The sequence below is a fragment of the Psychrobacter sp. S1-30-MNA-CIBAN-0213 genome (genome assembly GCF_040309845.1).
In the GTDB taxonomy this organism is placed as follows: domain Bacteria; phylum Pseudomonadota; class Gammaproteobacteria; order Pseudomonadales; family Moraxellaceae; genus Psychrobacter.
The window spans coordinates 1-57,432 of the sequence record NZ_JBEOPE010000017.1; the positions used below are offsets into that span (position 1 = coordinate 1).

Annotated in this window: 42 protein-coding genes and 1 tRNA gene; 23 read left to right on the forward strand and 20 right to left on the reverse strand. The window is 43.1% G+C overall.

Going from position 1 to position 57,432, the window contains the following annotated elements; genetic code table 11:
* Window positions 1–297: 297 nt before the first annotated feature.
* The 6 genes from AAEY87_RS12935 to leuS form a co-directional block, all read right to left on the reverse strand.
* Window positions 298–373, reverse strand: a tRNA-Lys gene (locus AAEY87_RS12935).
* A gap of 312 nt (window positions 374–685) precedes the next feature.
* The gene (locus tag AAEY87_RS12940) at window positions 686–2,635 is read right to left on the reverse strand and encodes a MacB family efflux pump subunit (RefSeq protein WP_350657493.1); all 1,950 of its coding nucleotides are present in this window, start codon (window positions 2,633–2,635) and stop codon (window positions 686–688) included.
* Between the two features lie 234 nt (window positions 2,636–2,869).
* Entirely contained in the window at window positions 2,870–4,198 is a 1,329-nt protein-coding gene (locus AAEY87_RS12945) for an efflux RND transporter periplasmic adaptor subunit (protein ID WP_068326179.1), read from the reverse strand.
* Window positions 4,199–4,460: 262 nt separating this feature from the next.
* Window positions 4,461–5,537 carry a DNA polymerase III subunit delta gene (locus AAEY87_RS12950; RefSeq protein ID WP_350657472.1) on the reverse strand — a complete coding sequence of 359 codons (1,077 nt, stop codon included), beginning with the start codon at window positions 5,535–5,537 and terminating at the stop codon, window positions 4,461–4,463.
* Between the two features lie 173 nt (window positions 5,538–5,710).
* Window positions 5,711–6,400: an LPS-assembly lipoprotein LptE gene (locus AAEY87_RS12955; protein ID WP_350657473.1), complete on the reverse strand. Its 690-nt coding sequence runs from the start codon at window positions 6,398–6,400 to the stop codon at window positions 5,711–5,713.
* A 53-nt stretch (window positions 6,401–6,453) separates the two neighbouring features.
* Window positions 6,454–9,192, reverse strand: coding sequence for a leucine--tRNA ligase (leuS, locus tag AAEY87_RS12960; RefSeq protein WP_350657474.1), 2,739 nt, complete (start codon window positions 9,190–9,192; stop codon window positions 6,454–6,456).
* A gap of 211 nt (window positions 9,193–9,403) precedes the next feature.
* Between leuS and AAEY87_RS12965 the strand changes: the two genes are divergently transcribed.
* A complete protein-coding gene (locus AAEY87_RS12965; RefSeq protein ID WP_350657475.1) occupies window positions 9,404–9,796 on the forward strand; it encodes a Spx/MgsR family RNA polymerase-binding regulatory protein in 393 nt (130 codons plus the stop codon).
* A gap of 223 nt (window positions 9,797–10,019) precedes the next feature.
* On the opposite strand, the gene AAEY87_RS12970 is transcribed toward AAEY87_RS12965, so the two are convergent.
* From AAEY87_RS12970 to AAEY87_RS13020, 11 genes are all read right to left on the reverse strand, one after another.
* Window positions 10,020–10,253, reverse strand: a complete 234-nt coding sequence (locus tag AAEY87_RS12970) for a hypothetical protein (RefSeq protein WP_068034718.1) — start codon at window positions 10,251–10,253, stop codon at window positions 10,020–10,022.
* A gap of 15 nt (window positions 10,254–10,268) precedes the next feature.
* The gene (gene argB / locus AAEY87_RS12975) at window positions 10,269–11,180 is read right to left on the reverse strand and encodes an acetylglutamate kinase (RefSeq protein WP_068034720.1); all 912 of its coding nucleotides are present in this window, start codon (window positions 11,178–11,180) and stop codon (window positions 10,269–10,271) included.
* Window positions 11,181–11,327: 147 nt separating this feature from the next.
* Entirely contained in the window at window positions 11,328–13,325 is a 1,998-nt protein-coding gene (locus AAEY87_RS12980) for a phosphohexomutase domain-containing protein (RefSeq protein ID WP_350657476.1), read from the reverse strand.
* 263 nt (window positions 13,326–13,588) lie between these two features.
* On the reverse strand, window positions 13,589–14,053 hold the full coding sequence (gene dut / locus AAEY87_RS12985; protein WP_350657478.1) for a dUTP diphosphatase: 465 nt from the start codon (window positions 14,051–14,053) through the stop codon (window positions 13,589–13,591).
* 165 nt (window positions 14,054–14,218) lie between these two features.
* Window positions 14,219–15,622, reverse strand: a complete 1,404-nt coding sequence (gene mgtE / locus AAEY87_RS12990) for a magnesium transporter (RefSeq protein WP_068034727.1) — start codon at window positions 15,620–15,622, stop codon at window positions 14,219–14,221.
* 142 nt (window positions 15,623–15,764) lie between these two features.
* Complete coding sequence (locus AAEY87_RS12995; protein WP_068034729.1) at window positions 15,765–17,798, reverse strand: UvrD-helicase domain-containing protein; 2,034 nt, start codon at window positions 17,796–17,798, stop codon at window positions 15,765–15,767.
* A 313-nt stretch (window positions 17,799–18,111) separates the two neighbouring features.
* Window positions 18,112–19,119, reverse strand: a complete 1,008-nt coding sequence (gene hemB, locus AAEY87_RS13000; RefSeq protein WP_068034731.1) for a porphobilinogen synthase — start codon at window positions 19,117–19,119, stop codon at window positions 18,112–18,114.
* A gap of 225 nt (window positions 19,120–19,344) precedes the next feature.
* Window positions 19,345–21,177 (reverse strand): efflux transporter outer membrane subunit, encoded by a 1,833-nt coding sequence (locus tag AAEY87_RS13005; protein ID WP_350657479.1) that lies wholly within the window; start codon window positions 21,175–21,177, stop codon window positions 19,345–19,347.
* Entirely contained in the window at window positions 21,174–24,407 is a 3,234-nt protein-coding gene (locus AAEY87_RS13010; RefSeq protein ID WP_068034735.1) for an efflux RND transporter permease subunit, read from the reverse strand. The genes AAEY87_RS13005 and AAEY87_RS13010 overlap by 4 nt, the downstream gene beginning before the upstream one ends.
* 35 nt (window positions 24,408–24,442) lie before the next feature.
* On the reverse strand, window positions 24,443–25,825 hold the full coding sequence (locus AAEY87_RS13015) for an efflux RND transporter periplasmic adaptor subunit (RefSeq protein ID WP_068326205.1): 1,383 nt from the start codon (window positions 25,823–25,825) through the stop codon (window positions 24,443–24,445).
* Between the two features lie 824 nt (window positions 25,826–26,649).
* A complete protein-coding gene (locus AAEY87_RS13020) occupies window positions 26,650–27,672 on the reverse strand; it encodes a polyprenyl synthetase family protein (protein WP_350657480.1) in 1,023 nt (340 codons plus the stop codon).
* Between the two features lie 443 nt (window positions 27,673–28,115).
* On the opposite strand from AAEY87_RS13020, the gene rplU reads away from it, so the two are divergent.
* The 17 genes from rplU (at window position 28,116) to AAEY87_RS13105 (ending at window position 48,208) form a co-directional block, all read left to right on the forward strand.
* Window positions 28,116–28,427 (forward strand): 50S ribosomal protein L21, encoded by a 312-nt coding sequence (gene rplU, locus AAEY87_RS13025; protein WP_068034742.1) that lies wholly within the window; start codon window positions 28,116–28,118, stop codon window positions 28,425–28,427.
* A 92-nt stretch (window positions 28,428–28,519) separates the two neighbouring features.
* Complete coding sequence (gene rpmA, locus AAEY87_RS13030; protein WP_068034744.1) at window positions 28,520–28,777, forward strand: 50S ribosomal protein L27; 258 nt, start codon at window positions 28,520–28,522, stop codon at window positions 28,775–28,777.
* A 483-nt stretch (window positions 28,778–29,260) separates the two neighbouring features.
* A complete protein-coding gene (gene lolA, locus AAEY87_RS13035; RefSeq protein WP_068034746.1) occupies window positions 29,261–29,938 on the forward strand; it encodes an outer membrane lipoprotein periplasmic chaperone LolA in 678 nt (225 codons plus the stop codon).
* A gap of 889 nt (window positions 29,939–30,827) precedes the next feature.
* Window positions 30,828–31,451: an NADH-quinone oxidoreductase subunit A gene (gene ndhC, locus AAEY87_RS13040; RefSeq protein ID WP_350657481.1), complete on the forward strand. Its 624-nt coding sequence runs from the start codon at window positions 30,828–30,830 to the stop codon at window positions 31,449–31,451.
* A 178-nt stretch (window positions 31,452–31,629) separates the two neighbouring features.
* Window positions 31,630–32,298: a NuoB/complex I 20 kDa subunit family protein gene (locus AAEY87_RS13045; RefSeq protein ID WP_068034750.1), complete on the forward strand. Its 669-nt coding sequence runs from the start codon at window positions 31,630–31,632 to the stop codon at window positions 32,296–32,298.
* Window positions 32,299–32,445: 147 nt separating this feature from the next.
* Entirely contained in the window at window positions 32,446–34,221 is a 1,776-nt protein-coding gene (gene nuoC, locus AAEY87_RS13050) for an NADH-quinone oxidoreductase subunit C/D (RefSeq protein WP_350657482.1), read from the forward strand.
* Between the two features lie 161 nt (window positions 34,222–34,382).
* A complete protein-coding gene (gene nuoE / locus AAEY87_RS13055; RefSeq protein WP_068038989.1) occupies window positions 34,383–34,892 on the forward strand; it encodes an NADH-quinone oxidoreductase subunit NuoE in 510 nt (169 codons plus the stop codon).
* Entirely contained in the window at window positions 34,889–36,313 is a 1,425-nt protein-coding gene (gene nuoF / locus AAEY87_RS13060; protein WP_350657483.1) for an NADH-quinone oxidoreductase subunit NuoF, read from the forward strand. Before nuoE ends, nuoF begins: the two co-directional genes overlap by 4 nt.
* A 10-nt stretch (window positions 36,314–36,323) precedes the next feature.
* Complete coding sequence (nuoG, locus tag AAEY87_RS13065; RefSeq protein ID WP_350657484.1) at window positions 36,324–39,446, forward strand: NADH-quinone oxidoreductase subunit NuoG; 3,123 nt, start codon at window positions 36,324–36,326, stop codon at window positions 39,444–39,446.
* Window positions 39,447–39,498: 52 nt separating this feature from the next.
* Entirely contained in the window at window positions 39,499–40,491 is a 993-nt protein-coding gene (gene nuoH, locus AAEY87_RS13070; RefSeq protein ID WP_203226510.1) for an NADH-quinone oxidoreductase subunit NuoH, read from the forward strand.
* A 44-nt stretch (window positions 40,492–40,535) separates the two neighbouring features.
* The gene (nuoI, locus tag AAEY87_RS13075; RefSeq protein ID WP_068034761.1) at window positions 40,536–41,084 is read left to right on the forward strand and encodes an NADH-quinone oxidoreductase subunit NuoI; all 549 of its coding nucleotides are present in this window, start codon (window positions 40,536–40,538) and stop codon (window positions 41,082–41,084) included.
* Window positions 41,081–41,800, forward strand: coding sequence for an NADH-quinone oxidoreductase subunit J (gene nuoJ / locus AAEY87_RS13080; RefSeq protein ID WP_350657485.1), 720 nt, complete (start codon window positions 41,081–41,083; stop codon window positions 41,798–41,800). Before nuoI ends, nuoJ begins: the two co-directional genes overlap by 4 nt.
* A 98-nt stretch (window positions 41,801–41,898) precedes the next feature.
* Window positions 41,899–42,207 carry an NADH-quinone oxidoreductase subunit NuoK gene (nuoK, locus tag AAEY87_RS13085; RefSeq protein WP_058368358.1) on the forward strand — a complete coding sequence of 103 codons (309 nt, stop codon included), beginning with the start codon at window positions 41,899–41,901 and terminating at the stop codon, window positions 42,205–42,207.
* 4 nt (window positions 42,208–42,211) lie between these two features.
* Entirely contained in the window at window positions 42,212–44,086 is a 1,875-nt protein-coding gene (gene nuoL / locus AAEY87_RS13090; protein ID WP_350657486.1) for an NADH-quinone oxidoreductase subunit L, read from the forward strand.
* A 1-nt stretch (window position 44,087) separates the two neighbouring features.
* Complete coding sequence (gene nuoM / locus AAEY87_RS13095; RefSeq protein ID WP_068034767.1) at window positions 44,088–45,716, forward strand: NADH-quinone oxidoreductase subunit M; 1,629 nt, start codon at window positions 44,088–44,090, stop codon at window positions 45,714–45,716.
* A 3-nt stretch (window positions 45,717–45,719) separates the two neighbouring features.
* Window positions 45,720–47,198 carry an NADH-quinone oxidoreductase subunit N gene (locus tag AAEY87_RS13100; RefSeq protein WP_350657488.1) on the forward strand — a complete coding sequence of 493 codons (1,479 nt, stop codon included), beginning with the start codon at window positions 45,720–45,722 and terminating at the stop codon, window positions 47,196–47,198.
* A 188-nt stretch (window positions 47,199–47,386) separates the two neighbouring features.
* Entirely contained in the window at window positions 47,387–48,208 is an 822-nt protein-coding gene (locus tag AAEY87_RS13105) for a ferredoxin--NADP reductase (protein ID WP_068034771.1), read from the forward strand.
* Between the two features lie 126 nt (window positions 48,209–48,334).
* Here AAEY87_RS13105 and AAEY87_RS13110 read toward each other — a convergent pair whose 3' ends face one another.
* A complete protein-coding gene (locus AAEY87_RS13110) occupies window positions 48,335–49,096 on the reverse strand; it encodes a hypothetical protein (RefSeq protein ID WP_227514109.1) in 762 nt (253 codons plus the stop codon).
* A gap of 428 nt (window positions 49,097–49,524) precedes the next feature.
* On the opposite strand from AAEY87_RS13110, the gene AAEY87_RS13115 reads away from it, so the two are divergent.
* Window positions 49,525–50,412: an energy transducer TonB gene (locus tag AAEY87_RS13115; protein ID WP_350657489.1), complete on the forward strand. Its 888-nt coding sequence runs from the start codon at window positions 49,525–49,527 to the stop codon at window positions 50,410–50,412.
* A gap of 198 nt (window positions 50,413–50,610) precedes the next feature.
* Window positions 50,611–51,486, forward strand: coding sequence for a mechanosensitive ion channel family protein (locus AAEY87_RS13120; protein ID WP_068326236.1), 876 nt, complete (start codon window positions 50,611–50,613; stop codon window positions 51,484–51,486).
* Window positions 51,487–51,559: 73 nt separating this feature from the next.
* On the opposite strand, the gene ybeY is transcribed toward AAEY87_RS13120, so the two are convergent.
* The gene (gene ybeY / locus AAEY87_RS13125) at window positions 51,560–52,165 is read right to left on the reverse strand and encodes an rRNA maturation RNase YbeY (protein WP_350657490.1); all 606 of its coding nucleotides are present in this window, start codon (window positions 52,163–52,165) and stop codon (window positions 51,560–51,562) included.
* Between the two features lie 373 nt (window positions 52,166–52,538).
* Complete coding sequence (locus tag AAEY87_RS13130; RefSeq protein WP_350657494.1) at window positions 52,539–53,630, reverse strand: PhoH family protein; 1,092 nt, start codon at window positions 53,628–53,630, stop codon at window positions 52,539–52,541.
* A 595-nt stretch (window positions 53,631–54,225) separates the two neighbouring features.
* On the opposite strand from AAEY87_RS13130, the gene AAEY87_RS13135 reads away from it, so the two are divergent.
* From AAEY87_RS13135 to AAEY87_RS13145, 3 genes are read left to right on the forward strand one after another with little or no spacing between them, the layout of a single operon-like run.
* Entirely contained in the window at window positions 54,226–55,473 is a 1,248-nt protein-coding gene (locus tag AAEY87_RS13135; RefSeq protein WP_350657495.1) for a UbiH/UbiF/VisC/COQ6 family ubiquinone biosynthesis hydroxylase, read from the forward strand.
* 36 nt (window positions 55,474–55,509) lie between these two features.
* Window positions 55,510–56,763, forward strand: a complete 1,254-nt coding sequence (locus AAEY87_RS13140; protein ID WP_350657491.1) for an FAD-dependent monooxygenase — start codon at window positions 55,510–55,512, stop codon at window positions 56,761–56,763.
* A 26-nt stretch (window positions 56,764–56,789) separates the two neighbouring features.
* Window positions 56,790–57,374 carry an OmpA family protein gene (locus AAEY87_RS13145; RefSeq protein ID WP_350657492.1) on the forward strand — a complete coding sequence of 195 codons (585 nt, stop codon included), beginning with the start codon at window positions 56,790–56,792 and terminating at the stop codon, window positions 57,372–57,374.
* Window positions 57,375–57,432 lie beyond the last annotated feature (58 nt).

Below are 57,432 nucleotides of genomic sequence, written 5' to 3' on the forward strand. Positions count from 1 at the left end.
GCCGTCCGCGATTCGAACGCGGGACCAATTGATTAAAAGTCAACTGCTCTACCAACTGAGCTAACGGCCCTGAGAAGCGTATAAAAAAAGCACTGCTTTTTTAGCTTCGCAAGAGAAAATCCTTTAAATAGGATTATCTAATACTTATGCATATAATCAATATATCTGATTGTATGCAAGAATAATTTCCTTAAAGGGAAATTATATAAAACTTGAAACCTAAATAAGGTCTTTCAAACTAATTTATTAAACAACTACCGGATAGGGCAGAACGCTTAATAAGGATTAAACTAAAAATGGTGGGCCGTCCGCGATTCGAACGCGGGACCAATTGATTAAAAGTCAACTGCTCTACCAACTGAGCTAACGGCCCTGAGAAGTGTATAAAAAAAGCACTGCTTTTTTAGCTTCGCAAGAATAATTTCCTTAAAAGGAGATTATTTCAAACTTAATTTCTTTATATATCGACTTATCAATATCAACAGAGACATCAAGTTTGTTCTCTCGTTTAAAGAATTTGTATCCCTAAACGTGAGAGCACATTATATATATTATTATGACAATTACAACCCCGCATTTTAAAAAAAGTGCAAATCTCACATAAAAATTTAGATTTCTTTCTTTTTTTACTGTTTTATCTATTCTTAACCCTTTATATCTTATATGTTGCTTCATAAATCATTAGCTAATCTCTAGAAAGTGCTTCAACGGGATCAAGTTTGGCGGCATTTCGTGCTGGCAAAAATCCGAAAACAACCCCAATCAGCGTTGAGCAAACAAAAGCAGCAATAATAGAAGTTGGCGAGTAAATAACTTTGAAGCTATCGCCGCCAACACGGTTGATTAATTCACCAATGGCGAATGCCAACCCAATACCCAGTAGACCACCTAAAATACAGACCAACACAGCCTCAATCAAAAACTGTTGCATAATGTCATTTTGACGCGCACCAACTGCCATACGCACCCCAATCTCGTTAGTACGCTCGGTAACTGATACCAGCATAATATTCATCACGCCAATACCGCCAACTATCAGTGAGATAACGGCAACTGATGAGATTAGTAGCGTCAAAGCGCCTGTTGTTGACTCGATAGTTTGACGTATAGAGTCTGAGTTGCGAATTTGGAAATCCTCTTCACCATGACGGCTCTCTATTAAGTCAGAGATTGCAGACTCAGCCACACTTGAGGAGACATCATCACTTACCAAGGCCACAAATCGATCGATATTGGTACTGCCTCTAATACGTGACATTACGGTGGTATAAGGCATGTATATGGTAGGCGTAGTAAGATCTGCGCCAAAACCGCCATCATTTTCTTCAAGCACACCAATGATTCGCCCTGGAACGCTGCCAATTAATATTACCTCGCCAATAGGATTGTCATTATCTGCAAAAAAGGTTTGCTTGGCATTGTCATCTATAATGATATCTTGGCTACGCAAGTTAATACTTTGCTCGTCGAAACCTTGGCCGAGTGCTAAGGTCTCACCAGTGACTTGTAGGTAGTCTTTACCGACACCATTGACGGTAGATTCCTCTTGTATGTTGCGATAGCGAACACTGGAGTTGGCATTAACCTGCGGACTAACACTGGTAATATAGGGCTGATTACCAACCGCTTGTGCATCCTCTGGGGTCAGGTTGTCATCATTGTAACGACGTCTTGGATCGCCCCTAGGGTAACCATCACTAACGGTAATGGTGTTAGTACCCAGTGAGCTGATATTGGCAAGAATCTGCTGCTGGGAGCCTTGACCAAGACCTACAATAGAGACGACAGCAGCAATACCGATAATAATACCCAGCATGGTTAGCAAGGTGCGCATCTTATGGGCTCGCATAGCAAGCAAAGACATCTTAAATGCTTCGAACAGACGATCAATAAAACTAGCAAACGCGCTTTTGCGGTGATTGTCTAAAATGGGTTCGGGTTTAGCATCAGTTTGTTGATAATTGTCATTTTTATAATCAGCAATGACATAGCCGTCTTTGAGCTCAATTACTCGTTCAGCTTGTGCAGCAAGGTTTGGGTCATGAGTAACCATGATGATGGTATGACCTTTTGCATTTAGGTCGTGTAATATTGCCATCACATCTTCGCCAGACTTACTATCAAGCGCACCAGTTGGCTCATCGGCTAAGATGATATCACCACCATTCATCAAGGCCCTAGCGACAGAGACACGTTGTTGTTGTCCGCCTGAAAGCTGATTGGGGCGATTACCGACTTTATCCCCAAGCCCTAAGTCGGTAAGTAACTTTTCGGCACGGTTAATCCGAGCTTCCGTATCCATGCCAGCATATACGGCAGGGACAGCAACATTGTCTCTTGCACTGATATCACCAAGCAAATGATAGCGCTGAAAGATAAAGCCAAAGTGCTCACGGCGTAGCTTGGCAAGCTCATCAGCGTCTAACTTACGTGCTGACTTACCATAGATTTTATATTCACCAGCTGTTGCTTGATCGAGGCAGCCTAAGATATTCATCAATGTGGACTTGCCAGAGCCAGATTGCCCGATGATAGCGACCATTTCGCCTTGATTAATGGTTAAATTGATATCGTGCAAGACGCGAATGGTTTGCTCACCTGCAGGAAACTCTCGAATAATACCCGACAGTTGCATGATAGGCTTGTCAGCTGCCGATTGAGTATGATTCTGTGAGTCAGGTTTTCTAGTGGCGTTAGCACTGTTGGCAGACGCTTGTTGCTCTAAGCCTTGGCTGGCTTCACTGTTAGACGATGGTTTAGAAGATTGAGATATAGTCATAGCAATGTCTTTAATCAAGGATGATGAACGTCGCTGCAGTAGGGCTATCGTGCTTAAGCCCCATTGCAACCAACATATACAAAGAGCAAGTTACATTCCTGGTGGACCGCCACGCATACGACCGCTACCAGAACCTTTGGCACTACCTTCACTGATAATGACTTGTTCACCTTCTTGTAGACCACTTAGAATTTGTGCATTTACTCGGTTATCAATCCCTACAGTTACTGCGCGTTCTTCTACTGTTTCATCGTTATTTAATACGCGTATGAATTTACTGGTTTTAGCTTTTTTATCGGCTTTATTTTTAGATGGTTTTTCTTGCACTGCAGCTGATGGTACGAGCAACGCGTCTTTGGCTTGGTCGATAACAATATAAATTTGCGCCGTCATATCAATGCGAAACAATCTGTCAAGGTTTGGCACTTCCACGTAGCCCACATAATAGATAGCAGAGTCCGTTGAACTGGTCTCACTAATTTTCTCAGGTGCTGGTTCAATAGCAGTCAGCACTGCATCATATTGCTGGTCTGGATTACCAATGATATTGAAATAGGCGGGCATACCAGCTTCAACATTGATAACATCGGCCTCAGAGATTTGTGCATTGATACGAACCGTTGATAAATCCGCTAAAGTGACCAGTGTCGGTGCGGTTTGATTGGCATTAACAGTCGTCCCTTGCTCGGTAGTAATAGAAACGACGGTGCCTGATATAGGCGCACGGATGGTGGTATAACTGAGATCTTCCTCTGCCGTACTTACATTAGTTTGCGCTTTACGTAATGCTGCCTGTTGGCCATTAATATTAGCCTGCGTAGTGGCAATAGCAGCCTTAGCAGTATCTATAGCAGCGCGCGCATTAGCAACCGCGGCTTTTGCTGTTTCAACGCTAGTCGCTTGAGTGTCATACTCTTGCTGCGAAATCGCATCGATAGCGACTAAGTCTTGCAAACGTGCGAAGTCTGACTGTGCTTGCTTAAGCTCAGACTGGCGGCTGGCAAGATCAGCATAGGCACTTTTTAGACCAGCTTGACGGCTTAATGCTTCTGCGCGTGCACTTTGTAATGCGGCCTCACTTTGCTCAAGGCTAGCTTGCTCATTGCTTAAGTTATTATTTTGAGTTACTTGATCGATTTGAGCAATAAGATCGCCTTCTTGTACTTCATCACCAACCTCAACGTAGAGACGTTTTACTTCACCAGATACCTGTGCACCGACATCAACGGTATTGAGGGCTTTGACTTTCCCTGAGGCCATGACATTGTTTTCGATATCACCAATCTCAGCAGTCGCTGTCAGATAGTTGGGTTTTTCTTCTTCTGGTTTTAGAGTAGTGTAAGCTAACGCCGCCAATGCTACGACAATCAGGACAATGACACCCCATTTAATAGCAGACTTTTTGCTCATTTTACGCATAACAACAATCCAATCACAGTGAACTCAAGTGTATGTATAGTAGAGACTTCATAGGTAAAAGGGAATGGCAATTAGTTTAAGAAAGGTTAAGGTTGTTTTGAAAAAACAAGAGTGTGGAAGGTAAGTTTAGCCTGAGTATAGATTATCTAGAGTGGGCTATATAAGGATCAGTCGAAAATAAGAAGGCTAATGGTAGTGATTGTTGATTTAATTGGTTTTACAATAATGATTATAGAGAGCGGGTAAAACATATTTCTAATACTTATTGCATAGCGAACAACCTTCGCCCTGATAGCTCTAACGCTGCTTGCAACAGTAATTCCCAAGCTGGCTGACGAACCAGTCCTTTGATCGCTTGGTCACAGCGATAAAGCAGGGTAGGCCATTCGGCAGTATAGGCTTTTGACTGACGGCGGCAAGCTTGTTGATATAAGCCTTGTTTGCTGCGCCATATGCCAAGAGCTTGTGGGTCTTGTCCATCCATCAATTGCATAATCTGACGCATGTCCTTGCTAATCGCCCAGAGCACTAAGGTCGTTGGCTCATCAGTGGCTTTAAGCTGAAAGATGATTTTTGCCACTTGTGGACTATTACCAGCAAGCATTGCATCCGATAAATCAAACACGCTAAATTGGGCATCACTGACTAAGGCGGCTTGTAAATCTTTTATATCCAAGGCGACATTGGTAGCAGGCTTTGTAGATGTACCATGCTCTTGACTGGCATCATCACCATTCGCCATTAGTTGTGGCGCAAACAGATAAGAGAGTCGCCACAGTGTTTGATAGGCACTTAACAGATGGTGCTCAGTATGTGACATAAGCAGTTGCCAAGCCTCTTGAGACAGCTTTAAGCCAAACTGTTGAGCTTGTATTTGCAATAGCTGTTGACGTTGTTGTTCGTTGTATAAGTTGCAATCAATAACGTGACCATATTGAGCAAACGGTGCAAACCATTTACTGCTTTGAGACCGCTTGTCTTGTTTGGATGTTAACCATAATAAACTATGACTATGCGCACCTGTTTGCGCGTCCTGAGCGAAGCGTTCTAACTCAGCGATAACGGTTTTGTCAGGTTTATGATTACCAGTCACGATGAGCGCGCTTGCATCATCAAACAAAGACTGGCTACCCAGCTCTGATAATACTTCTTGCCAGCTTTTCACCGATATCAGCTCTATACGCTTGATGGCGTAGTTTTGCGCGCGCCAATGTGGACGTAGTGCATCGATAAGCCATTGACTCAGTAACGGCTCATCTCCGTGTGCCAGCCACAAGCCTGCTACTGCAACTGAGGGTTGTAGTAGTTTTGGATAGGCTTGTATAAAGGTATCTTGCATAAGTATTGAGCTATAACCTTTTAAAATTAAAATAATGCCAGACTCAAAAACAGGCTTAGCTTTGTCAAATTCGTTTAGTCTACTAGATGTAGTGCTTACACTTGTTTTTTTAGCTATTCTAATTTTCGGGCATGGTTTAAATTATAAGGCGACGGTAAGCGACATCACAAGTATTATGAGCTTGGCGCGATTACAGTGGTCTTTTCTGGACTTTTAAGGGTTTGAGAAGACTTATTGGCACTAGCAGGCGCAACCTTAGGCAAAGAGATGGCGACATACTGATCAGTAATACGGCGCGCTAAACTATCATATAGCCAGTCACGGATTTGATCGCCTTGCTGATCGTCGGTACTGACTGATGCTTCATTATATTGATAGCTGCGCTCAACTTGAATAGGGTTGCTTAGCCTTACAGGTTTGCCGTTTTCGACAGTGCGGTAACTGACATCAGCTGATAATACTAAACGGATCTCTGTTAATACACCGACTAATTCATAACGTTTAAAACGTACATTGTTGACAGTAATCGTAGCGATTTGCTCAGCGTTTGTATTGCTTTCGACATTTGCGTTTTCGATTATAGCCATACTATCAACCACATCGACACCTAAGGCTTCTAGACGCCGTGTTAGTGGTAGTTTTAGTGGGAATGAGGTGCGATTGTCTTCGATAATTACCGCTGTCTTGGCAACATCAAATAGCATTGGCGTATCATAACCGCGCAATTGAAAACCGCAGCCGCTAAGACTTGCTGTCGCACCAAGCAACGTAAACATCGGCAAGCTGGCGAGTAACGCTGTCGCTAGTTTTTGTCTGCTTGATTTCTTTTGATGTGACTGCACAGCTTGATGCTTATCTAACATAATCGCTATCCTTATTTTGATAAAAAGGCTTAAAGCACTAAGTGTTAAAAGGTTTAGCCTGCAACCACAATATTAACCAGTTTATTAGGCACGACGATCTCTTTTTTAATCTCACCGGTAAGGAATTTTGCCACACTTTCCATTGTCCGTGCTTGTGCTTTTAGCTGCTCTGGATCGCTGTTAGGGGCTACATCCATCTTGCCGCGCATTTTACCATTGACCTGCACAACCATCGTGATCATATCCTGCACAAGGGCACTTTCATCAACGGCTGGATAGTTTAGTGTTACTGTATCAAGCCCTAGCTGCTCAAGTAAGTGCTCACCGACGTGCGGTGCATATACTGATAACATGATAAGCAAATCAATCAATGCTTCATGCTGTACTTGCAGATCTTGCTCACTATTGGCGCTGAAGCTAGCAAGTTCGTTGGCAAGCTCCATAAGGCTTGATACTGGTGTGTTTAATGCTAGACGATCACCTAAGTCACTATCAATCTTGGCTATCGTTGCATGAGTCTTACGGCGCAAACCTTTGGCAGCTTTGCTTAAGCCGTCAATATTGAGGGCTTCTTTGTTTAGCGTATCAAGGTCTAAGTTCGCTGCAGTGAGTGCTTGCATGTGCTCAGTCGCAATACGCCACACTTTTTTAACGAAGTTATAAGGACCTTTTAGTGCATCATCTGACCATTCTAGTGTTTGATCAGCAGGAGCGGTAAATAGCGTGTATAGACGAACCGTATCAGCACCGTATTTATCAATGGTTATCTGCGGATCAACACCGTTATTTTTTGACTTAGACATTTTTTCAATTTTGCCAATTGTTACAGGCTGTCCATCTGATTTTAGGATAGCTTTAATCGGTTGTCCGCGCTCGTTATAATCAATATCAATGTCTTCAGTGAAGTAATAAGTTGTACTACCATCCGTATTAACGCGATAGAAAGTGCCAGCAAGTACCATACCTTGAGTCATAAGGTTAGCAAATGGCTCATCGCCTGATACCAGTGACTCATCGCGCATTAGCTTGTGGAAGAAGCGTGCATAAAGCAGATGCATAACGGCGTGCTCTACACCGCCAACGTATTGATCGACAGGCAACCATTTGTTAGCAGCAGACTTATTGACCATGTTTTGCGAGTCGTTCGGGCTAGCAAAGCGCGCATAGTACCAGCTTGACTCAACGAAAGTATCAAAGGTATCGGTTTCACGCTCAGCAGGATTGCCACACTTAGGGCAAGTAGTATTAACAAACTCTGGAATATTTTTAAGGGGATTACCACGTCCATCAGGTACGACATCAGTCGGTAAGACGACTGGTAAATCTTGCTCTTCAACAGGTACCGTGCCGCAATGCTCACAGTTGACCATTGGAATAGGGCAGCCCCAATAGCGCTGGCGAGATACACCCCAATCACGCAGGCGATACTGAATCTTTTTATTAGCGAGACCTTGCGGTTTAAGCTTAGTTAGCATTGCTTCAAACGCTTGCTCAAAATCCATACCGTCAAATTCATCTGAATTGACTAGGGTATTGCGCTCAGTATAAGCAAGGTTTGGCTCAGAACCATCTGTTTTGGCTTCGGCGATAACGGACTCAGCATAACCATCAGGGGACTTGATAACTTGCTTGATAGGTAAGTTGTATTTAATAGCAAACTCGTAGTCGCGCTCATCATGCGCTGGCACTGCCATGACCGCACCTGAGCCATAGCTCATTAATACGTAGTTAGCAACCCAAACAGATACTCTTTCGCCTGTTAATGGATGGGTAACGGTTAGCCCAGTATCCATACCGATTTTTTCAGCTTTAGCTAGATCGGCTTCAGCAACTGAGCCTTTTTTACAAAGTGCACAAAATTCAGCAATCGCTTCACTATGTTCAGCAGCGTATTGCGCTAGCGGATGTTCAGCGGCAACTGCTACATAAGTGACGCCCATTAAGGTATCAGGGCGAGTAGTGAACACGTCTAAAGTGTTATCTTCCCCAGCAAGCTCATAAGGAAAATGCACTTCCATACCTGCACTACGACCAATCCAATTGCGCTGCATGGTTAGTACTTCAGATGGCCAATGACCCTCTAACTGATCTAAATCATCAAGCAACTCATCGGCATAATCGGTGATGTTAAAGTAATACATTGGGATGTCGCGTTTTTCGACCGCAGCGCCACTACGCCAGCCTTTACCATCGATGACTTGCTCATTGGCTAAGACGGTATTATCAATCGGATCCCAGTTGACGGTAGCAAGCTTCTTATAGACTAGACCTTTTTTATATAACTGTAAAAATAACCACTGCTCCCATTGATAATACTCAGGGCTACAGGTAGCAAATTCACGTGACCAATCAATGGATAAACCAAGCAGTTTAAGCTGCGCGCGCATGTTATCGATATTGGCAAACGTCCATTCGGCAGGTGGGGTCTGGTTGGCAATCGCTGCGTTTTCAGCTGGCAAGCCAAAACCATCCCAGCCCATTGGCTGCATGACTTCATAGCCTTTTAGGCGATAATAGCGGCTTAATACATCAGAGATCGTATAGTTACGCACGTGACCCATATGTAGCTTACCACTTGGGTAAGGGAACATAGACAGCATATAACGACTTGGCTTATCACTTGGCTCATTACTTACTTCAAAGCGTTTGTCGGTCGCCCATTTGGCTTGCTGCGCAGATTCAATCAGCTGCGGCTGATATTGGGTGCTGTCAGTAGCAATATTATTAACGTTATTAGCGTTGGCATTAGCATTGTTAGTATTAGATTGGTCTGCTGTCACGGCGTTGCTCATAGTCGGCTCGGAATTGGTTAATACAGATAAAAATAGGTGAAATTTTACAATGCCATAGCATAGCGTAATTTGGTGAAAATTGCGATGATATGATGGTTTGCTTGCGTGATATGTTTGGCGTTTAAAAACTGATTATAGCTAAGGTTGCGGTCTACAACTAGCCAGTCTTGGGTATAATAAAGAGAATAACGATAATTAACTTGGAGTTCCAATGACCATCACTATTTACGGTATCAAATCTTGTAGCACCATGAAAAAAACATTTACTAAGCTTGATGAGCTGAATGTAAGCTATGATTTTCACGATTATAAAAAGCAAGGTGATGATAAAAAAGGTATCGATAAACAAAGTGTCCAGCGTTGGGTAGATGCGCTTGGTATTGATAAAGTGTTGAATAAGCGGGGGACGACATGGCGCAAATTAGATGATGAGCAAAAGCAAGCAGCTGATGCCAATGTAGACAAGGCTATTGAATTGCTAGTAGAAAATACTAGCATGATTAAACGTCCAATCGTAGAAGGTAAACTGGCAGATAAAAATAAAGGTCGACCGATATTGCTTTGCGGCTTTGATGAAGAAACGTTTGACATGACTTTTTCATAAAAAGGCTATTCTAAAGGTGATGGTCGCATTAATGTTGCTTATGTCTCAGGGCCAAATGGTCGTTTAGATGGTGACCGTTATGACAATGAGACCTCGTACTTTACTGAGCGTAAAGGTAATCACCGCATGAAAGTGTATGGTAATAGCAGTCATAGCTCCGTAGAGTTTTGCGCTTATTAAGAAATTAGCATTTTTAGGTAAAAAGAGGTAGCAAAACCTGAGCTTAGAATAATCTAAGTTCAGGTTTTATAACCCCCAAGATAAACCAGATTAGGCTAGCTACCCAAATAATTAGCACGTACATCCGAATCTGTTCAGCATTCCAGTCAAGTGCAAACCATTCAATAAGAAAAAACGATTTCCAACCTTCTATCCATTTTGCGCCGCCGTAACCAATTATCCACCAGCAATATAGACTCTCTAAAATAAAAAGCAGACACCATAGCCACAATGCCATTACTTGCTCCTAGTCTCAGCTCATCGATGAACCCAAATCACGACTAATTAACGTGCCGACACCTTCGTTGGTGAAAATCTCTAATAGCGTGGCATGCGGGACGCGACCATCAACGATAACTGCACTTTTCACGCCGCTACGTACTGCATCAAGCGCACATTGAATTTTAGGAATCATACCGCCTGAAATCGTACCATCTTCAATTAAGCTATCGACTTTCTGTGGCGTTAAGCCAGTGACTACTTCACCGTCACGACCTAGTACCCCTTTAATATTGGTCAGCAGCATCAGTTTTTCTGCTTGTAAAAACTCTGCAACCTTACCCGCAACCAAATCTGCATTGATGTTATAAGTATTACCTTCTTCATCAACCCCAAGCGGTGCAATGACGGGGATGAAGTTAGAAGCAATAAGCATATTAATCACATCTTTATTGACGCTAACCACATCGCCGACGTAGCCTAAGTCTACAGGTACCGCAATACCGTCTTCACCGATTTTTTCTACTAGTAGTTTTTTAGCTTGAATAAGATTGGCATCTTTACCAGTTAGTCCAATAGCGCTGCCACCATGCTTATTAATAAGGCTAACGATAGATTTGTTAACACTGCCACCAAGTACCATTTCAACGATATCCATGGTGCGCTTATCTGTCACGCGCATACCGTCAATACGATCAGACTGGCGACCAAGCTCTTTTAACAAATTATCGACTTGTGGACCGCCGCCATGGACGACTACTGGATGTAGGCCGACAGTCTTTAGAAGTACGATATCACGTGCAAATGAGCTTTCAAGTGCAGGATCGGTCATCGCGTTACCGCCATATTTGACGACAATCAATTTACCGACGAAGCGTTGAATATAAGGCAGCGCCGTGGTCAACACTTCAGCGGTGTTTTTTGCATCATCTAAATTAAGCGACATCATACTCTCCTAAAATACAATTATAAAACGGTCGTTACCTACGCATTTTTATACTAATTTTTATACCAGTAATGGCAAAGAATTTATGTTTAAAGCTATTGTTAAATAAATATTGTTTTGAATGATTATTCGTTACTGTTGCTGCTTTTACTCAGCAGAAATAGCGGCAATTTGTTCAGCTATTTGTGTATCAAAGGCCTGACACAATGTCACAAAGCGCGCTTGCACGTCTTTCATGTCGACCAAATTGTCTCCTGCGAAACGTACTGTAAGGCTATGACTGGTATTTGATTGACGCAGTACACCGAAGCCATGAGCAAAGTCTAAACGTACACCATCGATAAAAGATAACAGCGTGCCTTTTGGTAAGAGCTGTTTAGCCTGTGTGGATGTTATCTGCTGTACATTATCGAAGCAACGACATGATGGCAAGGTCATTAAACCCTTTGTTTTTATAATGTCTGTTTGTAAGGTCGCTGCATCCATAACAGAAGACTCAACGTTAGTTTCTTCAACCAAGTGCTGTAGATAATGACAAAACGTAGTCAGATGCTTTACGATTGAACAATGATTAGAAGCATCATCCGACAGTGGTAAGTAGTTGTCAGCAGTACTCACAAGCTTTGGTAAATGTTGCGTAATATCAGTCAGCCGATACGGCAAGGTTGCTCTTCTAGGCGCGCCCCATTCATCATAATTTGGAGGCAGATTGCGGGTAGAGGTCTTAGTAACGATACCTCGTAGTGCGGTAATGTCAGATTTGACAACGGTCGATGCTAGCCAGTGTAGCAAGCGCAGTCCAGCATACATAGCGTCATCATAAACAATAAAATAGTCGTCGTTAAAGATAAAGTGCCCTGATAATTCACCGGCAAATATAGCTTGGCTATTATGAGACTGGAGCTGTTGGCGCAGTAAGCTACTACCCGTTTTACTCATCACTGGTATCGCATCGAGCTGATCAAGTAAGCGTGGCAAATGATGAGAGCACTTTACATCAAACAGAACCTGCGGGGCGTTTGGTTTTTTGTTGAGCGTAGGACGTTCTATGATTGCCACTCGTGCTAATAAATACAGCAAATGATCGGGGGTGACGACCTTACCGCTATTATCAACGATCATCAATCTATCGCCATCACCATCGAAGGCCAGACCTATGTCTGCCTCGTTGATGATAACAGTTTGCTGGAGCTCAGCCAGACGGTTTGGTTCAGTAGGGTCAGGATTGCCTGTTGGAAAATTACCGTCAGGAATATCATTAAGCACAATAACTTGCTTACAAAAGCGTTCAAATAAAGGTTGAGCAATCCTACTGGTTGCACCATTTAGGCAATCAAGAACGATCTTTAAGTCCAGTTTGGTTGCAGTACCACGATTATGAGAGGGGGATTGATTAGTTTGTTTTTCGATACGAGCAAATACTTGCTCGATAGCACTTATATAAGTGGAGGCGACAGTATTAGTAGGCAAGCTGATAAGGTTGCTGGCAAGAATATTTGCATTACAGGCACTAGATGTATTTACTTGAAATTTGTTGTATTGCTGGTTATTTTTGTTATGTTGAAAGCTAGAGTCATTTAAGGAATTATCACTCGTTAGGCTTTGGTGAATTACTTGAATGTCAGCGTCACTAGGGGAGGCATTATTTACCAGCCACTTTATCCCTAGGATGTTCTTTTCAGAATGGCTGGCGGTGACTATAATGCCATGCCCATCATATTGCTGCGCCCAAAATGCCATCATTGGAGTCGTGATAAGCCCCAACTGGATAACCGTTAATCCATGCTGACTTAAACTGCTGGCAAGCATGTGAGCTATGGTATCGCTATCACAGCGCACATCATAACCTATGACCACAGTATTGGTTTGAAGGTTGGCTTGAGGATTCGCTTTATTGATTTGATGATGTTTGCTAGTTAAATGCTTCTCTGTTGCGTGAATGCTTTTTGTATTGCAGTTTTCTAAATGGTTGTTTTTTGAGTGATTGCATTCTAGATGACTACTTTTTGCATGAAAAACTTGCGCTTTATATAGCTGCGCGAAAACCTCACCCAATGCCGCTATAAATTCAGTAGTAAAATACTGGCGCGCCCCGCGAATATCGTAAGCACGAAATAGGGGGAGCTGTGCGGCAAAAGTCGTCATGACTACAAACTCCTTATATCCCTATTAATAGTAAGATGGTGAACCTAGTTAAAAGTACACCGCCGCTGTATATATTTAAACGTTATATAGTCAGTTCAAAATAAAAAAGGTACAAAATTTTGGCGTACTACTGGTATAAATTTTCCTTGCGTGCTGTTTACACAGAGGCTGCGCAAAGTTCATCCCAGTAGCACTGTATTCTTTTTAAATTGAATCGACTATATCTATTTTAATTTAAACGTTTTATTTTAAGTACTGTAAGTTTAATGACGACCCGAATGCCCAAAGCCACCTGCGCCGCGAAGACTTTCATCACTAAAATCTGACACCACTTCGAATTCTGGGCGGGCAACTGGTACTACAATATACTGTGCCATACGCTCAGCAGGATTAAGTACGAAGTCTTCAGTGCTACGATTCCAAACACTGACCATCAGCTCACCTTGATAGTCTGCATCGATAAGACCCACCAAGTTGCCCAATACAATGCCATGCTTATGACCGAGTCCTGAACGCGGCAAAATCATTCCGGCATAATTAGGGTCTTGAATATAGACCGCTAAGCCAGTACCTACCAAATGCGTCGCACCGGCTTTGATGGTCAAAGGCTCATCAAGGCAAGCGCGTAAATCGATACCTGCTGATCCATCTGTTGCACGCGTTGGCATTGGAAAGTCAGGATGCGTACCAATTTTTGGATTTATGATTTTGACTTGTACAGCTTGCATAACACACTCACTTAAGTTTTTTGTAATTTTCATCATACTATTGTATTTGTAAGGCTAATATTAATAGCCATTTATAAACAGATAGCGATTATAGAGAACAACTACTCTCTGTCACGTTGTAATTTTGGACTGAAATTTTTGCTCGCACCTTGCAAAGAGTAACAACTACAGCAGCAACACACTTGCCAGCCCTAAAAATGACATAAAGCCGACAATATCAGTCACTGTCGTCAGAATAACTGAGGCTGATAGCGCAGGATCGATATTCATGCGCTTAAGCATCAGCGGAATACTAATGCCGGATACATTGGCAGCAGTCATATTAATGGCGATAGCAAAGCCAATCACTGCACTAATCTTAACATCATGAAACCACATTTGTGCAATAATCGCCATGATAATTGCCCAAATAAGTCCATTTATTGCTCCAACCCATAACTCTTTATTAAAAAGCCATAAACGGTTGGAACCACCGATTTGACCCATGGCCATACCGCGAATGACAATGGTTAGCGTCTGCGAGCCAGCTATACCGCCCATACTTGCCACTACTGGCATGAGTATCGCCAGCGCTACTACTTTTGCAAGTACCGCTTCAAACTGTCCAATAACTGCAGCGGCGAGTAGTGCAGTACATAAGTTAATTCCTAGCCAGATGCTACGACTTTTGGCACTGGTCAAGATAGGCGCAAATAGTTCCTCATCTTGACTAACACCAGCAAGGTTTTTCATGGTGCTATCGACATCATCTTGGATAATTTCCATGATATCTTCGCCATTTAACTGCCCAACCAGCTCGCCATGGCTATTGATAACAGGTGCAAAGCGAATATCTTCCGAACGAAAAATCGCCGCGGCATCTTGAATATCTAAACGGTCGTTGATAGTAATGGCGTTGTCTGTAAAGCTTGAAACCAGTGATTTTTGATTATGTTTAATCAGATCAACCAGACTTAACAGCCCTAATAACTGCTGACTTTGATCGACCACTAATAACTCTTGGCTTTGATCATCAAGCAGATCCTCGTTTTCTCGTAGCCACTCTTGCACTTGTCCCAAACTAATATCATCTTGAACCTGAATAGTATCAGGATCCATATAGCTGCCAACTTCCCAATCTGCATAGGTATCGAGTTTGTTCACCTGAATGCGAACGTCTTCGTCCAAAGTTGCCATTACTGAGGTACGCACGGTCTCAGTAACCGTCTCTAAAATCTCTGAGATGTCTTGCGCATCGAGATCTTGGGTAAATAATGAGATCTCTTTTGAGGAGATGTTTTCCATTAGTGGTTGACGCGTATCAACCTCTAGCTCAGCAAGAACTTCACCTTTGAGATGGTCAGGAACTTGTGCCCAGATAATTTGTCGATCTTGATTGGGGAACGATTCCAGTAGGTTAGCAATTTCATACTCAGACTGCTGCGCTAAGAATTCAGTAATCGCTGCATACGCATTATCAGCCACCAAACCTTGCAAATATAACAGTTTATATTCAGCGTTATATTCTAACGGATTATATTCTGCCTGCGGTTTGGCTGGTTGTTCTGAATTGGGCGTAGGGGCGGGCATAGGCGTTCCAAAAAATCAAAAATAAATGATAAAAGTAATAAAAATACCAGCCAATGCTTATTAATAAACAAACATTAAACGCTATTGGCAGACCTTTAACTATAAGCATAGTTAATATTAAAAATAAACGTTAAAGCCAGTGTTAGCGATTACCAAGCAATGCACGAATATTAGCCAAGTATTCATCGGCCACTGCTTCTGGATCTTTAGTGGCTTTTTTCTTTTTCGCTTTGGCTGGCCAGTCAATATGATCCTCAGGCAACTCATCTAAGAATCTTGATTCTGAAGTGACACGCATCTGTCCACCGGCGCGGCGCTGGGTAGCCAAAGTCAGTGTCAGCTCGCGACGAGCCCGGGTTATACCCACATACATCAAACGGCGTTCTTCTTCGACTGTTTCACTCATGATAGAGTTGCGATGCGGTAGCATTTCTTCCTCAAGTCCCATGATATACACAAAATCAAACTCCAAGCCTTTTGCCGCATGCAAGGTCATCAAGTTTACTTTATTAGTATTTTCTTCTTCTTGCTGCTGCTCAAGCATATCGAGCAAAACGAGCTTACGAATGATGGTATCAATTGTCCGATCTTCATCTTCTTCGGCACGATTAATTAAAGACTGAATGCTGGTGTAAAGCATGTCGATATTATCGATACGATTCTTTTCTTGTTGCGGCGTTTTGGCATCACTGCGTACAAAGTCAATATAACCAGTTTCATCGATCATTTGGCGTACGATTGGCACAGGGTCAGGATGTTGATCCAGCTCACGAGTATAATGCTCGATGAATTCACCAAACTCTTTTATCGTCCCATAAGCCTTAGACGGCAAGACATGAGCAAGACCGGCGTGAGTACAAGAGGCTAATAACGATATGCTATGCTCTTGCGAAAACAGACCAAGTTTTTCGAGGGTCGCAGGTCCCATGCCGCGTTTGGGCGTATTGATAATACGCAAAAATGCGCTGTCATCTTCAGGGTTTAGGATAAGACGCAGATAACCCATGATGTCTTTAATTTCACTACGGGCGAAGAACGACTGACCGCCGGATAATTTATAAGGAACTTGCAGCTGACGTAACTGTGCTTCTAACATCCGCGCCTGAAAGTTACTACGATAAAGAACAGCGTACTGCTCCCACTCATTACCAAAGCGTAATTTATGAGTGACAATCTCTTTTGCTACGCGCTCGGACTCATCATCGTCATTACGGCAGTTGATAATACGGATTTTTTCGCCTTGACCTTTATCTGACCACAGCTTTTTTTCAAATAAATGCTCATTGTTGGTAATGACTGCGTTGGCAGAAGTCAAAATACGCGTGGTCGAACGATAGTTTTGTTCAAGCATAACGATTTTAAGCTTAGGGAAATCTTCTTTGAGCAGCGCCATGTTTTCAGGCTTGGCACCGCGCCATGCATAGATAGATTGGTCATCATCACCAACGACAGTAAAGCGCCCTTGCGGTCCTACCAGATATTTAATCATCTCATACTGTGCAGTATTGGTATCTTGATATTCATCGACCAATAGATAGCGAATACGGTTTTGCCATTTATCACGCAGCTCCCTATTTTCACGTAATATTTTAGTCGGCAGTACAATTAGATCATCAAAATCAACCGCATTATAAGCGCGCAAATTACGCTCATATAATGCATATAGGGTGGCAAAAATCATATCTTCTGGATCGTCTAAGGTTTCCATCGCCTTGTCAGGATCAATTAGATCGTTCTTCCAGTCAGAGATAAATTTGATAGCTTTACCAACCAGCTCGCGACTTTCAGCGCCGCTTAAATTGTCGCGCATCATGAGCTCCATGAGCAGGCGCTTACTGTCATCGCTGTCCATGATAGAGAAGTTGCCCTTTAGAGGCGTATGAATCAGCTCATAACGTAAAAACTGTAAGCCAAATTGGTGAAAGGTCGATACTGTCAGTCCACGCGTCTTTTCACTAGGCAGCAGTTTACTTACCCGAGCTTTCATCTCGCGCGCCGCTTTATTGGTAAAGGTCACCGCTGTGATGCGTTCGGCTGGCATGTTGCATTCTTCAATAAGGTATGCAATTTTGCGCGTAATAACCGAAGTCTTACCGGAGCCGGCACCTGCTAGCACGAGCAATGGGCCGGATACGTAGAGCATAGCTTCTTGTTGTTTGGGATTAAGTTGACTCATAACGTGACCTGTAAGACAAAAGCAAAAAAGGGTAGGCGCTGATGTGCCCTAGCAAAAAAACGAGGCAGTGGGCGCAATAACGGCAATAAAATGTAGAGGTTAGCGTTGAGACGCCATGAAAATCAGGTGGGTTATTATAAAGCAAAAGCGTGGCTTTTTGGGAGGAGATGGATAAAGCGTTAAAGCGTATTATCCTTAAAACCTAACTACCTTATAGTTGTAGCGAAGAAGATACTAATCGCAGCAATAAAATCGCGCCAACAGGCATAGAGCTGTAGGCGCGAATAGAAGGTTTTAAAAAATCGAGATAAAATTATGCGTTATTCAACTGACGTGCTGCTTCCAATGCAAAATAAGTCAAGATACCGTCGGCACCGGCTCGGCGGAAACCAATTAGCGACTCTAGAATAACCGCGTCACTGAGCCAGCCGTTTTGAATGGCCGCCATATGCATAGCGTATTCACCAGAGACTTGATAGGCAAACGTCGGTATGCCAAAGGTGTTTTTGACTTCACGAATCAGATCAAGGTAGGGCTGACCCGGTTTAATCATAACCATATCTGCGCCTTCATTGATGTCCATGGCAACTTCGTGCAAAGCTTCCGCGCGGTTACCAAAATCCATCTGATATTGCTTTTTATGGCCACCTTTTAAGTTGCCTGCACTACCGACTGCATCGCGGAATGGCCCATAATAAGCAGAGGCATATTTTGCAGAGTAGGCCATGATAGCCGTATTCACAAAACCTTCTGCTTCAAAGGCGTCACGCATGGCTTTGATGCGACCATCCATCATGTCGCTAGGAGAGATGATATCGGCCCCAGCGCGAGCATGAACTAGCGCTTGTTTGACTAACACTTCGATGGTTGCATCATTGATAACATAACCGCTGTCATCGAGCAAACCGTCTTGACCATGTGAGGTATAAGGGTCCAAAGCCACATCTGTCATGACGACCATTTCTGGTACAGCATCTTTTACCGCAGCTACCGCACGCGCCGCAAGACCATTTGCGTCATAGGCCGCTTTGCCATCTGGCGTTTTTAATGAATTATCAATGACAGGAAAGATATCGATAGTCGTAACACCCTCCGCTAATAATTCTTTCGCATAATTAATGAGCAAATCAATTGATAAGCGTTCGACACCCGGCATACTAGCAATAGCCTCACGTTGATTTTCACCTTCTAGTACGAATACTGGCGCAATAAAATGCTTAGGATGTAGCTCAACTTCACGAATCATTGCCCGTACATTATCGTTGTAGCGTAAGCGGCGCAAACGAGTTTCAGGGTATTGGCGGTTAAAGGTATAAGACATAATCGTTCCTTATTATATTTTCAATAATTATCGTTTCAACAGCTTTTCTTTCATTAAAATCAGTTTTATTAAAGCGTGTCATTCTTTATAAAGTTGGTTTGTATAAAACGGTGTTAAATATGGTGAGACTACTATAACCAAAAGCAGCCTATGAAAGCAAAAAGCCCCACCAAGGCGGCAGGGCTAATTGTAAGGTAATCTGTCTACCTCTCACATTACAGCTATTTAAGGCTCAATAATCTGCGTTACCGGTACTTGCTCAACAGGTGTCTCTTGGGTCACGACACCGACGGCAGCATCATTTCTACCATCGTTATTAACATCGACGACAGCAGTAGGCTTAAAGGTAGATGTCGCTGGCGTTTTAGATTGTTTGATTGCCAGTGCTTCTTGTGGAGATGCGACGCGAGCTGAGCTTGCAGCATCTATGGCATAAGCAGCTTTAGCTTTGGCACTGTTCGCAGGCAGACTAGCGATTTGAGCTACGTTAGTATACTGCGGCACAGGAATAGCCGTTGGTATATCTAGATTAGCACCGCCGCCAAGCGCTTGGTATAGCTCGATTTGGCTAACGATTTTTTGTAGCTCTAAATCTAAAATACCTTGCTGGGTTGAGAACAATGAACGCTGAGCATCAAGGACATCTAGATAGTTTGAGATACCTGCTTTGAAGCGTGCATCTGCTATCTGATAGGTTTGTTCAAAGTTATCTTGCAGACGATATTGCGCTGCAAGTTGCTCACCTAGTGTGGCGCGTGTTGCCAGCACATCAGAGACTTCACGGAAGGCTGTCTGAATAGATTTTTCATAACTTGCAAGCGTCTGTTCACGTTCGATTTTAGCCACGTCATAATTAGCATCCAAGCGTCCTGCATCAAAGATAGGCACGCTAACGCTTGGACCAAATGACCATCCAACTGAACCACTCTTGAACAGATCGTCTAAGCTACCGCTACTTACACCGATGCTACTAGCAAGGCTGATGGAAGGGAAATAAGAGGCACGCGCTACTTCGATATTAGCACCAGCTGCTTTTAGATTATATTCCGCTTGCAGAACATCTGGACGGTAACGCAATAGCTCACTTGGTAAACCAGCACTAAAGATTTCATGCGTAGTGATGTTGCTGACCGCAGGCGTTGGAATAAGCTGGCTCGGAATAGGCGTACCAACTAAAAACTGCAAGGCATTGCGTGATTTTAAAATACTGCTTTGCGCACGTAATACAGCAAGTTTGGCATTTTCAAGTGCCGCCGAAGACTGTAATGAAGGTAACTTAGGATCGATACCTGCCTCAAAACGTTTGCTAGCAATAAACAGTGAACGCTCACGACTTTCTACCGTTGCTTCTGCTAGTTTAAGTTGCGCTAGGCTATAGCTTAAATTGGCATAGCTTTGAGCAATATTACTAACAAGGCTAATCTGAGTAGAGTCTTTTGCCGCCGTTGTCGCTAAGAAATTCTGCAACGCTTGATCTTTTAGACTAGAAATCTTACCCCAAAAGTCTAGCTCATAATTAGCCAGACCCAGATTTACGTTATAGCTATCGCTTGTTGTACTTCTTTGGCGTTGGCGAGAATAGCCTGCACTACCATCAATCGTTGGTAGGTCACGAATATCAGTAATTTGATATTGCGCCCTTGCTTTTTCAATCGCTAAACGTGCACTTTCAAAGTCTTTATTGTTTTCAAGACCTAACGCAATCAGCCCTTTTAGGCGCTCATCACTATAGAAGTTCTGCCAGCGTTGACTAGCGAGACTAGGCTGCTCAGCATTGCTAACCGTCTCACGATCGAAAGCACCATAGCTTTGTCCAACAGGTATATTGGGCTCAGCGAGCACAGGGCGCATATCAGCTTTTGGGATCGTGTTGCAGGCAGCCATGCTCATCGCCAGTACGGTTAAACCTATTAAACGACCGCTTTTTCTGCGCACCTGTGAAATAACTGGTCTCACAAATTTAGCAACTGACGCTGCTTGTTTGTTTGTCATTGGGCGCACATTAGCAGCAGTACTGACTACTGCTGTTGAGTTGGTTATAAAAGGTTGTGAACTCATTGTGTATTATCTCCAAAGCTTGCAGGCTGATAACTCTCTGAGGGAGTTGGGTTCTGCGGAGTAGGCGTACCATTGCCGCCATCGCCTTTATCATTTGGCTGATTGTTGTCATATTTGTATGGGAACACACTGCGTACCCAAATATAGAACATCGGGATAAAGAATATGCCTAAGAGAGTCGCCGTGACTACACCGCCTACAACACTAGTACCAATGGCATTTTGACTGCCTGAACCCGGACCAGTCGCCAAGAATAATGGCACAACACCTAGACCAAAGGCAAGTGAGGTCATGATAATTGGACGCAAACGTTGACGAGCTGCGGTCATGACAGCCTCTTTCAGACTATAACCTTCCTCTTGATGGTCTTTTGCAAACTCAATAATCAAGATGGCATTTTTGGCCGATAGACCAACCACCGTGAGTAGACCTACTTGCAAGTAAATATCGTTGGCAAAACCTCGTAGCCAAGTAAATATGACTGCCCCTAGAACCCCAAGTGGAATGACCAATAGTACGGAGAAAGGAATAGACCAGCTTTCATATAGGGCTGCTAAGCATAAGAATACGACTAAGATTGAAAGCGCATAAAGCATTGGCGCTTGTGCACCTGATTTTTGCTCTTCCAATGACATACCTGTCCACTCATAACCAATACCTTCAGGTAGCTGTTCTATCATCGCTTCCATCGAGCTCATTGCTTCACCAGTACTCAAACCGGGCGCTGCACTACCTTGGATGTTCATCGAGGGCAAGCTGTTGTAACGGGTCAGACGCGGTGAGCCAGACTGCCACTCGCTGGATGAAAATGCATCGAATGAAATCATATCATTCATATCATTTCGCACATACCATTTGCCAATATCATCAGGATTGGTACGGCTACTTGCTTCACCTTGAACAAAGACGCGTTTGATACGACCACGATCAATGAAGTCATTAACATAGCTTGAACCCCAAGCCGTTGAGATGACACTATTGATATTACTTAATGACAAGCCATAAGCGGCAGCTTGCTCTTGGTTGATGTTCACCTTAAGCTGCGGTGAATCTTCTTGACCGTTGGGACGTACACCAGCGACTTGGTCATTTTGTGCTGCCATACCTAAGAGCATATTACGTGCTTCAAGTAGCCCATCGTGTCCAAGGTTACCATTATCTTGAATCATTAAATCAAAACCACTGGCATTACCAAGTTCAGTAATCGCTGGAGGTACAATCGCAAAAACCTGCGCTTCATTTAATTGAGTGAAGAAGTAACCCATCGCACGACCAGCAACAGCCTGTGCAGTATTTTCATCGCCGGAACGCGACTCCCAATCAGACAAGCGAACGAATGCCAGTCCCATATTTTGCCCTTGACCAGCAAAACTAAAGCCTGCAATGGTAAAGACAGAGGCAATGTTATCCGTCTCTTGAGTATCGTAATAGTTTCTTACTTTATCGAGGACATCTTGTGTCTCATCAAGCGTAGAGCCAGCAGGAAGCTGAACCAAGGTAAACATAATACCTTGATCTTCTTCTGGTAAAAATGAGCCAGGAATACGTAAGAAGACCACTGCCATGATGCCGATAATAGCCGCGTAGCCAATCAAATATAACCATTTAAAACGAATACTCTTACCCACAAAATTTTCGTAAGAGCGGCTAAGCTTGAAGAAACCACGGTTAAACCAGCCAAAAAAGCCTTTTTGCTTTTCGGTGCTACCTTTTTCATGGCTCTTACCACGTTTGAGTAAAGTGACACATAGAGCAGGGGTGAAGATAAGCGCAACCAGTGCTGAGAGTACCATAGCGGTAATCAGAGTAATGGAGAACTGACGATAAATTACGCCTGTTGAACCACCGAAGAAGGCCATCGGTACGAATACTGCTGATAGAATCAAAGCAATACCGATAACAATCTTACTAATCTCACCCATTGATTGAACGGTTGCGTCTTTGATAGAAATGTGAGGATCTTCTTCTAAGATACGTTCAACGTTCTCTACCACAACGATAGCATCATCGACCAGTAGACCGATGGAAAGTACCATCGCAAACATGGTCAGCACGTTGATACTAAAGCCCGCTACATAAAGCACTGCAAACGTGCCCAGTAATACAACAGGTACGGCAAGCGTCGGGATAATAGTTGCACGCCAGTTCTGTAAGAAAATGAACATGACAATAAATACCAACACAATCGCCTCAATGAGGGTCATGACGACTTGTTCAATAGATAAGCGTACAAAAGGCGTGGTGTCGTATGGTACGACCGAGATTAAACCAGCTGGGAAGTTTCTTTCCAGTTCAGCCATACGCGCGCCAACGGCTTCACGAGTCTCAAGCGCGTTAGCACCACCAGCGAGTGAAATACCCAAACCAGCAGCTTCTTGACCATTATATAAAGAAACAACGCTATAGTTCTCACTGCCAATTTCGACATCTGCAACATCGCCTAAGCGGACTTGAGCGCCAGAGGTATCAGTTTTTAGCAGAATGTTTTGGAATTCTTCAGGCGTTTGTAAATAGCTTTGTACAGTGACCGTCGCGTTAATAACCTGTTGGTCTGTATCAGCAGGTGCTTGACCTAATTGTCCGGCAGATACCTGAGTGTTCTGTGCTCGTATGGCATTGACGACATCAGACGGTACCATGTTATAGCTACGGAGACGTGAAGGATCAAGCCAAACACGCATCGCATAGGTGGACCCGAAAACTTGAACTTCACCCACACCTTCAACACGGCTAAGCGAATCGACGACATTGGAGTTAATATAATCGGCAATATCAGCCCGATCCATAGAGTCGTCTTCGGAAATAAAAGCTTGCACCATCAAAAAGCTGCTAGACGATTTATTAACGTTGACGCCTTGACGCTGAACAGACTCAGGTAGCGAGCTCATCGCCGCTTGAAGTTTGTTCTGCACCTGTACCTGAGCGGTATCAGAATCAGTACCATTTTCAAAGGTGAGTGTTACTGACGCGCTACCGTTTGAAGAGCTTGATGATGACATATACATCAAACCATCAAGGCCTTTCATACGTTGCTCAATGATCTGCACAACTGAGTTTTCGACGGTTTGTGCGTTAGCACCAGGATAGCTTGCACTGACCGAAATGGTCGGTGGCGCAATACGTGGATACTGTTCGATCGGTAAATTAATGACCGATATCACCCCGATGAGCATGACTAAAATAGCCATAACCCATGCAAAAATAGGGCGATTAATAAAAAAACGTGACATAGTATATCCCTAAGTCTTCCTATCTTTGAATGGAATTAGTTAGCAGCGGCTTCTGTAGGTTTTTTAGCGGAAGCAGGTTTATCCGCTTCTTTAGCAGCCTGCTGCGGTGTTTTAGCAGTAGGCGCACCTTGAGCGGATGGAGCAGGGTTTGGATTTTCTAACGGCTTGACGACGACCTCTTGTTCAGGCTTAACTTTCGCGCCACCGATGATAACGACCTGATCTCCTGCTTGTAGACCTTTAGTGACTACCCACTGTCCATCATAAGTACCATTAATAGTGACAGGACGTGCTTGAATCTTATTATTTTGATCAACGATATATACCTGCGTCTCACTCTTAGGTGTACGCATAACCGCACTCTGCGGTACTAAAGCCGCATTGGTAATAACGCTTTGAGTCAGACGTGCAGTTACGTACATGCCAGGCAATAAGATATTATTGCTATTAGGGAATATAGCCCGCAGGGTAACCGCGCCTGTTGATTCGTCAACCTTTGCTTCAGATAAAGCAAGCTTACCGCGTACAGGATAGACTGAGCCGTCCTCTAACACCAATTCAACAGAATTCATCCCTGCCTGTGCTTTGCCTTCAGCTATTTGCTGACGCAACTTTAGCAACTCAGAGGATGATTGACTGATATCGACATAGATAGGGTCTAAGCGCGAAATAGTAACTAATGGATCGGGCTGACCAGCGCTGACCAGCGTACCAGCGGTGACGCTAGAGCGATCAGTACGACCAGTCAACGGTGCGCGCACGATAGTACGGTTAAGATCTAAAGTACTAGCATTTAAGCCCGCTTTTGAGGTTTGAATGCCAGCTTTTGCGCTTTCAATACCTGCTTGTGTTTGCCCAACGGCGGCAGCGGCACTCTGAACAGCAGCTTGTGCCGTACGAACTTGTGTTTGAGCCTGTTCATATTGTTGCTTAGAGATAGCATCTATATCAACAAGTCCACGTAGACGTTGCAAGTCGTTTTGCGCTTGCGCAAGTGATGCTTGACGACTAGCGAGCTCAGCTTTGGCATTGGCATTATTTGCTAAAGCCGTTTGATAGTTGGCCTGTGCTTGCTGTACCGCAGCTTCACCGCTGGCAACAGAGGAGGTATAGTTATCAGTGTTAATGCGATAGAGAGGCTGACCTTGTTTGACGTTACCACCTTCACGGAATAGGATTTCTTCAATAACCCCATTCACCTGTGGACGGACGTCTGCAGTCTGATAAGCTGCAGTGCGTCCAGAAAAAGTCTGTACTTGGGGTACGCTATCAAAGGTCACGGTCTGGACGTTGACGACGGCTGGCGGCATCTGCTGCTGTGCGGCGGCATCAGCGGAGTCCTCGTTTTTGTCACAGCCAACCAGTACAGCTCCAGATAGTACAGATGCTATTACAAGCGCAAGATAAGAATGCTTCATCAATGTCCTCGTCAATAATGTAGATACGATATAAATAAAATTTTAGTAATAAACTTCAACGTTATATAGGTTCTAACGTCACAGATATGACTATCAACTGGTTCTTTAAGCCATCATAATGATTGATATATAGTAAATCTATAATCTAAATCCTGCCGCACAAAAAGCCGAACCAACTCATATTCTAAGTGGTTAGACCTAATCAGTATCTTATCAATTAAATAGTGAAATCATTCAGCGAGGTTTTAGTATTAAAAACAACCAAATGGTAAAGGTTGGTAAGTAAATTTAGTAGAGTATTATAAACTATAGGGTATACCCTACAGTCAAGCACAGAAAAACAGCTTTTACTTGTTGTAGAAGTTCTATTCTTTCTACAAGTTGGTAAAAACGTTGGAAATAAAAGCGTTACACTAAAAACCTGTAGAAGACTCTGTCTCAACTTGATAAGTAAAAAATTGTTAATTTTTGTTTTTTATACAAGATTAAGACGGATAAAGTAGACAATATCATGAATAAGAACAAGAAAATGAGGCTGTGATGAAAACGGCAACATTAGCAATGAGTAATTGCGATTGAACTGTAAAAGGTTGTTGTTAAACGATGGACAGTGGTAAAAAAATACGATGACATAGGCTAGAAATTAAACACAAACTTTAGTAATTTATCAAAATTTGGTGTTGACGCTTATTAAGGTAGCTGGTGAGTTAGAGCTCCAGCATACCTTATGTGCCTATTGTTCTTATGTTTTTACAGTGGTTGTTTTTTCTATTATTTGTCAAATACAGTATAACGAACGAAGCTTATCCAATACGATATAACGTTTATAGCAAACGTGCACTGGCAAGCTCAGTCAATTGAAATAACCCTTGACGATAGCGATTGTCAGGTAGGGTGCTTAGTGCTTGTTGTGCTAGTTTAGTTTCTTCTAGGGCGCGCTTAGTACAGTAGGCGAGAGACCCAGAGTTTCTTACCAATTCAATAAGTTGCTCAGCATTTGGCGTTTTACCCGTTTGTACCGCAATACGCAGCTGCTCATAGCTGTCTTTATCGTTATCCTTAAGCAATTCAAGTGCTTTGATAGTAGGTAAAGTCGGTTTGCCTTCTGCGAGATCATCACCAAGATTCTTACCCATTAGCTCACTATCGCCGCTGTAATCAAGTACATCATCAATAATCTGAAACGCATTACCAAAGTGTTGACCAAAGTCTGCCAATGCTGACAAATACTGGGTTTGCTCTTGCAAGATAGCTGCCCCTTGAGTCGCCATCATAAATAACCGTGACGTCTTACCGTCAATAATGCTTAGATAGTCTTCTTCAGTTGCCGCAGGGTTATGTTGATGCTGGAGCTGTAATACTTCCCCTTCAGCAATATCGCAAGTACCATCTGAGAAAACTTGTAATAATGGCAAGCTTTGGAATCCGACCAATAAGTTAAAGGCACGTGCAATCAAATAATCACCGACCAATACCGCCGTGGCATTGTCCCAAGTTGCATTCGCTGTTGGTTTGCCTCGGCGCTGTCCTGACTCATCAATTACATCATCATGGACTAGAGTTGCTGTATGCAACATCTCGGTAATAGCCGCCAAATGCATAGCCTGTTGTGATGGCTCATCGTTGAGCATACGCGCACACAACAAAGTAATTAATGGACGCATACGTTTGCCACCCGCATTAATCACATGCTGAGAGACACTCATAACGAGTTGTACTTTTGAGTTAAGACTGCCAAAAACTTGCTTATCCATAATGTCAAAGTCATCAGCAACGATACTTTGAATATCGGCATAACTTGGCGTAGATACAGACGGGGTAGAAGCGTTCGATAAAGTGGTCGTCATAGTAAATAGTCGTATTAATAAAAGGTAGAAAGAATCGTCTAATAGTGGTCTCTTACGAGACTATTAGTGTGCTTATAGTAGCATAGCTACACTATCAAATCGGTGATTAAAGTAAAGTAGGTATTGATATCGCATTGTAAGCTACTGATTGCATGAGTTATAATAACTGTACTTAAGCTTAAATTAACAGCTATTATTATTGTCAAGCTCGCTCCATGGTTTACTTCGCAGAAAGTTTGCTTATATACTTGGTCAGTTAGATGTTAGAGTAAATAGTATTAATATATTAGGTAAGTATCACCAACTTTCAAAAACAAGAGGCGCGGCTTGCTTTTATGAGCAAAAAGCCGTAAAATCTTGCCTTTAATTTTTCCCTGTCGTGTTCGTCGTAAAAGCGTTGGTATGATATCAGCCACGGCACACGGGTTAAACGGAGTCATACAATGTACGCAGTAATCAAAACTGGTGGTAAACAGCACCGTGTAGTCGTCGATGAGCTTTTAAAAGTTGAATTACTAAAGGCAGAAACAGGCGAAACAATCAAATTTGAAGACGTGTTGATGGTTGTTGACGGCGATAACGTCAAAATCGGTCAGCCTGTCGTTGATGGCGCTAGCGTAGAAGTTGAAGTGGTTAAGCACGGTCGTGGTGACAAAATCCGTATCATCAAGCACAACCGTCGTAAGCATTATCACAAAGAACAAGGTCACCGCCAATGGTACACCTTGTTAAAAATCAAAGCCATTAATGCCTAATTGCCCATTTAGCAATTATTGCTAAAATAGCGCACTAAATGCTTAAGAGTTATCGCATCAGCGATAAGTCACATTAACAAGGAGATTTTCTCATGGCACATAAAAAAGCTGCCGGTTCGAGCCGTAACGGTCGTGATTCAAACCCAAAAATGCTAGGCGTTAAAATCTTTGGTGGCCAAGCTATCACAGCTGGTAACATCATCGTTCGTCAACGTGGTACAGAATTCCACGCAGGCGAAGGCGTTGGCATGGGTCGTGACCATACTTTATTTGCACTAAATGACGGTGTGGTAAAGTTTGCGACCAAAGGTAAATTTAACCGTCGTTATGTTATGGTTGAAGGCGAGTAGTTATCGCTTTTAAGCACAAGCTGCTTTATGTTATGTAATTAAAGCAGCTTGCTACATACTAAAGTCCCTATTACCGATTGGTGATAGGGGCTTTTTTTATGACTAATACTATAATTAACTCTCTAATTATTGTTGATGATACAAAAATTTCAGAATGAAATATTGTAACTACTGTCGTTACAAGTGTGTATGGCAGGCGTAGTATTGATTGCAATTGAAGACTAGGCGCGTAATAAAAAAACTGGCACACTGTGGTCATTGGTTAATAGCACTATATTTGTTGAGAGTTAATTGAAATACTTTTAATAGATAAGCAGCTAACGACTAATGGTTAGATCAAAATAGGAAGTTTATATCTTTATCGCGATAACTCACAATGCACGTGATTTTATTTAGTGCAATAGATGAACACAACAAAAACGCAGTGATCTAACTTTTATAACTATTGATTGAAATTTTATTTTTATTACGAGAGGAAGAATTATGACTTTATCTACTACAGTAAAACAAAAAATGATGAGCGGCGCATTGGCTGGTGTATTAATGACCACCCTTGGTGTTGCAGCGCCAATGATAGCGTTGACCCAATCAGCGACAGCTGCACCTGCTGATAATTTGGTAGCAGCCAAACGCTTGAACAAACTATTAACCAACACTAAAAGTATGACCGCCAACTTTACTCAAACTACTAAAGGCGCAACCAATGGTACTTTTAAGGGTTCGATGAGCGTTCAGCGTCCGAATAACTTTCGCTGGGAAACTAAGTCGCCATCAGAACAATTGATTGTGGCAAATGGTGACTCAATGTGGATTTATGATAAGGATTTGGAGCAAGCGACCAAACAAGGTGTGGATAGCCAAGTAGGCAACACGCCAGCACTATTACTATCAGGTGATCCAAGTAAAATCGACAAAAACTTTAAGATCACTCAGCCATATGAAAATAAAAACTACTATGTGCTGTATCCTAAATCAGGTGATGCCAGCTTTAAGAATCTATCGGTAAGTTTTAGCGGTGGTAAGCCAGTAATGATGGTACTTAATGATACATTGGGACAAACTACTTCAATTAAGTTCAACGGTATCAAACTTAATCCAAGCATCAGTAGTAATCAGTTCAAATTCACGCCACCAAAAGGTGTGGATGTGATTAATCAGTGATTAGTTAATAAATAACGAGTCAGTAAAATACAGTATAGTTTACTGATTAACAGTCTCATGATTGACAAAAGGGCAGACCAATATTTGGATCTGCCCTTTTTTATGAGCTAAAATAAGTGACTAAAAGCTGCTGTACCTCGCAATATTTACTTAAAGTAGAGTTATGGATAGGTTGCAATTAGACATATTTGGTTTACAATATCCGCAGTCTTGCTATGCATGTTAAATGCTCCATCATATAATGCTAATATCTTGAAATAAGCCTACTAAAAATTTGATGTTTGACTCAATTGCTTGATATTTTTTAGTATAAATATCGAGCCGTTAATCAAATTGTCTATTTTATTGTGGTTTTGCCAATGTGTAGCACATTTTTCTTGATGAGATACATATTTTGTAGCATATAAAGTGACCACTCAATGCAGTTAAAAACTGGCTTTTGATTGGTGATATGCGTATAGTGAGCAAACAGTTTATGCCAGTTGTCACGCCATTGTTGATCACGCGTAATGAGTTATTAAATCAATTAAATGTCTAAATATGATATTGATTTAATAAATTTATCTTGCGTCTTTATTAGATGGATTTGATGACCAGCCTTTATCTAGGTATGCCACAGTTTTTACTGATAGGATAGCTGGAGATTGCCAGTCTTTCTGCTCTAGACTTTGTCGTCAGAGTTTAGTGGATTGTCTTATTCATTCTCAGCACTTAGATAAATTTACGGTTGGTATCATCTTATACCGTCGTCAATAATCTTGATAATTGGTCGTTACCAGCACAGCCTTTGTGTTTTCGTCTGCGTCAAGTACTGTCATTCCATTTTGCTCTATATAGTAATGGTCTGCAGTACTTATGACACTAGATTGGGTGAGGAGCACGTATTATCATGTCTGCCTATAATTGGTCAGCAGTTGCCTTTATTCTAGCCGCTATTGGGCTGGTTGTTTTTATGCTGGCTGTTCCGCGCTTACTGGGCGGTCGCTCTCAGGGCTTACAAAAAGAAGAGATATTTGAAGCGGGTGTTGTCGGATCTGGCAACGCCCGTATTCGTTTGTCTGCTAAATTCTATTTAGTGGCTATCTTTTTCGTTATTTTTGATTTAGAAGCGCTGTATTTGTATGCTTACGCGGTTTCAGTTCGTGAGGCTGGCTGGCTTGGATTTGCAGCGGCTACGGTCTTTATTACTGTCTTAATCATTGGCTTGATATATGAGCTAAGTTTAGGCGCTATGAACTGGGCACCTGCTGATAAGCTGCGTAAAAGACCACGTCTCTATACTGCACCAGCTGGCTTTAATTTAGCTGATATCACCAAGTTTGACGGTGTTGATGAGCTAATGGTGGATCCTACTGGCAAGATACCGGCGCAGTCTTCAGGCCAGATTAATGTCTCAAATAACATTGAGGCCAATCGTCGTCATTTACAAAGCATTGATCATATTAATACTACAGGTAATATTACCTCTGTGGATTTTGCGACGTCTGCACAACCGCCTAACATTGAACGTTAACCGTTTTTGCTCATAGCTATCTTTGCTTAGAAAGATCTGTAAATTGTTGATAGCAACGATATATATAATGACAATGTCAGTATGTTTATATTAATGGTCAATTATTAATCATAAAAGTTATGGCGATAGTGATAACAAGACAATTGCCACGCTTTGCTTAATAGAAAGGTTGTATGTTATGAAATACACATTAACAAAAGCCAACCCTGATGCAGATGTCTATCCTGCACAGTCTCGCCAAACGGTCAATGATCCTATTGAAGATGAAGTCAATAAAAACGTCTTTATGGGTCGTCTCGAAGACCTCGTTCATTCGACAGCAAACTGGGGGCGTAAGCACTCACTATGGCCATTCAACTTTGGTACTTCTTGCTGTTATGTTGAATATGCCACCACTTTAACTGCGGTTCATGATTTATCACGTTTTGGTGCAGAAGTTATTCGTGCTTCGCCTCGTCAGGCGGACGTGATGATTGTCGCCGGTACTTGCTTTGTCAAAATGGCCCCCGTTATTCAGCGCTTATATGAGCAAATGCTTGAGCCAAAATGGGTCATCTCAATGGGTGCTTGTGCCAACTCGGGCGGCATGTATGATATCTATTCGGTCGTGCAAGGCGTGGATAAAATTATTCCTGTCGATGTCTATGTACCAGGTTGTCCCCCGCGTCCAGAAGCGTTGATTCAAGGTCTTATGTTATTGCAAGAATCTATCACTAAAGAGCGTCGTCCGTTAGGTATTCATATGAATGATCAAGGCATCTATCAGCCACAAATGACGCCTGAGCGTGACCGTAAACAAGCAGATCGTATCGCTGTGAAAAACTTGCGTAGCCCAGATAGTATTTAGTCTGAATAGTTTTTAGTTTGGTAGCTTGGCTCAATAATTAGTAGTCTGTAAAAGTATGCATACGCTCATCATAGTTCAGTTATGATTAATATAGTTCGGTTATGATTAACATAGTTTAGTTATGATTAATGAAGGAATACATCATTCATGGTCACGGTAGTCGAAAACATAGATCCTAAGATTAAGCCTGTCCCAGCAGTTATTAAAGAGCTGGAACATAATTATGCCGGTAAGTTCGTCGTGCAGCAGACCGTTGATAATATTCCAACCGTTTGGGTGGCACGTGCTGATTTGCTCGATGTACTGTTATTTCTGCGTAAGCTACCAAAGCCTTATGTCATGTTATTTGACTTGTCAGCGATAGATGAGCGTTTACGCCAACATCGCGAAGGCTTACCAGCCAGCGACTTTACGGTGTTTTATCATTTGATGTCACTCGAGCGTAATAGCGATGTGCGTATTAAAGTGGCGCTGAGTGAAGATGATTTAAATGTACCTAGTGCTACCAATATTTGGCCAAATGCCAACTGGTATGAGCGCGAAGTGTGGGATATGTTCGGCATTGTCTTCAGCGGCCATCCGCACCTAACCCGTATCTTACTACCTAAATATTGGGAAGGTCATCCATTACGTAAAGAGTATCATGCGCGTGCGACTGAATTTACCCCTTATTTCTTGAATACTGCTAAACAGCAGTATGAGCAAGAAAATCTGCGCTTTGTCCCCGAAGAATGGGGCATGAAACGTTCAGGGCGCGATGAAGACTTTATGTTTTTGAACATCGGTCCCAACCATCCATCTGCTCACGGTGCTTTCCGTTTGGTGCTACAGCTTGATGGCGAAGAGGTGATTGACTGTATTCCAGATATTGGTTATCACCATCGTGGCGCAGAAAAAATGGCTGAGCGTCAGACATGGCACTCATTCATTCCTTATACCGACCGTATTGATTATCTCGGCGGGGTAATGAATGAGCTACCGTACATCATGTCGGTCGAAAAGCTTGCCGGTATCACCATACCAGATCGCGCGCAAACCATTCGCGTGATGATGAGCGAGTTTTTCCGTATTACTAATAACTTACTATTTGTTGGTACCTTTATTCAGGATGCGGGCGGTATGACCCCTGTATTTTATATGTTTACCGATCGCCAAAAAGCGTATGACGTCATCGAAGCCGTGACTGGCTATCGTATGCATCCAGCTTGGTTCCGTATTGGCGGTACTGCTGCTGATTTACCACGTGGCTGGCAGCGTTTGGTTCGTGAGTTTTTAGACTGGATGCCTAAACGCTTGGATGAATATGTCAAAGCAGCGCTACAAAACAGCGTGCTTAAGGGCCGTACCCAAGGCGTTGCGCAGTATAATGCCAAGCAAGCACTTGCTTGGGGTGTGACTGGTGCAGGTTTGCGTGCGACAGGCGTGGATTTTGATCTACGTAAAGCACGTCCATACATGGGCTATGAGAACTACGACTTTGAAGTTCCTGTCGGCTATAACGGTGACGCTTACGACCGTTGTATGATTAAAGTCGAAGAGATGCGTCAGTCATTACGAATTATTCGTCAGTGTATGGATCATATGCCGCAAGGCCCTTATAAAGCTGATCATCCGCTAGCTGTACCACCACCAAAAGACCGTACCTTAAACGATATTGAGACTTTGATTAATCACTTTATCTCAGTATCTTGGGGTCCTGTGATGCCAGCGGGGGAATGCACCACAATCGTCGAGGCGACCAAAGGTCTGAACAGCTATTACATAACCTCAGATAAAGCGACGATGAGCTATCGCACGCGTATTCGTACCCCGACATTTGCACATTTGCAGCAGATGCCTTCGGTGATTAATGGCTCACTGGTGTCTGATGCCATTATGTATTTGGCATCGATTGATATTGTGATGGCAGATTGTGATCGCTAATGCTTTAATCTAAGAATTGTAGTTTTAGAAAAAGATACGTTAATCAATATATTATTGCCAAGTGGCACACCAAAATGCTGTCATATTTCTATATAACGATAGTCGTAATAAGGCTATCAGTAATGTGATAAAGCGTGATGAGTGAGGAAAGATAGAAGATGATGAAAATTGTTTCCGATAAAATGCCAAAAGTAGATGTGGCAAGTATCCTCACCGCTGAGGAAATTGCTGCCATTCATGAGTTTATGCATCATTACCCACAGGCACGTGCCGCCTCACTAGATGCGTTAAAAATTGTGCAAAAGCGTAATGGTTGGGTTGATGATGCACAAGTGAATGCCATTGCCAATATTTTAGATATTCCGATGACAGATATGGATGGGGTTGCCACTTTCTTTAACCGTATTTATCGTCAACCTGTTGGCCGTCATGTGATTCTTATTTGTGATTCAGTCGCCTGTTATCTGACGGGCTATGAGGCGTTATCTGCTGAGCTACGCTCACAGCTAGGTATTGAATACGGTCAGACGACAACCGATGGTCGCTTTACGCTATTACCAATTTGCTGCTTAGGTAATTGTGATAAAGGTCCTGCCGTGTTGATTGACGAAGACACCTACGGTCCTGTCCAGCCTGAAGAAGTTGCCCAACTATTGGAGCTATACGCATGAGATTAACACTTTCAGAGCAGATCGCTCGTCGCGGTCAAGGCAAAGCACCAAGCCAGTTGAATGATCAGCGCGTTCCAATTTATGGTGACAAGGCAACAGCAACTAGCGAAACCAAACCTTTAACTTGGCGTTTGGCTCATCATGATGCAGTGCTTGACTTGGCAACTTATGAATCTCTAAAAGGCTTTACTGGTTTAAAAGAAGCGTTATCAAAGTCGCCTAAAGACGTCGGCAATATGATTAAAGCGGCCAACGTTAGAGGTCGCGGCGGTGCAGGCTTTAATGCCGGCCTTAAATGGTCATTTATGTCACCTCCTGATGGCTTGCCACGTTACCTAATCTGTAATGCTGATGAGATGGAGCCGGGTACTTTCAAAGACCGTTTATTAATGGAGCGTCTACCGTTTCAGTTGATTGAAGGTATGCTCATCACTGCCCATGCTATCGGTGCGACTGATGGATATATCTTTATTCGCGGGGAGTATATTTTAGCCGCAGAGCGTTTGGTCACTGCTATTGAAGAATGTCTAGCCAATAACTTAATGGGCGACAACATCTTAGGCTCAGACTTTAGCTTCAATCTACATGTACATACTGGCGCTGGACGTTATATTTGTGGTGAAGAGACCGCACTTATCAATAGTTTAGAAGGTCGCCGTGCTAATCCACGTACCAAACCACCTTTTCCACAAATCTCTGGTGCATGGGGCAGACCTACCGTGGTCAATAACGTCGAGACCTTGTGTAATATGCCAGCCATCTTAAATCATGGCGTAGAATGGTATCAGTCACTGTCTGAGATTAAAGGCAAAAGTAAAACCCCAGGCACGAAACTGTTTGGTTGCTCAGGTTTAGTCAATGATCCAGGTTTGTGGGAGCTACCATTTGGCTATACCGCTCGTGAAATCATCGAAGATTTGGCGGGTGGTATGAAAGACGGCAAAAAGCTTAAAGCATGGTTGCCGGGCGGTGCATCGACCGACTTTTTGACGGCTGATCATTTAGATGTGGTCGTTGATTTTGATACGATTCAAGAAGCCGGTAGCCGTATGGGTACTGGGCTGATTATGGTCGTCGACGAAGAGCAAGATATGGTGCCACTACTACGCAATCTAGAGATTTTCTTTCAGCGTGAATCATGCGGTTGGTGTACGCCATGCCGTGATGGTCTACCGTGGGGCGTTAAATTGCTTACTGCTATCAACGATGGTGAAGGGCAAGTTGGCGATGTAGAAAAGCTAGAGGGCCTCACGCGTGACTTATGGATTGGTAAAACATTCTGTGCGCATGCGCCGGGTGCGATGGAACCACTGATGAGTGCGATTAAATATTTCCGTCCAGAGTTTGATCAAAAAATCGCGCAGGCGGTTGGTGTAGATGTTATTGATGCTGCAGCCAATCAACAGCCAGAAGTGAAATAAGGAGAGCGGCATGGCAGTCATACATATTGATGGGACCACTGTCGAAGTAGATAGCGCAGATAACTTGCTACAAGCCTGCTTATCACTCGGCATTGATGTGCCGTATTTTTGTTATCATCCAGCCCTTGGCTCAGTAGGCTCGTGCCGTCAGTGCGCGGTCAAGCAATTCCAAAATAAAGAAGATATGGAAGCGGGTCGCGGTCGTCTCGTGATGTCATGTATGGTTGCCCCTGGCGATGATATGTATATTTCGGTCACTGATGATGAAGCCAAAGCATTTCGTAAGTCGATGGTTGAGCTACTGATGACCAACCATCCGCATGACTGCCCAACCTGTGAAGAGGGCGGACATTGTCACTTGCAAGACATGACATATATGTCAGGCCATAGCCGTCGTCGCTATCGCTTTACCAAACGCACCCATCATAACCAAGAGCTTGGTCCATTTATCGCCCATGAGATGAACCGTTGTATCGCTTGCTATCGCTGTGTACGCTTCTATAAAGACTATGCGGGTGGCGAAGATTTGGGTGTTTATGGCTCAAATAACCGCGTTTATTTTGGCCGTGATAAAGATGGCCAGTTTGAAAGTGAGTTTTCAGGAAACTTAACCGAAGTTTGCCCAACCGGTGTATTTACCGATAAGACGCATTCTGAACGTTATAACCGTAAATGGGATATGCAGTATGCGCCAAGCATCTGTCATGGCTGCTCCGCAGGTTGTAACATCTCACCAGGTGAGCGTTATGGCGAATTGCGCCGTATTGAAAACCGCTATAATGGTGAAGTAAACCGTTACTTCCTATGTGACCGTGGTCGCTTTGGTTACGGCTATGTCAACCGCGACGATCGCCCAACGCAAGCGCTTGAGCGTATCAATGACAAGCACGTCAAAATTAATATTGACTATGCATTAGATGAAACCATCAAACGTATTAAAGATAAAAAAGTCATTGGTATCGGCTCACCACGGGCCAGTTTAGAGACCAATTTTGCCCTAAAAAACCTCGTTGGCTTTGATAATTTCTCAACCGGTCTCAATCATCAGCAGCAAGCACTGGTCAATAAATGTATTGAAGTACTCAGCACCGAGGGTATTTATAACCCAGGCATGACGGATATTGAAAGCCATGATGCGGTATTAGTCTTGGGTGAAGATATTACCCAAACTTCGTCACGCGTCGCATTGTCAGTACGCCAAGCAGCAAAAAACGAAGGCCTAAAAATGGCGGCGGCATTACAGACGCAGCCTTGGCTTGCCGAACCTGTTAAACGTATCGCTCAAGATGCGTTAAGCCCAGTCTACGTCATTGATGTCATCCAAACTAAGCTAGAAGACATCAGTAAAGTGAGCGTGGTCGCAACGCCTGAAGATATTACTAAGCTTGGTTTTAAAGTGGCTGATGAGATTGCTAATTTTGCGGATGATTTATCAGAAATAACAGATCCACAAACAGTAGAACAAAATGATGATGTGGACGCTATGCAAGCGCTTGCTCAGCAAATCGCTTATGACTTAATACAAGCCGATAAGCCGCTAGTCATCTCAGGCAGCAGCTTATCATCTACTGCCTTGATAGAAGCGGCTGCACAAATTACCCAAGCACTAAGCCAAAAGCGTGCGGCGATTAAAGCCACTGAACAGCATCAGGTTGAAACGCATAATGCTATGGTTCGTGATAAACAGCTTCGTGATGAACAGCTTCGCGCCGCTGAAAAACAAGCAGCAACCGCTCAGCAAAGTGAAGATAAAGATCTGTCTGCCAAACCGAATAAACCTGAAACAGGCGTTGATACAGAAGCACAAGACGATGTAGAGCGCGAGCCTGCAACTAAACTTGAGCTAAAAGAAGTGAATGACAGCTATCATGTGCAAGCTGGTATTTATTTAGCAGTTCCTGATGCTAACAGCATTGGCGTCTGTATGCTTGGCGGTCAATCAGTCGAAGAGTTACTGGCGACTGATTTTGATGTGGTGATAGTTGCTGAAAATCAGCTCACTGACGCTATCGATGCCAATAAGTTAACCCAGCTGTTAGCAGATAAAACCGTCATTGCACTAGATCATCAGCTACTTGATTGGCATAAAGACGTCGACATCGTATTGCCAGCAGCAAGCTTTGCTGAAGCGGATGGTACTTTAGTATCTGCTGAAGGTCGTGCTCAGCGCTTTTTCCAAGTTTATGATAACAACTACTACCATCCACTTAGCAGTATCAAAGAAGGTTGGCGCTGGTTGCATGCTGTGCACAGCAGCATTGAAGGTAGAGATGTCGATTGGACACAGCTAGATGACGTGATTAATGCCTTAATAGCGACGCATCCTAAGCTTGCTGGTATTAAAGGCGCAGCACCTGATGCCGATTACCGTATAACGGGTCTGAAAATTGCCCGTCAGCCGCGTCGCTACTCAGGTCGTACCGCAATGCGTGCGCCGATATCAGTACATGAGCCGATGCAACCAAAAGATTGGGATACGGGCTTAACCTTTTCAATGGAAGGCTATAGTGGTAAACAAACACCAAGCTCGATGATTCCTTTTGCCAATGCGGCAGGCTGGAACTCACCGCAAGCATGGAACAAGTATCAAGATAAAGTGGGTGGTAGTCTCAAAAACGGTGATCCGGGTGTACGCTTATTCGATCAGTTAGAACGTCTAGCCACACGTCAGTATGTTGCACCAGAAGCCATGTCTGCGACCACGACTGACATGCAGCAAGGACAAGCGAAACTAGTGCCTATTTATAATATCTATGCCAGCTCAATGATGGCTTCACGTAGCCCAATCGTTGCTGAGCAATTGCCTGTCGCGGCATGGCGTATTGGTATTGACGATGCCAAAGACTGGAATATCACTGAAGGTGATTACTTAGCCATTGAGATTGATAAGCAACAAATTACCTTGCCAGTTCAGCTTGTCGGTTATCTAGCAGAAGGCTGTATCGGTTATCCAGTTGGGCAGGTGAGTATTATCCACCCTTCAATGCCAGCTTCGGTACGCAAAGTAGACGCCCCAGTTACGATGATGGGTAGTATGGCTGACGATAGTGCTTTAACTGCTAATACTAACGATAACCGCGCAACGCAAGTCACTGTAGCTACTACAGCGCCGACCACCACGCAGGAGGTGTAATATGCAAGTTACCCGTATTATCCCTGATGTGCCAAGCTTTTTGGCCGGTAGCATGACCTTTGATACTTGGTCCATTCTATTTATGGTCGCGCAGTCGCTGGTCATTTTTTTAGTAGTAGTCATGGTTGCCGCTATGATGATTGTCTATGAGCGCCGCATGTTGGCCTTATGGCAAGATCGTTACGGTCCAAACCGTGTCGGACCTTTTGGCTCTTTGCAGCTAGTTGCTGACATGCTCAAAATCTTTTTCAAAGAAGATTGGACACCAAACTTTACCGATAAGTTTATGTTCACTTTGGCGCCTGCGGTAGCGATGTTTACTGCATTGGCCTCATTTGCCATCATTCCTATCTCACCAACGCTTGGCGTAGCTGATTGGGATATCGGTATCTTGTTCTTCTTTGCAATGGCAGGTATTGCTGTCTATGCAGTGATGTTCGGTGGTTGGGCATCTGCAAACAAGTTCTCCCTATTAGGTGGCTTACGTTCAGCGGCACAAACGATCAGTTATGAAGTGTTCTTAGGTTTATCGTTGATGGGTGTTGTTGCGCTGACAGGTTCTTTTAATTTACGTGAGATTGTTGAGTCACAAATTGATGGCTGGTATATAATTCCGCAGTTTTTCGGATTTTTAACTTTTGTAGTGGCCGGTGTGGCGGTAACCCATAGACATCCTTTTGATCAGCCAGAAGCGGAGCAAGAGCTTGCCGAAGGTTACCATGTTGAATATTCGGGTATGAAGTTCGGTATGTTCTTCATTGGCGAGTATGTCAACGTTGTATTAATCTCTGCGCTAATGACCTGTCTATTCTTTGGTGGTTGGCTTGCGCCCTTTAATTTAGATATTCCATTTATTCCACCAGCTTTTTGGTTCATGATTAAGACGCTGTTCTTTATGACCATGTTTATTTTGGCTCGAGGCTCCCTCATGCGTCCGCGTTATGATCAGGTGATGAATTTCGGTTGGAAAGTCTGTCTGCCGGTTACTTTGATCAATTTGCTGATTACTGCTGCGGTTATTTTGATTTTTTCTCCAACGCTGTAATTTCGGTAATGATCTGAAGTAATGCTGATAAGGATAATAATCCCATGTTTACTACGATAAAAAAGACTGTCATTGGTATATTTACCATTGTCCGCAGCATGTGGATGGTTAATAGCCATGCGATCAGGCCACGCGATACAATATTATATCCTGAAGTGCCAGTGCCAGTACCGCCACGCTTTCGTGGGCGTATCATATTATCCCGCGACCCTGATGGTGATGAACGCTGCGTCGCTTGTAACTTGTGCGCTGTGGCATGTCCAGTCGGTTGCATCTCTCTACAAAAAGCTGAGCGTGAAGATGGACGCTGGTATCCAGAGTTTTTTCGGATTAACTTCTCACGCTGTATTTTTTGTGGTCTATGTGAAGAAGCTTGTCCAACGACAGCGATTCAAATGACCCCTGATTTTGAGATGGGTGAGTATGTGCGTCAAGACTTGGTCTACGAAAAAGAGCATTTGCTTATCTCAGGACCAGGTAAATACCCTGATTATAACTATTATCGCGTATCTGGTATGGCGGTGGCAGATAAACCAAAAGGGGCGGCGCAAAATGAAGCTGCACCTATTGATCTTAGGAGCTTGCTGCCATGATGAATATCTTAAATAATCCTGAATTGGCAGGGTTCTATTCGCTCGCAGCGGTGGCTATTTTTGCTAGTCTACGAGTAATTACGAATGCCAATCCAGTACATGCTATTTTATCGATGATTGTATCGTTGTTAGCAATAGCCGGTATATTTTTCGTACTAGGTGCTCCCTTTGCAGGGGCGCTTGAGATTGTCGTATACGCTGGCGCAATCATGGTTCTTTTCGTCTTTGTTATTATGATGCTCAATCTTGGTATGGCTAATGATGCACGTGAAGAGCGCTGGCTTGATGCAAAGACATGGGCGGTACCTACTGGATTGACTGTCATTGTCGCGGTTGTGCTTTATGCGATGATTGGGCTTAATCATGACGAGGCTGCTGTTATTGGTGGTACCACTATTTCAGCCAAAGCAGTGGGTACGGCATTATTTACTAAATATATCATGCTGGTTGAAGTGGCGGCGTTGCTATTATTAGCTGCCTTGGTTGCTGCTTATCATTTAGGCAAAGAGTCTGTAGACGATGAGATTATTGGCAATGATAGCCAAGATTTTCGCCCAAGCGTTGGTAGCATCATAGAATATGAGAATGACGGCAGCGATACAGTTGGTGATGCCGTTAAAATGGCTAAACCATACGAATATAAAGAAGTAGATCCACATGATTATGTGGGTATGCAGGTTGGTACGCAAAAAGCTACGCGCAAGGAGTCAGACTGATGGTACTAGCAGCGAGCGTGGCACAAGACGTGTCAAACGTGCCGTTCGCCCATGAAGTAGCAGGCTTTGTACAGCCTGTTGCTGAGGCACAGGGTGTATTGGGTATGATACCCATGAGCCACGGATTAATCCTAGCGGGTATTTTGTTCGCTATTGGTCTATGCGGTGTGATGGTTCGGCGCAATTTTTTGTTTATGCTAATGAGCCTTGAGATCATGATGAATGCAGCAGCACTAGCGTTTGTAGTGGCGGGTAGCCGTTGGGTTGATCCAGATGGACAAATTATGTTTATCTTTATTTTGACATTAGCAGCAGCTGAGGCAGCCATCGGTTTGGCAATATTACTACAGTTTTATCATAAGCGTGGGCATCTCGATGTCGATAGCGCCAATGAGATGAAAGGATGATGTCATGAGTTTATTACCATTAACCTTTATATTCCCGCTCATTGGCTTTTTAATTTTAGCCTTTATGCGTGACAAATCAAGCGAACAGGCAGCAGCGTTCGTCGGCGTCGGTAGTATGTTGCTATCAGCACTATGTACACTGGTTGCCAGTTACACTTTTTTGACGGTTAATCCAGCAGGTACGGTAATCCAGATACCGCTGTGGACATGGTTTCAAGTTGGCGATTTTGCGCCAAGCTTTGGTCTTAGTTTTGATGGATTAGCACTGACGATGACTGGAGTTATTACAGGTATCGGCTTTTTGATTCACCTGTTTGCCGCTTGGTATATGAAAGGTGATAAAGGCTTTGCACGTTTCTTTAGTTATATGAACTTGTTCGTGGCTAGTATGTTATTGCTGGTATTAGCAGACGACTTATTGTTGCTATATCTTGGTTGGGAAGGTGTGGGTATCTGCTCATACTTGCTTATTGGTTTTTACTTTGAAGATCGTGCCAATGGCCGCGCTGCAATGAAAGCCTTTACGGTGACACGTGTCGGTGATGTGTTTTTGGCATTTGGGCTGTTTTTACTATTTCGTGAATTCGGTACGCTTAATATTCAAGAGATTATCACTCGCGCTCCTGAAGTATTCGATGTTAATAATCCAACGATGATTTTGACAACGATGATGTTGGTTGGCGGTGCAATGGGTAAATCAGCACAGTTGCCGTTACATACATGGCTTGCTGATGCAATGGCAGGTCCGACACCGGTATCTGCATTGATTCACGCAGCAACGATGGTAACCGCGGGTGTCTATTTAATTGCCCGTATGCATCCGCTATTTATTTTGACCCCTGGCGTTTTATTGTATTGGGTTGGAGCAGTAGGTGCGTTGACACTGGTGGTCGCTGGACTTTGTGCACTGGTACAAACAGATATTAAGCGTATCTTAGCGTATTCGACCATGAGCCAAATCGGTTATATGTTTTTAGCGCTTGGCGTTGGTGCATGGCAAGGTGCAATTTTCCATTTGATGACGCATGCTTTCTTCAAAGCTCTGTTGTTCCTATCTTCAGGTGCGGTCATTTTAGCGGTTCATCATGAGCAAAATATCTTTAAGATGGGCGGCTTACGTAAAAAAATACCATTAGTATTTTGGTGCTATATTGTTGGTGGTGGTGCGCTCGCAGCCATACCTTGGGTAACGGTTGGTTTCTATTCAAAAGAAGCAATTCTGTGGGAAGCTTTTGCAACCGGTCATCAAGTCTTATTCTATATGGGTGTATTCGGTGCTTTCTTAACCGCGATTTATACTTTCCGTATGATTTGGATAATCTTTTTTGGCGAAGAAAAAACGCCAGCGCATAAACTATCTGGTGTGTCGTATTGGTTGCCACTCAGCGTGTTGTTAGTGCTATCAACTGCAGTTGGTGCATGGATAACGCCACCGTTACAAGGTGTGTTACCAGAGAGTGTTGGGCATTTATTAGAGGTCGCTAATCAAGCCGAAGGTAAACATACAGCAGAATATATTGCCATGGGTGCGATGCTTGCAGGACTGATATTAGCAGCACTATTATATGTGGTTGATAAAGGTCGCCTGCTTACGCGCTTTAAGCAATCAAGTATTGGTGGCGCGCTGTATTATTGGTGCTATAACGGTATGGGCTTTGATGCGCTATACGATTTAGTGTTTGTAAAACCCTTTTTATTCATTGGCCGCTTATTTAAAGCCGATCCTATTGATAAATCGTGGACGATATTACCTATGCTGGCATCAGCAGGTAACAAAGCTATGTCTGCAACGCAAACAGGGTCACTTCGAGGCTATGCTGCAAGCTTCGGCTTGGGCATGGCTGTGCTGTTGGTGCTGGTAATGATGACGGTGGTATAAAATGATAGAGTTACAACAAACGTGGATGCTACCAGCATTGATCGCAATTCCATTTATTGCAGGATTATTATGTTGGTTGGTTGAGCGGGTAAATAAGCGTCTGCCGCGCTGGATTGCCTTAATCGGGATGATGCTAACCTTTGGTTTGTCACTCGTATTATGGCAGTATGGCGACTTTTCGGGCATGAGTAAGCAAGTAATTGCGCCGCAGTCTGCAGTACCATGGGTTGCCGAATATAGTGTGCCATGGATACCAAGCTTTGGTATTAGCTTTCACTTGGCGATAGATGGTATGTCGCTGTTGATGATTGCATTGACAGGATTACTCGGTGTTGCGGCTGTTGCCTGTTCGTGGAATGAGATTCAACGCCGTGTCGGCTTCTTCCATCTAAACTTGTTATGGAGTTTAGGCGGTGTCATTGGTGTGTTCTTAGCGATTGATATGTTCCTGTTTTTCTTCTTTTGGGAGATGATGCTGGTTCCTATCTATTTCTTGATTGCCATTTGGGGTCATGACGTCGCTGGTGGTAAGACCAAAGAATATGCAGCAACCAAGTTCTTTATCTATACCCAAGCTTCTGGGCTTATCATGCTCATTGGTATTTTATTATTAGTACTATTTAGCTACGCCAATAGCGGTGTGGTTAGCTTTAACTATAATGACTTGCTCGGTACGCCACTTGGCGGCTGGGAATATCCGATCATGCTTTGCTTCTTTATCGGCTTTGCAGTCAAGCTACCTATTATTCCATTCCATGGCTGGTTACCTGATGCCCATGCGCAAGCGCCAACAGCAGGTTCGGTGGATTTGGCAGGGGTACTGATTAAGACCGCGGCTTATGGTCTGATCCGTTTTGTATTACCGTTATTTCCAGCAGCCTCGCAAGAGTTTGCGCCGATTGCCATTACATTAGGTACGATTGGTATCTTTTACGGGGCATGGCTTGCCTTTATGCAAACTGATATGAAGCGTTTGCTCGCTTATACCAGTATCTCGCATATGGGCTTTGTGGTCTTGGCGATTTATGCAGGTACGTTGCTCAGCTTACAAGGCTTAATGATTCAAATGCTTGCGCACGGTCTTAGCTCGGCAGCTCTATTCATCATGGCAGGCCAGCTCTATGAGCGCTTGCATACTCGTGATTTGACCTTGATGGGTGGTATGTGGGGACAATTCCGTTACTATGCACCGATATTGATGTTCTTTAGTGCTGCACTTCTCGGTATTCCTGGTACCGGTAACTTTATCGGTGAATTCATGATTCTGTTTGGCGCATTTGCGCAGTATCCAGTGTTTGTGGTACTAGCAACCTTTAGCTTAGTATTAGCAGGTCTATACTCATTAATCTTGATTTACCGCGCGCTATTTGGTGTCAATAATATCGAAGAGTTGGCGTTACATGAAACCAAATCACATGGTTTACCTGCTCGCAAGTTAAAAGATTTGGGCAAGCGTGAGCTGTCGTTATTACTTATGTTAGCAGCTGGATTGGTATGGCTCGGACTGTATCCGCAGCCAATACTTGATACATCAAGTCACGCTATGCAGTGGATTAACAATGCATATATCTATAGTGAGATTACCCAAGTAGATATGTCACAGTTACTTGATGCAATGGAGGCACGTTAAGTCATGAATGAATTTACGATGAATGATTTGATGGGGCTAATGCCTTATGCACCAATCATTGCAGTAGCAGTTACATCACTGTTAGTCATGATTGCGATTACTATCAAGCGCTCGCATGTGGTCACCGGTACTATTACTGTAATCGGTCTAAACGTTGGCCTATTTACCTTACTTGCGCAAATAGGCGGCGTGATAAGTAGAAGAGGTGCACTACCAAACGCTGAGCAGCTGTTTGTAATTGATAACTTTGCTCAGTTTAATATGGTCATTATCTTTATTTGTGCATTGGCTTGCTGTACGTTAGCGTATGCGTATCTTGCCAATCTGAAAGACAATAAGGATGAGCTGTATTTGCTGATGCTAGTATCGACCACCGGTGCGCTATTGATGGTATCTGCGCAGCATATGGCCGCTTTCTTTATGAGCTTAGAGCTGCTTTCAATACCGCTATATGGTCTATTGTCTTATACTTTTTTACGTAACCGCTCGCTTGAGTCAGGGCTTAAGTATTTGGTGTTATCAGCGACAGCGTCTGCAACCTTACTGATGGGTATGGCCTTTATTTATGCGCAAGTTGGCTCGTTAGCCTTTAAGCCAATCAGTTTGGTACTAGGTGATATGTTTGAGTCACCGCTGCTGATATTGGGCGCAGCGCTAATGATGTTTGGTATTGCTTTTAAACTATCAGCAGCACCTTTTCATATATGGACACCCGATGTCTATGAAGGTGCACCAGCTCCTATTGCCACTTATCTGGCATCCGTATCTAAAGTTGCTATGATGGCACTTGCTGTTCGCTTTTTAATTGATACGGCTTTATTGGCATTGCCTTCAGTACAGATGTTATTGATGGTAATGGCCACACTATCTATCTTAGTTGGTAACCTATTGGCAGTACGTCAAACCAACCTGAAACGTCTGCTGGGTTATTCTTCTATTGCTCATATGGGTTATGTGCTGATTGTGATTGTTAGTATTGGTAGTGCGGCTGATAGCATATCTAGTATGTATATGGCCGCCTATGCCTTCACCTCTATTGGGGCCTTTGGTGTGGTGACATTAATGTCTAGCCCTTATCGGTTATCTGGTGAAGCTGACGAGTTGGTACATTATCAAGGACTGTTCTGGCGTCGTCCAGTGCTTACTGCGGTCATGACTATTATGATGTTATCGTTGGCCGGTATTCCACTGACCGCGGGCTTTATTACCAAGCTATTTGCGATACTGGCAGCTGTTCAAGGTGCTAATTGGTTCTTGGCTGCAATGATTATTTTAGGTAGTGCTATTGGTCTGTTCTATTACTTACGCGTCATGCTGACACTATTTAAACGTCCAAAACAGTTTATTGAGTTTGATGTAGCAGGGCAATGGGGTATCCGTATGGGCGGACTGATGGTTATTGGTGTTACCGTGGTGGTTATTTTCTTCGGTATATTACCAAACAGTATGATTGTGTGGTCAGGTATGGCGAGTATTTGGTAATCTAAGTTTAACGTGTGGCCTGTCAAATACAGGCTAAGTCGTTGCAATCCTTTACTGTTAGTCTGCCGTTACTGTTAGAAAACCAAGATGCGCCAAGTCTATGATAAGCTTGGCGCATCTTTTTTATTTGTTCGTTTTAATAAGCTTTATAAAAATAAATATTAATAAATTGTGAGTGACTAATTATTATGAGTGAAAATAATATTCAAACCGTTAAAGTGCTGAGCAAAACTACATGGACACCAAGTTTATTTAGTTTTACAGTCACCCGTCCAGATAGCTTTAAATTTACTGCAGGACAGTTTGTACGTTTGGGAGTTAACCCCAGCAAACTACAATACTACAAGCAGCAAAACGAAGAGTCTGATGCAGCATTGAATGAAGATATCTTTCGTGCCTATTCTATAGTATCTTCACCGTTTGATGAGGTGCTTGAATTTTTCTCCATTGTGATACCTGATGGGGCATTTACCTCGCAGCTGCAGCATCTGCAAGTAGGAGATGAGCTCCTACTCAATACCATGCCATTTGGATTTTTGACCTTGGCACGTTATCAAAAACCGTTACCAAAAGACTTATGGTTGCTGGCAACAGGTACTGGTCTGGCACCCTTTTTATCTATGCTACAAGACCTGCAAACATGGCAAGACTACGATCATATCGTATTGGCTTATAGTGCGCGCTCGCAAGAGGAATTGGCTTACGTTGAGCAAATAAGACAGCTACAGGCAGACTTTGGCTCGTTGGTTGATAATCCTGCTGATTTAATATTTGTGCCGATCGTGACTCGTGAGCCAATGGAAGGAGCATTATCTGAGCGTCTGCCGAAACTATTGCTCAATGGAGAACTAGAGGAGCGCGCAGGTATAAAGCTGGACATCGATAATGCACATGTGATGCTATGTGGTAATCCAGAGATGGTAGAGGATACTAAGGAGACCTTGAAAGATATGGGTCTGGTCATGAATCGACGTGGTGAGGGTAATATTGCGGTAGAGAATTATTGGTAAGCCCATTAAGTCGTTAATTGCTTTAAGTTATTGACAAAAAAACGCCGCAATCTAATGATACGTGGCGTTTTTTATTAGTTAGCCAAAGCAGTAAAGGTCTGTAAGAATTACTCTGTGATGTAAAAGCTACTCTGTGCTTGGCTCAGTGGCATCATCTATGGGATTAATAGGACCTTGCATTAACTCGGGTTCATCATCATCACTGATGATATCCTCACCACTACTACCGCCTAATAGGTCGCGATAGTTAATCTGTGCCTTTAGAATTAGCTGATCTTCTTCGACTTCACCGTAGTTCACCTGTACCTTATGTAAGGTACTCATGATTTTTTGGTTCTTTTTTAGCCAGCGATTAATATCGAGATAAATAATATCTTCTTTCGCGCGGGCGATATTGATATAAGTCAGGATAACGCCTAACGGGTCTTTCTTGAGCACACTATGATAGAACCAGATGGCAAGTTTGATACCTTGAAGCTTCAAAAATGACTCACAGCGTAAGTTGAGGACGTCTGTATAAGTCAGCTGGCCAAATACAAAGCGCTGTACATTGCGGTCAAGCTGGGCATGTACAAGGCTAAAGTTACTAGCTACTTCAGCGTAAACACCAGCGGCATTAACCGTACAATATAAACGAAACCAGTCATCATGCAGCTCAACTCGTAACTCTAAGATAGCTTTGACATTGTCTGTGACAAACTTTTGCAGGGCATCATTGACGTATTTTTGCGCAACGGGCAAAGCCAATTCATCATCAAGCTTATCAGCAGTTTTGTTGTACATATTTTTGATATTTTGGGTTAAGCTCTCCCAACCATCACTAAATGACTCGTTAAAACGATAGCCAAGATTATCAGAGAAGTCATCAAAGTTATCGAAGTTACTCAAACTTGTTATCCTTATGATTATAGTAGGATTATTTTAACCGTATAATTGGTTGTCAGCTGCTAATTGATATAATAAGTAATTGATAGACATGACCAGTAGCAATATGACAAGTGAAAATAGTATATAGCAAAATAGCATGGTACAAAACTTAAGGCCTTGTATTGTAGCAAATAACTTAAGAAATATAACGAAGATAGGCAGGCGTGCCTAAATAGCTTCTTCCTCAGCTCTTAAGCTTTATAGCTATTTTGAATAGCGATAAAATGACAGCATAGCGATATAATTGCTGCTCATGTTATGATAGCGCGGATATTATTATTGGTAGGCATAGTTATTGCTTGTATGATGGCTGCAAAAACATTACTGATGCAAAATAATCGTATCAATACGGTTATTACTGTTTTTATTCTTATAATTTGAGACTTACTGTGGCACATATTAAAGATTCTCAAAGCTATCATTTTTCTACTCAAGCTCCAACACGCAACTTTAGCTTACCGATAGCTATTACTATTGCGTTGTTGGTACATGGTGTTATTATCTTTGGTGTCAGCTTTTCTATGGGGCAAGATCCTGCGGCGCTGATGCAAGATGTGGCAAAGGCTTTGACAGACAATATGCAGCCGAATGAGGATGCTCACTATATCGCTAATGCTTCACAAGAAGGTGGAGGCTCGGTACGCCAGCAAGTACGGCAAGAAAGCGCGCAAACTAGCCCGCTGTCCTCAGAGCAGATAAGCGAGACTCAAGATGTCATCAATCTGCAACGCCAAGTGCGTCAACAGCGTTATCAAGAGAGCTATCTGCGCACGACTTTGAGTTGGCGTAAGGCTGATGTAGAAGCTGACAACGACAGTAAGCAAGCGCAAGATGATATGATGGCACAAGAGGAGCGTCTACGTAAACAGATTGCGACTTTAGAGGCGCAGCTGTCTCAGCGTCAACAAGTCTATGCAACCAAGTCCAAAGTCGTAACTGTCGATAGCAACTCTACTACTCGCGGCGCTGCGGCAGATTATATCGAAACCTTCCGTGAGCATGTTGAGCGTGTTGGTAACTTGTACTATCCGGTGCAAGCGCGTGCGCAAGGTATCACTGGTGAAGTACGTCTCATGGTGATTATCAGTAATAATGGCAATATTAAAGCCATCCGTTTACTTGAAAGCTCAGGCTCGACGATATTGGATGAAGCGGCCAAGCAATCAGTACGGCAAGCGGCACCCTTTGGTAAGTTTACCGCAGATATGAGCGATATTGTAGAGCTACGTTTGATTCGTACTTATCGTTATAGTGATAAAGTAGAAGTAACTTATTAAAACGAAAAATCTAAAACGTAAACTTTCAAAAAGTAATCTGTTAAAAAATACGGTATTAAAAAACCATTGGTTAAAATTACAAACAAACTGTAATTATGAGTGGGTTCAAATAGATAATGAATTAGAATGATTGCCAATATCTGATTCTATTTTAATATGTCCTAATAAACAAACGAAGCTATAGAGTAAAGAGTCAGTATGGAATTTTTAGGTTTTACTATCGATGTTGCCGCGTTAACGAGTAACGCACTAAGCTTAGCGCTTAAAGTCGTTTTAGCGATATTAATATTTGTGGTAGGGCGCTGGCTTGCCAAAAAGGCGGTTACCTTTGCTCATAGTATTATGCTACGTAGCCGTTTAGATGATACCGTGGCTAGTTTTTTAGGTCGTCTAATATATGGCGTGTTGCTGGTTATTGTAGTCCTAGCTGCCCTTAGCAAAGTTGGCGTACAGACCACGTCAGTCGTTGCCATATTAGGTGGTGCCGCAGTAGCCATTGGTTTGTCACTAAAAGATCAGCTATCAAACTTCGCAGCTGGCATCATGATTGTGACTTTTCGCCCGTTTGTACGTGGTGATTATGTGCAGATTAGTAGTTACACCGGTACAGTGACTGAAATTACTTTGGTCAATACCCATCTAACGACGATTAACAATCACGATATCATTATACCTAATAGCGATATTACCACTTCAGCGGTTATCAACTATACCGCGCTGCCCAACCGCCGTGTCGATATCACAGTAGGGATTGGCTATGATGCCGATATCAAAACTGCCAAAAATGTGATGCTGAGCTTAGCGAAAAACAATGCGATGGCTTTTACTGATCCTGAGCCTATCGTACGTGTGACCAATTTGGGTGATAACTCAGTTGATCTCACTTTAAACGTTTGGACAACCAATGCTGACTGGTGGACAATGCAATGCGATTTGCTTGAACAGTTTAAACATGCGTTGGATGATGAAAAAATCGAGATTCCATTCCCGCAGCGCAGTGTCCATGTCAAAGGCTTAGATCAGATGATTAATCAAATGGGCCAATCACAAAAACTACCGATGACTAAAGATTAGCTAAGTTAAATTTAGGAATTTGGAGCTTATGAGTTTAGAGGTTGAGAAGTTTAGAGTTTAAGAGGTTTGGCGATTAGGTATTTGAAACATAAGGGTTTGGTAGGTTCAAACCTGCCAAAATCTCAATCTCAAAACGTTCCATCTCATCCTGCTCAGCTTGACCGAGCTCATGATCGAAGCCTAATAGATGCAACACGCCATGTACCAATAAGTGGCTAATGTGCTGTACTAGCGTTTTGTCTTGCTCTACGGCTTCACGTACCATTACTTCATGACAGATAATTAGTTCACCAAGTGGCAATGTTGGCATCAGCTCAATAATATTAGCTGGCATCTCGCTTGGGTAAGATAAAATGTTGGTCGCATAATCCTTGCCCCGTGCTTCTAGATTCAATTCACGACCTTCAGTCTTGTCAGTAATATATATATCTAATGCTTTAGGTTTCTGCTGCCACATCTCAAGACTGATATCTGTAAAGTAGGGTAGCGTCAGCCCATCTTTATTGCGCTCATTTATATAGTCTAGGGTCGCCATCATAATTGGTAACAGACTATCTTCACTATAAAAGCCATCAATCAAATTATCATCAATACTATCAATAGCGCTGACATTTAGCTCAGCACTGGTTAGGCTATTTGACTCTATTTCATTCACATTATTATCATTAGATTGGTTCATTGTTCTATCCTATTAACAAACAGCACGCTTATTAAACATTACTATGTCAAATATATTGATCGTTCCATAACACTGCTATGTAGACAGCTTACTTTGAAGCCGCTACGGCGTCGATCTCGTTTACTGTACTAATATAGCTTGCACTCGGTTTCATTATATCGATATGCTATCTCTATCTCATTATGGATTGACTATAGCAGGTGAGGCAATATTAAGGTTAAACCTATTAAGTAATCAATCCATTAAGTGCTCAATAAAAAAACCGGACGACTATCTTTAGTGATCCGGTTTTTCATTTTAAGGCTAGGGCGTGTCCTCATTTTGATAATGGTAATAAAAATGAGGGCACGCCCTAGATATTTAACAAGCTGAGTTATAATTTAGATGCCGCGTTGGCTATTGCCTGTCTGCGCTCTTGCTCAGCAATACGCTCTTGTTTACGTTTTTCTTCCAATATTAACTGCTCACTGTCAAAGACATCATAAGCTTCAACGATTTGCTGTACCAATTGATGACGTACCACATCTTTTGAGTCAAACTTAGTGATATGAATCTCTTCAATACCGCTCAAAATTTCTAACGCTTGCGTCAGTCCTGACTTAGTACCACGTGGCAAGTCGACCTGCGTAATATCACCAGTGATGACCGCACGTGAGCCAAAGCCTAAGCGTGTCAAAAACATTTTCATTTGCTCAGGTGTGGTGTTTTGCGCTTCGTCCAAGATGACAAACGAGTTATTCAAGGTACGACCACGCATATAGGCAAGTGGAGCAACTTCAATAATCTGGCGCTCAATCATTTTACCGACTTTTTCAAAGCCAAGCATTTCATATAAAGCATCATATAACGGGCGTAAGTACGGGTCGATTTTTTGCGCCAAGTCACCTGGTAAAAAGCCTAACTTCTCTCCAGCTTCTACGGCTGGACGTACGAGCAAAATACGCTCAATCTCATTACGCTCTATCATATCGACTGCACATGCTACCGCAAGATAAGTCTTACCCGTACCGGCAGGGCCAATACCGAACGACACATCAGAGCTTAGCACGTTTTTTACATAACGCTGCTGATTGCCACCGCGTGGAATGATTTTACCTTTACGTGTGCGCAGACTAATGGGTGTAAAATCATTTGGTGAATCCAAATCGTTCTCATCATCTTCGCTATCAGTGACTTGCTCATCATCTTCCGTATCTTGATCGCGTGAGATACTAGATTGGATGATGAGATGTAACTCTTCTGCACTAATATCTTTTGTGTTTTGGGCTTCGTCGACTAGCTTATATATAATACGTTCGCCGCGTTCGACACCTGTGACATCGCCGCTCAGACAGAAGTCGCCTTGGCGTTGGCTGATTTTGATATCGAGGCGGTCTTGCAGATATTTCATGTGATTATTGTATTCGCCAAGCACGGTTTTAAGCTGTGCTGGGGTCAATGACTCAAACTTTATACGGCGGCTCATGGAATCAGTCAAGCGATTATCCTTATATTAGTTACCCGATACTATCATTGATTCTCAATAGATTGATGGGCTTAATAGATAAAACAGTAGTAGGGTTTTATTACTTGTAGATAGTAGAAAAAATGACAGTAAAGTTATTATTGTTTATATGTATGGTAAGTGAAAGTCCTGTCTTCATTATGGTTGATAGTTTTTAAATTTCAAGCATTGTGTAGCAATGGACTGGGCTGTTTTTGTATGGTGATTGCAACCACTGCATATATCGACAAATTTTTGCTATGCTCATAAGCTTAGAAGTAGCTACTCAGCGTTAAGCATACCGGGAAGGACACAGAGATTTGGGCAATTTGTGGTAATCTATGAGTTGTCTAAAAATCGTTTGGTCATGACGCTTAAAACCATAAAATGCTGATAAATAACTCTTTATAATTAAGTATAAAAAGTCTTCCTAATCGTATATAACCGCTTTATCCAACAGATTCCAATAGGGATAACAATGATACAAAATACTCATTCAGATATGCCAACGATATCAAATTCTGCGCCATCGAACACTGTTAATAAGACATCTAATATGAAAAATAATAAAACGGCAATGACCGAGCAACAGGTGCTCATCGCTGGCGGCGGTCATGTAGGTTTATCCTTTGCATTGCTATTAGCACATCATGGTATTGCTAGTACTTTGCTAGAAAAAAACAGCTACCCAACTATTAGCCCAAAGGATGACAGTACGCGCAGTCATTATTTAGACAGCCGCAATACGGCATTATCTCGGCGCACCGTACAGATTTACCAAGAGATAGGGTTGTGGGATGAGCTGCAAAGTCATGCTTGCCGTATTGATGCCGTGCAAATCAGTGAGCAAGGTAGCTTTGGGCGCGCACAGCTTAATAAAGCAGAAGAGCAGGTAGAGTCATTCGGACAAGTGATGGAAAACGCTTGGCTTGGACGTAAGCTATTACTGGCGGCTCAGCAAGAACCGCTAATTACTTTGATTGATAATGCTAATGTTATCGCTTTGGAACAGCAGAGCGACGGTGTGACGTTGACCTTTAGCTATTATGGTGAAGAGGAGCATGAGCAGCAATTGCAAGCCAGCGTCTTAGTCGCTTGTGATGGTCGCGACTCTACGGTACGTCAGCTTTTAGATATTGGTACAACGACTTATGATTATCAGCAAACTGCTATCGTCGGTGTGGTAGAGACAGATAAGCCACACGCGCATGTCGCGATTGAGCGATTTAGTCCGGCAGGCCCACTCGCTGTGTTGCCATTGACCGATCCAGAAGGCGATGGTAATGATGATTACCAAAAGGGCTACAGACGTTCAGTGGTCTGGGTATGTCCAACCGGTGAAGAGAATAAATACCTAGAAGACGATGCGCATTTTCTGGCGACTTTGCAGCAGGCATTTGGTCAACGTGCTGGTAAGTTTGTCGCTGCCGGTCGCCGCGGTGCCTATCCGTTGACACGTGTACTGGCAGATAAGCAGGCAGAGGGCCGCTGCGTCATCATGGGCAATGCTGCTCATACTTTGCACCCTGTGGCCGGCCAAGGCTTTAACCTATGTATGCGTGATGCGCATGTACTGGCGCAAATGATGAGTGCGCAAGTGCTTAAGGGTGCAGATATCGGTGACCCAACACTACTCAAACGCTATGAAAAAGCCCGCCAGACCGACCAAAAACGAGTTATTCGTTTCTGTGATGCCGTTGTACATGGCTTTACTCATCCTAACCCAGCAGTGAAGCTAGCACGGAACTTGGCTTTGGTTGCCTTTGACAAGCTGCCGAATATTAAACCGCTAATTGCTAATTATGCGATGGGCTTAAAATCATAGTCTTATAATAAGCGTTCTAACATTGAGAGATAACTTATGAAAAATAACCATACGCTGATTATAGGCAGCGGTATCGTCGGTGCGACATTGGCGCTAAAGCTTGCGCAAGCCAAAATGCCAGTGACCTTGATTGATGCACGTCCTGCGCGTGATGAGTCAGATTGGCAAGAAGTATTGAGCGCGCGCGATGCACGTGTCTATGCGCTTAGCTTAGCTAGTATTAACTTACTCAAAGATGTTGGCGCTTGGCAAAAGACTGCCCTATCTGGGCGTAAGGCGGATTACTCGCAGATGCAGGTATGGCAACTGAACGGTATGGGCGAGTTATTATTTGGTGATAGCGAAAGCAGTGCGCCAAAACTACTGGGAAGTATGGTTGAGCCTGCCGTTATTGAGCACGCATTATGGCAGCGTTTATCTGAGGATGATGTCAGTGACTATCTGACCGTCATCGCTGGACATAAAGTCGTGGGAATGGATTGGTTAGGCGCACAGCAAGGCTACCGTGTGACTTTGGATAACGATACAGCTATCGATGCTCAACTGTTGATTGGTGCTGATGGTCGCGGCTCGTTTGTGCGTAAGCAAGCAGGAATTGAGCTGGATACGCTTGATTATAATCAAACCGCGATTTGCTGTGCGATTCAAACGACCAAGCCTCATCAAGCGACTGCTCGCCAAGCTATGCTACCCACTGGAACGCTGGCATTATTGCCGTTAGCGGATATCACTGATGCTGATAAGGCCAATCCGCAACACTGGCAGTCGATAGTTTGGACACTGCCACGCAATCAGGCATTGGCATTGATAGAGGAAGACGCGCGCGTGATTGCCGATAAGCTGGCTGCTGCAAGTAATTATGAGCTTGGTGCTATTAGTCAGATTGAATCAATCGCTAGCTTTCCACTGACCGCGCAACAAGCAAAGAGTTATGTCGCTGATAATTTAGTCTTGATAGGAGACGCTGCGCATGGCGTGCATCCACTTGCTGGACAAGGGCTTAATTTAGGCATGCTCGATGTACAGGCGTTAAGTGAACAGCTAATGCATGATTTTGCCCGTAGTGGTGGCACGCTTTGGGGCAGCAATCAAACCCTGCGTACTTACGAGCGTCTGCGTCGTCCACATAATATTCTGATGATGCATAGCTTCTCGGCACTAAACTGGCTATTTGCAGGGTCACTTGCACAGATGCGTCCTATTCAACAAATCCGTAGCGAAGGTATGTACCGCGTGGGTAAGATGAAACCGCTTATGCGATTGTTTGCGAAGCAGGCGAGTGGGGTTTAGGGTTTTAACTTAAGGAAGAGTAGAGTATGAACGTTAAATTATGGACAATAGCGCCGATGATGATAGGTGTATTAGCACTGACAGGTTGTCAAACAGCTGACTTGTCTAATCGAACAAGTCAAACTATCAACATGCCAACGGTTGTGGTTAATGTAAATAGTGACGGTGATGGAGTGCCTGATAAGTTAGATCAATGTCCAGGCACTCCCTATAACGTGGTGATAGATGAAAGGGGTTGTCCGGATTCCTTACTTTTTGGTGAAAATGAATTTAGGATGGAAGCTAGAGCCTATTATGATGAAAATAGCAGTGAGATAAAAAGTGAGTATTATGAACAGCTAGATAACGCAGGCAAAAAAATGCAAGATCATTTGGACGCTGTTATGCATATCGAAGGGCATATATCCAAACGTGAAGACAGTAATGCCAATCAAACATTATCAAGATACCGTGTGGAAGGAATTAAAAATTATATGACCATGACATATAATATTGATCCTGATCGTATTAAGACTTTTTACTATGGGTCAGAACGTCCAATTGCGCCAAATGATACCGAAAACAGTTGGCTAAACCAGCGTATTTATGCGCTTATAGTCAGTTCAAAATAAAAATGTTATGCCTTGGACAAATATCATAAAACAATTTGGATAAGTCATTTTGCATCCA

Excerpts from the sequence above, each read along its gene's own strand:
- AAEY87_RS12940 (WP_350657493.1), bottom strand. The coding sequence starts at position 2,635 with ATGCAACTGTCGGGTATTATTCGAGAGTTTCCTGCAGGTGAGCAAACC.
- AAEY87_RS12945 (WP_068326179.1), bottom strand. The coding sequence starts at position 4,198 with ATGCGTAAAATGAGCAAAAAGTCTGCTATTAAATGGGGTGTCATTGTC.
- AAEY87_RS12950 (WP_350657472.1), bottom strand. The coding sequence starts at position 5,537 with ATGCAAGATACCTTTATACAAGCCTATCCAAAACTACTACAACCCTCA.
- AAEY87_RS12955 (WP_350657473.1), bottom strand. The coding sequence starts at position 6,400 with ATGTTAGATAAGCATCAAGCTGTGCAGTCACATCAAAAGAAATCAAGC.
- leuS (WP_350657474.1), bottom strand. The coding sequence starts at position 9,192 with ATGAGCAACGCCGTGACAGCAGACCAATCTAATACTAACAATGCTAAT.
- AAEY87_RS12965 (WP_350657475.1), top strand. The coding sequence starts at position 9,404 with ATGACCATCACTATTTACGGTATCAAATCTTGTAGCACCATGAAAAAA.
- AAEY87_RS12970 (WP_068034718.1), bottom strand. The coding sequence starts at position 10,253 with ATGGCATTGTGGCTATGGTGTCTGCTTTTTATTTTAGAGAGTCTATAT.
- argB (WP_068034720.1), bottom strand. The coding sequence starts at position 11,180 with ATGTCGCTTAATTTAGATGATGCAAAAAACACCGCTGAAGTGTTGACC.
- AAEY87_RS12980 (WP_350657476.1), bottom strand. The coding sequence starts at position 13,325 with ATGACGACTTTTGCCGCACAGCTCCCCCTATTTCGTGCTTACGATATT.
- dut (WP_350657478.1), bottom strand. The coding sequence starts at position 14,053 with ATGCAAGCTGTACAAGTCAAAATCATAAATCCAAAAATTGGTACGCAT.
- mgtE (WP_068034727.1), bottom strand. The coding sequence starts at position 15,622 with ATGCCCGCCCCTACGCCCAATTCAGAACAACCAGCCAAACCGCAGGCA.
- AAEY87_RS12995 (WP_068034729.1), bottom strand. The coding sequence starts at position 17,798 with ATGAGTCAACTTAATCCCAAACAACAAGAAGCTATGCTCTACGTATCC.
- hemB (WP_068034731.1), bottom strand. The coding sequence starts at position 19,119 with ATGTCTTATACCTTTAACCGCCAATACCCTGAAACTCGTTTGCGCCGC.
- AAEY87_RS13005 (WP_350657479.1), bottom strand. The coding sequence starts at position 21,177 with ATGAGTTCACAACCTTTTATAACCAACTCAACAGCAGTAGTCAGTACT.
- AAEY87_RS13010 (WP_068034735.1), bottom strand. The coding sequence starts at position 24,407 with ATGTCACGTTTTTTTATTAATCGCCCTATTTTTGCATGGGTTATGGCT.
- AAEY87_RS13015 (WP_068326205.1), bottom strand. The coding sequence starts at position 25,825 with ATGAAGCATTCTTATCTTGCGCTTGTAATAGCATCTGTACTATCTGGA.
- AAEY87_RS13020 (WP_350657480.1), bottom strand. The coding sequence starts at position 27,672 with ATGACGACCACTTTATCGAACGCTTCTACCCCGTCTGTATCTACGCCA.
- rplU (WP_068034742.1), top strand. The coding sequence starts at position 28,116 with ATGTACGCAGTAATCAAAACTGGTGGTAAACAGCACCGTGTAGTCGTC.
- rpmA (WP_068034744.1), top strand. The coding sequence starts at position 28,520 with ATGGCACATAAAAAAGCTGCCGGTTCGAGCCGTAACGGTCGTGATTCA.
- lolA (WP_068034746.1), top strand. The coding sequence starts at position 29,261 with ATGACTTTATCTACTACAGTAAAACAAAAAATGATGAGCGGCGCATTG.
- ndhC (WP_350657481.1), top strand. The coding sequence starts at position 30,828 with ATGTCTGCCTATAATTGGTCAGCAGTTGCCTTTATTCTAGCCGCTATT.
- AAEY87_RS13045 (WP_068034750.1), top strand. The coding sequence starts at position 31,630 with ATGAAATACACATTAACAAAAGCCAACCCTGATGCAGATGTCTATCCT.
- nuoC (WP_350657482.1), top strand. The coding sequence starts at position 32,446 with ATGGTCACGGTAGTCGAAAACATAGATCCTAAGATTAAGCCTGTCCCA.
- nuoE (WP_068038989.1), top strand. The coding sequence starts at position 34,383 with ATGAAAATTGTTTCCGATAAAATGCCAAAAGTAGATGTGGCAAGTATC.
- nuoF (WP_350657483.1), top strand. The coding sequence starts at position 34,889 with ATGAGATTAACACTTTCAGAGCAGATCGCTCGTCGCGGTCAAGGCAAA.
- nuoG (WP_350657484.1), top strand. The coding sequence starts at position 36,324 with ATGGCAGTCATACATATTGATGGGACCACTGTCGAAGTAGATAGCGCA.
- nuoH (WP_203226510.1), top strand. The coding sequence starts at position 39,499 with ATGACCTTTGATACTTGGTCCATTCTATTTATGGTCGCGCAGTCGCTG.
- nuoI (WP_068034761.1), top strand. The coding sequence starts at position 40,536 with ATGTTTACTACGATAAAAAAGACTGTCATTGGTATATTTACCATTGTC.
- nuoJ (WP_350657485.1), top strand. The coding sequence starts at position 41,081 with ATGATGAATATCTTAAATAATCCTGAATTGGCAGGGTTCTATTCGCTC.
- nuoL (WP_350657486.1), top strand. The coding sequence starts at position 42,212 with ATGAGTTTATTACCATTAACCTTTATATTCCCGCTCATTGGCTTTTTA.
- nuoM (WP_068034767.1), top strand. The coding sequence starts at position 44,088 with ATGATAGAGTTACAACAAACGTGGATGCTACCAGCATTGATCGCAATT.
- AAEY87_RS13100 (WP_350657488.1), top strand. The coding sequence starts at position 45,720 with ATGAATGAATTTACGATGAATGATTTGATGGGGCTAATGCCTTATGCA.
- AAEY87_RS13105 (WP_068034771.1), top strand. The coding sequence starts at position 47,387 with ATGAGTGAAAATAATATTCAAACCGTTAAAGTGCTGAGCAAAACTACA.
- AAEY87_RS13120 (WP_068326236.1), top strand. The coding sequence starts at position 50,611 with ATGGAATTTTTAGGTTTTACTATCGATGTTGCCGCGTTAACGAGTAAC.
- ybeY (WP_350657490.1), bottom strand. The coding sequence starts at position 52,165 with ATGAACCAATCTAATGATAATAATGTGAATGAAATAGAGTCAAATAGC.
- AAEY87_RS13130 (WP_350657494.1), bottom strand. The coding sequence starts at position 53,630 with ATGAGCCGCCGTATAAAGTTTGAGTCATTGACCCCAGCACAGCTTAAA.
- AAEY87_RS13135 (WP_350657495.1), top strand. The coding sequence starts at position 54,226 with ATGACCGAGCAACAGGTGCTCATCGCTGGCGGCGGTCATGTAGGTTTA.
- AAEY87_RS13140 (WP_350657491.1), top strand. The coding sequence starts at position 55,510 with ATGAAAAATAACCATACGCTGATTATAGGCAGCGGTATCGTCGGTGCG.
- AAEY87_RS13145 (WP_350657492.1), top strand. The coding sequence starts at position 56,790 with ATGAACGTTAAATTATGGACAATAGCGCCGATGATGATAGGTGTATTA.